This is a genomic window from Sphingobium sp., assembly GCA_023266575.1.
In the GTDB taxonomy this organism is placed as follows: domain Bacteria; phylum Pseudomonadota; class Alphaproteobacteria; order Sphingomonadales; family Sphingomonadaceae; genus Sphingobium.
Genome location: JAHFPV010000015.1, coordinates 55,309 through 103,604 on the forward strand (window position 1 = coordinate 55,309; position 48,296 = coordinate 103,604).

A 48,296-nucleotide genomic window follows, 5' to 3' on the forward strand; every position below is an offset into this window, starting at 1 on the left:
GCGCAGCGATCGACGTGTTCGATCCCGAACCGACCGATCCGGCGCGCTGGGCGGACGTCCCCAATGTCGTGCTGACTCCGCATACCGGCGGGGCGACGCATGAGGCGGTCGGGCAGATGGCGCAGATGCTGATCGCCAATCTGTCCGCCCATTTTGCCGGTCAGCCGCTCCCTTCCCCCGTTCGCCTCTGAACCCTGCGTCGAGTCGTGCGTTGAGCGCGGCACGGCGATGACGCCGGTGCAGGAGGGGGTGCGCAGTGGGTATGAGAGCAGGATCGCGATGGGCTGTCCGCATAGGGGCCGGGCTGCTTGTCCTGATCGGGCTGGCCGTCCTGCTGCTGGCCGCTTTCCCATGGGGCCTGTTCAAGGGCCGGATCGAGGATCGCCTGTCCGAGCGGATCGGCAAGCCGGTGACGATCGGCGCGATGGTGCGCGAGGATGCCCTGTCCTTTCACCCCGTCGTGCGCCTGACCGACATGCGCGTGCCGCAGCCCGACTGGGCGCCGGGGAGCGGCGATCTGGCGCGGGTTGGCGAGGCGCGGGTGGGCTTTTCCGCGCTGGCGCTGCTGACCGGCGGGCCGGTGCTGGAAACGCTGGAGCTGCGCCGCGCGCGACTGTCCTTCTATCGCGCCGCCGATGGGCGCGAAAGCTGGAGCGGGGAACGCAGCCGCGCCGATGACAGCAAGGGCAAGCGCCCTGCCCTGCGCAGCCTGACCGTCAGCGACAGTCGCATCGCCTATCGCGACGACAAGCGGGGCCGGTCGATCGATGCGGCGCTGATCGTGGACGGCAGGGGATTGCGCCTGTCCGGCTCCGGCGATGTGCGCGGCCATCCCGTGAGGGTGACCGCCAGTGGCGCGCCGATCCTGGGGCATCAGGCGGGTGCGCGCTGGCCGTTCAAGGCGGAGATTGCCGGTGACGCGGTCGGCATGACGTTCGACGGCACGATGGACGGGCCGCTCGACATTGGCCATTTGCGCGGCAAGGTGACCGGCCACGCCATCGACCTGCGCGTGCTGGACGCGATTATCGAGGCGGGCCTGCCCGGCACGCAGCCGGTGCGCCTGACAGCGCAGGTGGTGCGCGACCGGCCCGACTGGACCGTCGAGCGCCTGAAAGGGACGATCGGACGGTCCGATATTGCGGGCCACGCCACCATCCGCAAACGTGACGGGCGCACCCGCATCGACGGCGCGATTCATGCGGGCCGGTTCGATTTCGACGATCTGTCGTCCAATGAGGGCAAGCGCAAGGCAGCGGCCAAACGGGCACAGTCGGGCGACCGGCTGGTCCCCGACACCGCCATAGACCTGTCGCGCATGGCGCGCACCGACGGGCGGCTGGCATTGCGGGCGGACAAGCTGCTGTGGCCCGGCTCCAGCCCGTTCCGGTCGCTGAGCGGCACATTGACACTGGAGCGCAGTCGACTGGTGGTCGAGCCACTGCGGATGGACCTGACACGCGGCATATTGAGCGGGCGACTGTCGGTCGATCAGCGGCAGGGCGGACCCCGGCTCGATCTGGCGCTCAACCTGCGATCGGCGCGCCTGCTCGATTTCTTTCCCGAAACGCGGATCGACGGCGGGCTGGTCGGGCGGATCGCACTGAACGGATCGGGGCGCACGATCCGGCAGGCGGTCGGGCGGTCATCCGGCACGATCGCGCTGGTGGCGCGCGACGGGTCGATCCCGGCGCGCACGGCGGCGCTGATGGGGCAGGATGTCGGCAAGGGGCTGACCGTGGACAAGGACAAGATGGCGGTGCTGCGCTGCGTGGTGGCGCGGTTCGACGTGACCAGTGGCGTGGCGCGGGCCAATCCGGTGCTGATCGACACGTCCCGCGCGCAGACCCGCGTCACCGGCACGATCCGCCTGACCGACGAAGTGATGGCGCTGACGATGAGTGGCACGCCCAAACATGGCAGCCTGCTGCGCCTGAGCGGCACCGTGCCGATTGGCGGGACGATCAAGCAGCCGGACATTCGCGTGCCTGCCGAGGTGCGATCGACCAAGGGCATCCTCAAGATGATCGGCAAGGCGATTGCGGGGGACAAGGTGCCGCGCGCAGCCGATGCGGATTGCGAGGGGCTGGCGCGGTCGGCGATGCGTTAAACGCAATTCTCCGTTCGTTTCGAGCGAAGTCGAGAAACGTAGCGCGCCGGTTTCTCGACTTCGCTCGAAACGAACGGAGGTGGGGATATTACGTCCAGTCCACCCGCGTCCAGCCGCGCGCCGCCGCCAGTTTGGCCAGCTTCTTGTGCGGGTTGGAGGCGAAGGGGATGTCGGCAAATTCCAACATCGGCGCGTCCGACACATGGTCGGAGTAAGCGCGGATATGGGCCTGGCCACGGTCGATCGCTTCGGCCGCCATCCACGCCTTGATCATTCGCAGCTTGCCGGTGTCGTAGCAATTTTCGCCCGCAATCTTCGCGCGGACATAGCGCAGATCCTGGGACAGGTGATCGGTCGCGATGACCGCGTCGAAACCCAGTCGCCGGGCGATCGGCTCGACATAGAGGCGGTAGGAGGCGGTGGCGAGGACCAGGCGATAGCCATCGGCCCGGTCCTGCGCGATCTGCGCCACCGCGCCCTGTCGCAAATTGGTCGCCACCACCTTGTCAGCATAGGTTTCGACATGGGGCATCAAGCGCGCGCGTTCGACATTGAAGCCGATCATCAGCGCCTGATTCAATTCCTTCAGCCGCTGGCGGGTGATCAGCTTGACCACATAGGCCAGCATCAGCAGCCCGACGCAGGGCAGCAGCGCCAGCCGCCACGGCGCCATGGCGCGCGCCATGTGGATGAGAAAGCCGGTATAGGTGCCGCTGAACGTCACCGTCCGGTCCATGTCGTAAATTGCCAGCCGGTGCGTCATGCCGTGTCCGAAACTTTTGCCCTGTTGCTTCGTTCTGGCTTGCAGTTGGGCCGTTTCGGCTTGCCGTGCAACCGATATTGGACCAGTAATCCCATCGCATGAACAAAGCCGCCGATCTTGCTGAAGAAATGCGTGACGACGGCACAGTGATCCGGCTTTCCGGGTCGCTGGCGGTCGCCTGTCTGCATGACCTGCCCGGTCGGCTGGATGCGGTGCAGGGACCGGTCAGCGCCATCGACCTGTCGGGCGTCGAGCATATCGACACGATCGGCGCATGGACCGTGCATCGCACCGCCAAGCGGCTGAACAGCCCGATCACTGGCGGGCGCGACGATACGATGCGCCTGATCGAAGCGGTCGGCGCGCTGGACGAGCCGGTGGCGATCCGTCCCGATCATGTCCCTGCCGTCACCCGCGTCGTCAGCCAGATTGGCGAGGCGGTCAGCACTGCGGGATCGACCATGCTGGGCCTGCTGGGCTTTTTCGGCGGCACGCTGGTCGCCACCTGGAGCGTCATCCGCCACCCCAGCCGCTTCCGCGTCAATGCCGTGGTCCAGCGGTTCGAGGTGGTTGGCGTGTCCGCGCTGGGCATTATCGGCCTGATGAGTTTCCTGATCGGCATCGTCATTGCGCAGCAGGGATCGGTGCAGTTGCGCCAGTTCGGCATGGAAATGCTGACGATCAATCTGGTTGGTCGGCTGACCTTCCGCGAACTGGGCGTGTTGATGACCGCGATCATGGTCGCGGGCCGATCCGGCTCCGCCTTTGCCGCGCAGCTTGGCACGATGAAGCTGACCGAGGAAGTCGATGCGATGCGCACGATCGGCGTGTCGCCGATGGAGGCGCTGGTGCTGCCGCGCACGCTGGCGGTCGTCATCATGATGCCGCTGCTGGGCTTTTACGCCTCCATCATGGCGGTGATTGGCGGCGGCTTTCTCTGCGCCATTGCGCTCGACATTCCGCCGATCACCTTCGTTCAGCGGCTGCGCGAAGTCGTACCGATCACCGACCTGTGGGTGGGGTTGATCAAGGCACCGGTATTCGGCCTGATCATCGCCATTTCCGGCTGTTTTCAGGGGATGCAGGTCAAGGGCAATGCCGAGGAAGTGGGGCTGCGCACCACCGCTGCAGTCGTGCAGGCGATCTTCCTGGTCATCGTCCTCGACGCCATATTCGCCGTATTCTTCACCTGGCTGGGGTGGAACTGATGGCCGAGCAGGATGCCATGGCCGCCGAGGACGCCCGGATCGAACAGACGATGGCGCAAAGCGACATCGCGATTTCGGTGCGCGGCATCCGCAACAGTTTCGGCGATCAGGTCGTGCATGACGGGCTGGACCTGGACGTGCGCAAGGGCGAGATTTTGGGCGTGGTCGGCGGGTCCGGCACCGGCAAGTCGGTGCTGATGCGCGCGATCATCGGCCTCCAGACCCCCGACCAGGGCGAAATCCACGTCTTTGGCGAATCGATGGTCGGGCGGCTGGACGATGAGGCGCTGGCGATCCGCAAGCGCTGGGGCGTGCTGTTTCAGGGCGGTGCGCTGTTTTCGACGCTGACGGTCGCTGAAAATGTCGAAGTGCCGATCCGCGAATATTATCCCAATATCGGCGCGGAACTGCGCGACGAAATTGCCGCCTACAAGATCCGCATGACCGGCCTGCCGGCTGAAGCTGGTCCCAAATATCCGTCCGAACTGTCGGGCGGCATGAAGAAGCGCGCGGGTCTCGCCCGTGCGCTGGCGCTGGACCCGGACCTGCTGTTTCTGGACGAACCGACCGCCGGGCTGGACCCGATCGGCGCGGCGGCGTTTGACGAACAGACCCGCCAGTTGCAGCAGACGCTCGGCCTGACCGTGTTCCTGATCACCCATGATCTTGATACGCTTTATTCGATCTGCGACCGTGTCGCCGTGCTGGCCGACAAGAAGGTCATTGCGGTCGGCACGATCGACGAATTGCTGGCCACCGATCATCCGTGGATACAGGAATATTTCAACGGCCCGCGCGGCCGCGCCGCAACGGCGGCGGTCGCCCGTCATCATGACCGCGAACAGGATAGGGCGGCACAGACCCCGCCCGATGGAAGGCAATAGGATATGGAAACCCGATCCAACCATGTGCTGGTGGGCGCGGTCACGCTGATCTTGCTGGCGGCGATCATTGCGGCGGCCTTCTGGTTCTCGCGCATCTCCGATGGGCAGAACAAGGAATATGACATCTTCTTCAAACAGTCGGTCAACGGCCTGGCGAAGGGATCGAGCGTCAATTATTCCGGCGTCCCGTCTGGCCAGGTCGAGAAGATCGAGCTGTGGAAGCGCGATCCGGGCTTTGTGAAGGTGCGCATTTCGGTGAAGGACGGCACGCCCGTGCTGCAAGGCACCACTGCGACGATCGCGGGGGTGGGCTTTACCGGCGTCAGCGAAATCGTGCTGGACGGCGCGGTCAAGGGCGCGCCGCCGATCCTATGTCCGACCAATAATCCGCTCGCGGTCTGCCCCGACGGCGTGCCGGTGATCCCGACCAAGCCGGGCGCGCTGGGCGAATTGCTCAACAATGCGCCGCAACTGCTGGAACGGCTGTCGACCCTGACCGAGCGGCTGACCGAATTGCTGAACGACAAGAATCAGCAGTCGATCGCTGGCATCCTCGCCAACGTCGAGCGTATCTCCAGCTCGCTGGCCGATCGCAGCCCGGAAATTTCCGCCACGCTGGCCGAAGCGCGCATCGCGGTGCAGCGCACCGGGGTAGCGGCTGAACAGATTGGCAAGCTGGCTGCGACGACCGATTCGCTGCTGACCGATGAGGGCAAGCCGCTGATGGCCGACCTGCGCAAGAGCGTGCAGTCGGCAACGCGGAGCATCGACACGCTCGACAAGACGATTGCCGAAGCCCAGCCGGGCGTGCGTGCGTTCAGCAACCAGACCATGCCGGAGGTCAACCAGCTGGTCCGCGACCTGCGCGAAATGTCGCGCGCCTTCCGGGGTGTTGCCGAGAAACTGGACCAGCAAGGGGCCGGTTCGCTGGTCGGATCGCCCAAATTGCCGGATTACAAGCCATGATGAGAGGGACAAGGCGCATGTTCAACCGCCACACGCGCAGCGCCACGGTTGCGCTCACCGCCGCCTTCCTGCTGGCAGGCTGCGTATCGTTCGGGGCCAAGCCGCCGGAACAGTTGCTGGCGCTGAGCGCCACGCAGACGGTCGCGCCGGGGCGCTTGCTGACCGGTGCGCAGGGGCCAAGCCTGACCGTGGCCGATCCCGATGCGCCCAAGATGCTGGATACGGTGCGGGTGCCGGTGCAGCTTTCGCCCACCTCGGTCGCCTATGTGACCAAGGTGCAATGGGCCGACACGCCGCGCCACCTGTTCCAGACGCTGCTGGCCGAAACGATTTCCGCGACCAGCAACCGTATCGTCCTGGCCCCAGGCCAATATGCTGGCGACAATGGTCAGCGGCTGATGGGCGAACTGGTTGCCTTTGGCATCGATGCGCCGGGCAATAGCGCGGTCGTCACCTATGACGCCATATTGACCAAGGGCAGCGGCACGGTGATCGCGCGGCAACGCTTCACCGCCAGTGTGCCCGTGGGCGGCAAGATTGAGGCCGGGACGATCGGTGTGCCGCTCAATGCCGCGGCGAACAAGGTGGCGGCGGATGTCGCGGCCTGGCTGGCGACGCAGCCGGGTTAAGCGCGCTCCAGCGCCTCATCCACCTCGCCGCCGGCCGCTTCGAGCAGGCGGCGTTCGAGCGTTTGCAGCCGCGCCTTGCTCTCTATCTTTCCGCCCAGCAGGTCGGTGACGTAGAACGTATCGACCGCCCGTTCGCCATAGGTGGCGACATGGGCGCTGTGGACCGTGACCTTCGACTGGAACAGCGCATTGGCCAGGCTGAACAACAGGGCTGGCCGGTCGGCGGCGTTGATCTCTACCACGGTAAAGCGGTTCGACGCCTTATTGTCGATCAGCACATTGGGAACGATGCGGAAGGCTTCGGCGCGGGTCCGGGTGAGCGGGCGCGCCGACAATTTGGTGATCATGCGGTGGCGGTTGGACAGCGAATCCTCGATCGCGTTGCGGATTCGGGTCAGCTGATCGGGATCGTGGAAGGCACCGCCGAACGGGTCCTGCACCAGGAAATTGTCGATCGCCACGCCATCGCGCGTCGTATGGATGCGCGCGTCGATGATGTTGCCGCCCGCCAGATGGATCGCGCCTGCAATGCGGTAGAACAGCCCCGGATGGTCGGTGGCATAGACCGTCACGAGCGTCGCGCCGCGTTGCGGATAATAATGGGCCGCGATCGACAAGGGCGCGTCGGCGGAAGCCAATATATGGTGCGCGTTGTGGATCAATATATCCTCTGGCTCGGCGATCCAGTAGGATTCGGGCAGCCGCCTGCGCAGCCGTTCAAACTCTGCGTCCGGCAGCCCCAGCGCCAGCCGCGTCGCTTCCTGCTTGGCCGCGACCCGTTCGCTGCGGCCCTTCTGCTTGTGGCCCAGCCGCAGCAATTCTTCGGCTGAATCATAGAGATCGCCCAGCAACTGCCGCTTCCAGCTGTTCCACACACCTGGCCCGACCGCGCGAATGTCCACGACCGTCAGGCAGAGCAGCAGCCGCAGCCGTTCGGGGCTTTGCACGACATCGACGAAATCGAGGATCGTCTTGTAATCAGCCAGATCGCGCTTGAAGGCGGTGGCCGACATCAGCAGATGATAGCGGACCAGCCAGGCGACCGTTTCCGTCTCCGCCGGGGTGAGGCCCAGGCGCGGGCAGAGATGTTCGGCGACTTCCGCGCCCAAGATGCTGTGATCGCCGCCCCGCCCCTTGGCAATGTCATGCAGCAGCACCGCGACATAGAGAACGCGGCGCGACAGCAGCTTGCCCATCAGTTCAGACGCCAGCGGATGATCTTCGGGCAGTTCGCCCTTCTCGATCCGGGCGAGCAGGCCGACGGCGCGGATCGTATGTTCGTCCACCGTATAGTGGTGATACATGTCGAACTGCATCTGCGCCACGACCCGGCGGAAGTCGGGGACGAAACGGCCGAACACGGTGGATTCGTTCATCCAGCGCAGTACGGTTTCGGGATCGCGCGGGCTGGTCAGCACATCCATGAAGGCGGCGTTGGCGCGCGGATCCTTGCGCACTTTGGCGGTGATGAGGCCAGCGTCGCGGCTGGCGGCGCGGATCGCGCTGGGGTGGATGGCCAGGCCATGGCGGTCGGCCACGGCGAAAATCTCTATAAGCCGGACCGGATCGACCTGAAAGAAATCATCGCTGGGCAGCGAGAGCCGTCCGCGCTCCAGCACGAAGCCGTCCAGCTTCTTGGGCCGACGGAACATGGCCGGAATATAGCGCCGCCCCTTCGCCGCCATCTGGTCGTCCAGATGGGCCAGAAACATGGCAGTCAGGTCACCGACGATTTTGGCGTTGAGGAAATAATAGCGCATGAAGCGCTCCACCCCCGACCGGCCATGCCGCCCGGTAAAGCGCATCCGCGTCGCGGTTTCCAGCTGGAGGTCGAAGGTCAGCCGATCCTCCGCCCGGCCGGTGATGGTGTGCAGGTGACAACGCACCGCCCACAGGAAATCTTCCGCCTTCTGGAACTGCCGCAATTCCAGCTGGGTCAGCAGCCCGACATCGACCAGCTCGGCGACCGACCGCACCCGGTTCACATATTTGCCGATCCAGAACAGGGTATGCAGATCGCGCAGGCCGCCCTTGCCCTCTTTCACATTGGGTTCGACGACATAGCGGCTGTCGCCCATCCGTTTGTGCCGTTCCTCGCGCTCGGCCAGCTTGTCGGTGACGAAGGCGCGGGCCGTGCCCTGCATCACTTCGGCGTCGAAGCGGGTCGAGGTCTCCTCGTAGAGCGCCCGGTCGCCCCAGACATAGCGCGCCTCCAGCAGGGCGGTGCGGACGGTCAGGTCCGCTTTGGCCATCCGCATCGTCTCATCGATGGAGCGGCTGGAATGGCCGACTTTCAGGCCCAGATCCCAGAGCGAATAGAGCATAGATTCAATGACCTGCTCGGTCCAGCCAGTTGGTTTCCAGGGCGTAATGAAGCCGATATCGACGTCGCTATGCGGCGCCATTTCGCCCCGGCCATAGCCGCCAACCGCGATCAGGGCGATCCGTTCACCCGTGCTGCGGTTGCCCGACGGGTAGAGATGGTGGGTCGTTGCGTCATAAAGCAGGCGCAGAATCTGGTCGATCAGGAAGGCAAAGGCGGTCACTGCCTCCCGCCCGCGCGTCGGCTTCGCCTCCAGCCGCCGGGCGACCTCGGCCCGGCCTTCATCCAGCGCCGCCTTCAATTCCTTGACGATCAGGCCGCGCAGCAGCATCGGATCGCTACGGTGCAGTTGCGCCTGAGCGGTGATGTTGTCGGAAATCGCGCGCCGATCAATGATCGCACGGCGCGATCCCAGCGCGGGAAATTGCATGACCATGGAGGCTATCTAGTCATGGTCGCTGGTCGCGGCCAGTTGTTTCAGCCGATATAGTTGATCGAGCGCCTCACGCGGCGACAGCGCGTCGGCATCGATGCTGTCGAGCGCCGCGCGCAGCGGGTCGATCGCAGGTTCGGACTGGGTCGCGACGGCGGCGAACAGCGGCAGATCGTCCAGCCCCGCCGCAATGCCGCCCGTCTTGGCCTTGCCCGCCTCCAGCCGCGCCAGCACATCCTTGGCGCGCTTCAGGACAGCGGCGGGCAGGCCCGCCAGCCGCGCGACGGCCAAGCCATAGCTGCGATCCGCCGGACCATCGCTCAGCTCATGCAGCAGCACCAGATCGCCCTTCCATTCGCGGGCGCGGACATGGTGGAGCGAGAGCGAGGAGAGGCTTTCGGCCAGTCGGGTGAGTTCATGATAATGGGTGGCGAACAGGCAGCGGCAGCGATTGACCTCATGCACTGCCTCCACCACCGCCCATGCCAGCGCCAGCCCGTCATAGGTGGAGGTGCCGCGCCCGACTTCATCGAGGATGACGAAGCTGTCGGCGGTCGCCTGCGCCAAGATGGCGGCGGTCTCGACCATTTCGACCATGAAGGTGGAGCGGCCGCGCGCCAGATTGTCTGATGCGCCGACCCGGCTGAACAGCCGATCGACCAGACTGAGCGTCGCCGCCTGCGCGGGGACATAGGCGCCCGCCTGCGCCAATATGACGATCAGGGCATTTTGCCGCAGGAAGGTGGATTTGCCGCCCATGTTCGGGCCAGTGACCAGCCAGAGCCGATCATCCTGCACCAGACGGCAATCATTGGCGACAAAGGCCTGTCCTTCGCGTCGCAGCGCATCCTCCACCACTGGATGCCGCCCGCCGGTGATGTCGAGGCATGGTCCCGCCCCGTCCGCCGCGACGAAATGCGGCCGTTGCCAGCCGCCCTCCGCCGCTCGTTCGGCCAGTGCGGCGGCAACGTCGAGTCGGGCCAATGCCTGCGCAGCGCGGGCGATGTCGGCCTTGCGGTCCAGCACGGCGGCGATCAAATCTTCCAGATGGGCCGCTTCGGCCACCAGCGCATGGCCACCGGCCTGCGCGACCCGCCCGGCTTCCTCATGCAGATCGACCGAATTGAAGCGCACGACGCCGGCCAGCGTCTGGCGATGGGTGAAGCCGCTGTCGGGCTGCATCAGCGAGTCCGCCGCGCGGGCCGGCACCTCGACATGATAGCCCAGCACGCCATTATGGCGAATCTTGAGCGTCGAAATGCCGGTCTGCGCGCGATATTTCGCCTCCAGCGCGGCGATCGCGCGGCGGCCATCGCCCGCCATGCGGCGCAGCTCGTCCAGCGCGGGATCATAGCCGTCGGCAATATAGCCGCCGCTCGCCGTTTCGGTTGGTGGAGCAGGCACCAGCGCCCGCGCGAGGCTGTCGACCAGCGCGCCATGGCCATCGAGCGCAGGGAGCAGGCGGGCGAGCAGCAGCGGCTGGTCGGGCAAGCGCCCCAGCCGCTCACGCAGCAGCCGCGCTTCGCCAAGGCCATCGCGCAACTGGCCAAGGTCACGCGGACTGCCCCTGCCCACCGCGACGCGGCCCAATGCCCTGCCGATGTCGGGCAGCGCGCGCAACGCGCCGCGCAACTGGTCGCGCAGCCCCGCATCGTCGTGGAACAGCTGCACCAGCCCCAGCCGCGCCTCGATCAGCGCCATATCCATCAGCGGCGCGGACAGATCCTGCGCCAGCAGCCGCGCCCCTGCCCCCGTCACCGTGCGATCGACCGCGCCCAGCAGGCTGCCCGCGCGCGCGCCGCTCATCGTTGCGACAATCTCCAGACTCTCGCGCGTTGCCGCGTCGATCGCGACGTGACCGCCGCTGGTCTGGCGCACGGGCGGCGCGAGGAAGGGCAAAGTCCCCTTCCCTGCATGGTCGAGATAGGCGATCAGCCCGCCCATCGCCGCCAGCTCGGCGCGGCTGAACTGGCCAAAGCCATCGAGCGTCGCGACCCCGAACAGCCGTTTGAGCGCGGTTTCGGCGCGACTGCTGGAAAAGGCCGCGCGATCGAACATATGGGCGTCGGCTATGTCGAGCGTCGATCCTTCGGCCACCACCGTCTCGCTGGGGCGCAGGCGGGCGAGTTCGGCGGGCAGGTCGAGGGCGCGGCAGGTCATCGTTTCGAACCGGCCAGTCGATATGTCGGCGGCGGCGAGGCCGATCTCGCCCTCTCCGCCCACCTGTGCGAGAGCAACCAGCATATTGTCACGCCGGGAATCGAGCAGAGTCTCCTCGGTCAGCGTGCCTGCCGTCACATAGCGCACGATATCACGCGCCACGAGCGTCTTGCCCCCGCGCGCCTTGGCCTGCGCGGGCGTTTCGGTCTGTTCGGCGATCGCGACGCGGTGGCCTGCCTTGATCAGCCGCGCGAGATAGCCCTCCGCACTATGCACCGGCACGCCGCACATCGGGATCGGCGCGCCGCCATGTTCGCCCCGGCTGGTCAGCGCAATGTCGAGCGTCGCGGCCGCCGCCTTCGCATCGTCGAAGAACAGCTCGAAGAAATCACCCATACGATAGAAGAGCAGGCAGTCACTCGCTTGGCTCTTGAGCGCCAAATATTGCGCCATCATCGGCGTGGGGGCAGGCTGGGTCGTAGTGTCGTTCGGGGCGCTGGGCATGATGGTGCGATAGCGCCAAGCCGCAGCACAGGAAAGAAGCCTTCTCGCACTTGCCCACAAGGCGCGCTTGCCGCTAGGGCCGACGCAACGGACAGCAAAGGCGGGTAAGTGATGACCGACAAGTCGAATGTGGAATTTTCCGAGCGCGAGGCGCTGTTTTTCCATTCGACCGGCCGCCCCGGCAAGATCGAGATCATCGCGTCGAAACCGATGGCAACGCAGCGAGACCTGTCGCTGGCTTACTCGCCGGGCGTCGCCGTGCCGGTGCTGGCGATCGCGGCGGACCCTGCGACGGCCTATGATTATACCGCCAAGGGCAATCTGGTCGCGGTCATCACCAATGGCACGGCGATCCTGGGCCTGGGCAATCTGGGCGCGCTGGCGTCCAAGCCGGTGATGGAGGGCAAGGCGGTCCTGTTCAAGCGCTTCGCCGACGTGGACAGCATCGACATCGAACTCAAGACCGAGGATGTCGATCGCTTCATCGACGCGGTGGAGCTGATGGAGCCGACCTTTGGCGGCATCAACCTTGAAGATATCAAGGCGCCGGAATGCTTCATCATCGAACAGACGCTGAAAGAGCGGATGAACATTCCGGTGTTCCATGACGACCAGCATGGCACCGCGATCATCGCGGCGGCGGGGGTCATCAACGCGGCGATGCTGACCGGGCGTGAGCTCAAAGACCTGAAAGTCGTGGTCAATGGCGCGGGTGCGGCGTCGATCGCCTGCACTGAACTGATCAAAGCGCTGGGCGTGGCGGGTGACAATGTCATCATGTGCGACAGCAAGGGCGTGATCTATCAGGGCCGCACCGAGGGCATGAACCAGTGGAAGTCGGCCCATGCGGTCAGGACCGACGCACGCACGCTGAAAGAAGCGATGAAGGGCGCGGACGTATTCTTAGGGCTTTCGGTCAAGGGCGCGGTGACGCCGGACATGGTCAAGGATATGGGCGAAAAGCCGATCATCTTCGCCATGGCCAACCCGGACCCGGAAATCACCCCGCCCGATGCCAAGGCCGTGCGTCCCGAAGCGATCGTGGCGACGGGCCGGTCGGACTATCCCAATCAGGTCAATAATGTCATCGGTTTCCCCTTCATCTTCCGCGGCGCGCTGGACGTGCGGGCGACGACGATCAACGAAGCGATGAAGGTCGCCGCCGCCCATGCCATCGCCGAACTGGCGCGCGAGCAGGTGCCGGAGGAAGTGGCCAAGGCCTATGGCCGATCGCACAGCTTCGGCCCCGACTATATCATCCCCGCCCCGTTCGACCCGCGCCTGATGGAAGTGGTGCCGTCGGCCGTGGCGCAGGCGGCGATGGACAGCGGCGTCGCGCAAAAGCCGATCGCCGACATGGCGGCCTATCGCCAGTCGCTCAAAGCGCGGCTCAACCCGACCACATCAGTGCTGACCAGTGCCTATGAAATGGCCAAGGCCAACCCCAAGCGCGTGGTGTTCGCCGAAGCGGAAGAGGAAGTGGTGCTGCGCGCGGCTATCCAGTTCCGCGATCTGGGCTATGGCGTCCCGGTGCTGGTCGGGCGCGGCGATGTGGTCGACAAGCTCAAGGCGCTGGGCGTACGCGATCCCGACAGTTTCGAGCTGCACAACAGCGTCAACTCGCCACTCGTGCCCGACATGGTCGACCTGCTTTACGCCCGGCTCCAGCGGCGCGGCTATCTGCGCCGCGACTGCGAGCGGATGGTCAACCGGGACCGCAACATCTTTGGCACATTGCTCGTCAAGATGGGCGTAGCCGACGCGATGATCACGGGCATGACCCGCCCCTATGCGCAGACATTGCGCGAAGTGAAGCGGGTGATGGACCCGGCAGTAGGGCGCACGCCGTTCGGCATCCATGTCATGGTATCAAAGGACAAGACCGTGTTCCTGGCCGACACCACGGTCAACGAGCGCCCGACGGCCAGCGAACTCGCCGATATCGCGGAAGGCACCGTCGCGGTCGCCCGGCGCATGGGCCATGACCCGCGCGTCGCTTTCCTCTCCTACTCCAATTTTGGTAACCCGCCGGGCGCCTTCCTGGAAAATGTGCGTGGCGCAGTGAAGCTGCTCGACGAACGCGATGTCGATTTCGAATATGAAGGCGAAATGACCGCTGACGTGGCGCTGAATCCGGCGGTCATGAAAAACTATCCGTTCAGCCGCCTGTCCGGCCCGGCCAATGTGCTGGTAATGCCCGGCCTGCAATCGGCCAATATCTCGGCCAAGCTGTTGCGCGAACTGGGCGGCACGTCGATGATCGGCCCGGTGCTGGTCGGCATGGAAAAATCGGTGCAGATCGCCACGATGGCGTCCAATGCGTCGGAACTGCTGACGCTGGCGGTGCTGGCGGCGGGCGGGATCGCGCTCTGATCGACACACGGGCGCAAGATGGGAAAAGCGGACATGAATGACACCACCAGTTTCGACAGCGCGACCTTCCGTCGCGTGCTGGGCCATTATCCCACCGGCGTGTGCGTCGTCACCGCCGTGGAGGCAGACGGGGCGCCCGTCGGTATGGTGGTTGGTTCCTTCACCTCGGTCTCGCTCGATCCCCCGCTGGTTGCCTTCTTTCCCGCGAAAACGTCGAGCAGCTGGCCACGCCTATCTGCCGTCGGCAAATTCTGCGTCAACGTGCTGGCGAGCGACCAGCAGGCGCTGTGCCGCCAGCTGTCCGGGCGTGGCGAGGACAAGTTTGCCGGTGTCTCGCACCGCGTATCCGCCAATGGCTCGCCGATCCTGGACGATGTCGTCGCCTGGATCGACTGCACGCTGGATGCGGTGCATGAAGCGGGCGACCATTATATCGTGCTGGGCAAGGTTGTCGCGCTGGAGGTCGACCGGCCGGAAAGTCCCTTATTGTTCTTCCAGGGCAATTATGGCGAATTTTCGCTGATCGCGTAACGGTGAGGGCGAGGGCGCGACGTCTGGCAGGAAAAGTGCGGATTGACGGCCTAATGCCATCTTTCCAATATGTGACCCATGAGACATATGGGAGAAATATTACTCGTCCTTAACTCCTGACGCCTATTGCTGTCCAATTGCCTCCCCCTACCGGATCGCCCATGACTGCGCTGCTCATCACCGTCGATACGGAACTGTCCTCGTCGCTGCATCAGCGCGGCCTCAGCCTTGACGAGAATGTCCAGCGCTCGATCTGGGGGCAAGCGCAGGGGCAGGCGCATGGCATTGGCTGGCAGATGGACATGCTCGACCGCTATGGGCTGAAAGGCGTGTTCTTCCTCGATCCCTTGCCAGCGCTGGTCCATGGTGCCGATTTCCTGACGCCGATCATCACCGCCATCGTCGCGCGCGGCCATGAAGTGCAGATGCACATCCACACCGAATGGCTCGCTTGGGCGAAGCAATCGCCGGTCGAGGGGCGACAGGGCCGCAATATTGGCGACTTCGTGCTGGCCGACCAGATTGTCCTGCTGGGCCTGGCCAAGGGGTTGCTGGAACAGGCCGGGGCGCCCGCCATCACCGCCTTTCGCGCCGGCAATTTCGGCGCCAATGACGATACGCTGCGCGCCCTTACCGCGATCGGCGTGGCATGGGACAGCAGCGTCAACCCCGCCTATCTGGGCCGCGACTGTCATATCGATGCCAATCCGGGCGAGATAGGCGCAACCCGCCTGCACGGCATCACCGAATTGCCGGTATCGGGCATAACCGACCGGCCCGGCAGCTTTCGTCCGGCACAGATTTGCGCCATGTCCGCCGCCGAGATGCGCGCCGGGCTGCGCCATGCCGCGCGCGAGGGCCATGACGCCTTCGTCGTCGTCACCCACAGTTTCGAAATGCTGTCCCGCGACCGCCAGCGGGCCAATGAAACGGTCAAGGCCCGGTTCGTCGCGCTGTGCCGGGAGGCCGCCCGCCTGCCGCAGGTCCGCGGCGTAGGCTTCCACGACCTGCCCGGCGATCTGGCCGATCGCCCCGACCGCAGCCTCACCCGCGTCCCGCCCAGCCGGCTGCGCACCGGGCTGCGGGTCGCGCAGCAGGCCTGGGCAACATGGCGCTACGAACATCGGCTTGTGCCTGCGTGACATCTTTCCCCGGTGCCATTGTCCTGGGTCTGGAGAACGCCATTGGCCTGACGGTCGTGCGCGAACTGGGCGAGCATGGCGTGCCGGTCCATGGCGTGGCCCGCAACGCGCACAGCGTTGGCGCAGCTTCGCGCTATTGCACCCAATCCTTGTTGCGCCCTCCCGGCCCTGCGGCCCTCTGGCTGCCGGAGATGATCGCCCGAACCGGCGCGGGCGCCGTGCTGGCCGTGTCCGAATCGGATCTGCTGGAACTGGCGGACCTGCCCCCGACAATCGGTGACTGCCACATATTGGTCCCCCGACCAGACCGGCTGGCCAAAGTCATCGACAAATTCTGTACGCTCGACATTGCCGAAAAGGCAGGCCTGCGCGTCCCGCAGACCTGGCAACCGCAGCCGGGTGAGGATTTTGCCGCCCGCGTCGCGGCGATGCGCTATCCGCTGGTCGCCAAATGGGCCAATCCCCCGGCGGTGTTACAGATCTTGGAACAGGCCGGGCTGGAATGGCTCAAGACCGAATATATCCGCACCCCGCAGGCGTTGACCGCACTGCTGGACCGCTATGCGCCGATCGGGCGCTGGCCCTTGATCCAGCAATATTGCGAAGGCGTCGGGCTGGGGCAGATGCTCTATATGGACGAGGGGCGGGCGACGTTGCGCTTCCAGCATCGCCGCCTGCACGAATGGCCGCCCGAAGGGGGCGTGTCCACGCTGTGCCGGGCCGAACCGACGGAACGGCATGGCGAACAGATGGCGCTGTCGGAACAATTGTTGCGCGCGCTCGACTGGGATGGGCAGGCGATGGTCGAATATCGCTATGAGCCTGACAGCGGACGCTATTGGCTGATGGAGGTCAATGGCCGCTTTTGGGGCAGCCTGCCGCTTGCCCGCCATTGCGGCGCGCATTTCGCCTGGGAAGCCTATCGCCGCACCGTGCTGGGCCAGCGTGATTTGGCCCCGCCGCCGCGCGACGATCTGCGCGCGCGCTATATGGTGCCGGAAACCAAGCGGCTTATGCGCCTGTGGATTACGCCGGGACGAATCGGCGACCCCTTTTTCAAGCGGCGGCCGATCAGGGATCTGATCGACTATGTGCTGGGCTTTTTTGACCCCGCCGCCCGCTATTATGTGCTGACCCTGTCCGATCCACGCCCCTGGGTGCGGGATATGACGCAGATGCTCAGGAAAGCCGTGCGCCGGGAAAAGCGCTGATCAACCGCGCCACCGCCTGTTCGATCCGGGCCAGGCAGGTTGCCATATAGCGGTCGTCCAGCCCATAGGGATCGTGCAAATGCGGCAGCATTGGCCGGGTCCAGCGCCCAAGCAACAGCCGCGGCATATGGCTCAGGCGCGGATCGGCGGCCAGCCGGTGCAATTGCCGCACCTCCATTGCCAGCAGCAGGTCGCCCTCCTGCGGCACATAGTCGGCCATGTCGATCGCCCGGTGCTGCGACAGGTCATGCCCCAGAGCGTGGGCGGCGGCGATGGCGGGATCATGCGCGGCGCGGCCAGTGGTGGTCGACAGGCCGAAGGAAGCGGTATTTAGCCCTGCCCGGCGCGCCACGACATCGGCAAAGGCGCTGCGGCAGATATTACCCTGACACACAAAGACCAGCCGCCGCACCTGCGCGGGATCAGCAGCGCGGCTGGCAGACAAGCCCAGCGCGAGTTGCGGATAGGACAGGATCAGGCGGACCAACCCGCGCAAAGTACCGAAACGGGCGCGGATCATCGGCGTGGTCCGAAATAGGGTGGCGGAGACGGAGGATTCATAAAGTCTATTCTAAGAATTTGATGAAAAAGGTTAAATGCGCCCTATGCGGCACCGCCCCCTTTTCTGCGCGGCAAGCAGGTGTGGCTGTGATGGAATGCGACGCGAATGTCATGAATATTTGTCAGAAATGGATGCAGGCCACCCGATCAGGTCTAAAAAATTGCTCGAAGTGGCTCGAAGAAAGGCTGGTACATTGTGGGCGGCGGGTAATCTCTGCATAGCATTGGCGGTCGCCATGAAATGGCGTCGCGGGAAATTTGGATGGATCCTATAGCACAGCTGAACCATGATTCCGACATTCGCAGCAGACCCGTCATTTTGGCGGGTGGGTTAGGCACACGGCAATGGTCACTGTCCTGCAAATTCTACCCCAAACAGCTCTTGCCGCTGGTAGGGGACATCACCCTATTTCAGGCTGTAACCCCTCGCCTGTCGGGTGCAACGGAACATTATGCACCATGCCGATCGACCGGGCGGATATGATCGTGACCATTGCGTCGACGGACACACCATGACCGATCCGATCAAAGAACCGCTTTTGCCGCAAGATTTCATCGCCAGCGGCGCGAGCGCCGAACTGTTCGATCTTGGGGGTGGGCAGGTCATCAAGCTGTTCCGCGACAGCGTGTCGGAAGAGATGATCGCGCGCGAGGCAGAGGCCTCCGCCCATGCTGCGGCAAGCGGCGTGCTGACGGCGGCGGCGATCGGGCGGCGAACGTGGGATGGGCGACGCGGCATTGTCTATCCCCGGCTCGAAGGCAGGACGCTGATGGACTGGATCCGGCGAAATCCCATGCGCGCGGGATGGGTGCTTGGCCAAATGGGCGCTATCCATGGTGCCATGCACCAGGCAGGTGGCGGGAATTTACGGTCATTGAAGCAGGTGCTGACGACCGACATCGCCTATGGTCCGGCACCGATCATGGTGCAACGAGCGGTCATCGCCTATCTTGACACTCTGCCGGAGGGGGACATGTTGACCCATGGCGATTTTCATCTGGGTAATGTCATGCTGACACCGCAGGGGATGATGGTGATCGACTGGTCTAAGGCGGCGGCAGGCCATCCCGCGGCTGATGCTGTGCGATCCGAAATGCTGATGCGTTTCGGCATCGGTCCCACTGATTGGATGACGAACCTGTGGCGGGACTGGGCGGCGGGACGGTTGCGTAGAAGCTATACGGTATCATCTACTGTGACGGCCCGCGACCTGGATCAATGGCGTCCCGTCGTGGCGCTCGCCTGGCTGCGGGCACGGGACGCAGGTCGGACGCCTGCGTTTATGCACTATCTGGATCGGGCGCTGCAGCGAGTAGGGCTGCCGACGTTGCGGTGACGTGAATCATTCGGGCTTTTCCAGCACCGCCAGACTCTGCCAGAAAGCGGATGGTCCGTACCGTCCTTCCGGTTGATAAAATGCAGTTCGGCGAAACCGACATTGCGAGCGAGGGGGCGGATCCAGTCACGATGCAGGAAGGCATCCCACACCCGATCATGCTCCGCCTCCTCCAGTTCAAGCAACGAGCCGTCGGCAACAGCAAGAATCGTTGTCAATCCGATCCGAACAGGTCCCGTGTGAAAATTCTGTCGGCGACATCCTCGATATCCGCCGTCATGCGATTAGCGATGATGACGTCGCATTCCTCTTTGAAAGCAGCGAGATCGCGCACCACCCGCGATCCGAAAAATTGCGGCTCCTGCATAGCGGGTTCGTAGATCACCACTTCGATGCCCTTGGCCTTGATCCGCTTCATGATGCCCTGGATCGAGGATTGCCGGAAATTGTCCGACCCAGCCTTCATCACAAGGCGAAATACCCCGACCTTCTTCGGCCGCTTCGCGATGATCTGATCGGCCAGGAAATCCTTGCGGGTATGATTGGCATCGACGATCGCGCGGATCAGATTCTGCGGCACTTCGGAATAATTGGCCAGAAGTTGCTTGGTATCCTTGGGCAGGCAATAGCCACCATAGCCGAAGCTGGGGTTGTTATAATGCGAGCCGATGCGCGGATCGAGGCCGACACCCGTGATGATCTGGCGCGAGTCCATGCCATGCGCGATGGCATAACTGTCGAGTTCGTTGAAGAAGGCGACCCGCATGGCGAGATAGGTGTTGGCGAACAGCTTGATCGCTTCCGCTTCGCTAGGGTCGGTGAACAGGATCTCCACATCCTTCTTCACCGCGCCCTGCAACAGCAGGTCGGCAAAGATACGCGCGCGGTCCGACCGTTCGCCCACGATGATGCGCGAAGGGTAGAGGTTATCCTGCAGCGCTTTGCCCTCGCGCAAAAATTCCGGGCTGAAAATGACCTGATCGGCCGCCAGGCGCAGGCGGACATCCTCTACGAAACCCACAGGAATGGTCGATTTGATGACGATCGTTGCGGCGGGGTTGATCTGCTTGGCGATCTGGATGACCGCCTCTACCGATGAGGTATCGAACTTGTTGTTGCCGACATCATAATTGGTCGGCGTGGCGACGATCACATAGTCGGCACCAGTCAGCGCCTGTTGCGGATCGAGCGTGGCGACCAGGTTGAGTGGCCGGGTCGCGAGAAACTCCTCCAGCTCGGCATCGACGATCGGCGATTGGCGCGCGTTGAGCATCTCGACGCGTTCCGGCGTGATATCGACAGCAACGACTTCATTATGCTGTGCGAGCAGGACAGCATTGGACAGCCCGACATAGCCGAGTCCGAAAACTGCGATCTTCATTCTTCGTTCTTCCCCCGCATCACGCGAAAGTGGTAGCGAAATCTTCGCCATTGGGGTGCGAGCCCCGTTTCCACACAAACTTGAACATCAGTCATTCGAGTGCGCGCGCCCCTGCAACCGATGCGATCAACTTACAGCCTGTCGTTGGGCGAAGCACAAGCGCAATTTCTCCTCCCTTCGATTTTATCTGTGACCAAGCACGGTATCGCATATAATCTGCCTTTCGGTCTTATCTTCATGCTTCCATCGGTCAGCTTGCCTTCGATTACCTTGCCGTCGATCGTCGCGGAGGTAGAGCAGGGAGGGCATATGCGGTTTCTGGAATTTTTCGCGGCCAAACTCCGCAATACCCACACGCGGTGTCCCTATGCCCAAGCGGCGCGCGATTTCCTAACCTGGTGCTTTGGGCAATCTGGCGGACATCGCGCCCATCCATGTCGCCGCTTGGATCGAGACTCTGGGCCAGTCGCTCGCGCCACCGAGCGTGAAGCAGCGTCAAGCTGCGATCCGCCATCTGTTCGACTGGCTGGTGACGGGGCAGGTCATCGCGACAAATCGCGCAGCCAGTGCGCGCAGCCCGGCGCACAGCGCGCAGACCGGGCGCACATCGGTGCTGGAGGCGGGCGAGGCGCGGGCCTTGTTGGATGCGGCCGACATAACCACGCAGGCCGGATTACTCGACCGGCTTTGATAGGGCTGATGACCTACAGCTTCGCGCGGATGGGGGCGGCGCTGGCGATGAAGCAGGAAGATGCCTTCCTACAAGGGCGGTGGCTATGGCTGCACCGGCACGATCGTTGCAAATGACGGATCTGGCGTTGCTGCCGATTACAGGCTGGCCAATAACCGCACGATCACCGCAACCGGCACAGGCGCATCAACCGGCTACGGCATATTTACCAATAGCGGTACGATCCGATCGACCGGCGGGACCGGCGTTTCCCATTATGGATCGGGTGTTTCGACCAACAGCGGCACCATCAGCAGTGCGGCCGTAGGCAACGCGACATTGCTGAATGGCGCAACGGGCCGGATCACAGGCGTTATAACGAGCAACGGCGGACGTGCCATTATCGCCAATGCCAGGCTGATTGTGGGCGCGGTAGATCGAACACCGCCGCCGGGATATTATGATTCCAGCGACGACATCTTCGTCGACAATGGCGGCAGCGTGACCGGCGCGATCCTGCTGGGCGGGGGCGACGACCAGCTTGTCGTCGACTTGGACAACGGTTCTTCGCGACCGCTGGCAGGGGCCGCCGGTGGTGTGGATGCCGGCGCGGGGTGGGATACGATCCGTTACCGGGCAACGGCCGATGCCAGTGCTGCGCTGGCGCTGCCCCAAAGGGTTCGAGGCATTGGCCTATGAACTGTCCAATGATGCGAAACTGACGCTGAATGCCGCATAGCCGATCGTCACGACCATCGGGCTGGCGGGAAGCGGCACCGTCACGCTGAACGGCATGGTATCGATCAGCGATCGCAATCTCATCAACGCAACGATCCCGATGGCCGAGCAGTTGATCGGCGAAGGCAGTGGTCCAACGCGCGCGCTGACCATCGTCAACGGTGGCACGCTGGCCGTGGCCGGTACGATGCTGAACAACAATTATCGGTTGCTTGCTGCCATCTATGCCGGTACGGTCGACGTCATTAACAATGGCACCATTGCTGTCGTGAGCGACGCCGGGCGTTATTATATCGCCTTCGGCATCTTCGGCAGCAAAACCATCACCAACAATGGCACGATCAGCCTGACCGGCAACGGCACCGCCATCAGCGGCGGACGTGACATCGTCAATAGCGGCACCATTACCGATGTCGCCGGATCGGGCGCGACCAGCATTAACGGCTTAACCGAGCCGACCAACAGCGGCACCATCCGGGTGGATGGCGTTGCGGTCCAGTCTGGATACTATTCATCGACCAGCCTGATCAACAGTGGCGCGATCGAAAGCCGCAAGGCTACCGCCGTCATGTTGGGCTATGGTGGAAGACTGACCAACGAAGCCACGGGCACGAACCGCCATCGACCTATTCGGCGGAAATGAGAGCTTCTACCTCGCCGCAGGCACCACCCTGGCTGGCACCGTCAGCGGTGGTAGCGGGACCGACACCGCCACGCCGGAACTGGCGGGGAACCGGACGCTTGGTGCCGGCCTGCTCACCGATTTCGAGATATTGGGGACCGAAGGCAGCGGTACGCTGACCCTAACCGGCACGCATGGCTATGCCGGCGTCGCCGCCAACACGAAACTTACCGTCGCTGCGGGCGCATCGCTCACAGCGCCGGTGATCTTCGGCGCGAGCGACAACCGCTTCACCATTGCCGGAGCCTTCGCCGGATCGGTCGATGGGGGTACTAGCAACGACGTCCTACAGCTCTCGGGCGGCACCCGTGTGGCCCCCCGTCGCTTTTGCCAACGTCACGAATGTCAATGCGCTGGGGATGAGCAGCGGCTTTGCGACCGTGTCGGGTAATGCCGCGCTCGGCAACATCAACCTGTCGGGCGGCCGCCTGGTGAGTCTTTCCGGATCGACGATCCGCGCGAGCCAGATCGCCGTGCGATCGGGCGCGACCTTCGGATCGGCAGGCACTGTCGATGGCAATATCAGCGTCGCGGGCATCCTCAGCCCCGGCGCGTCGCCGGACATCATGACGGTCAGCGGAAATGTCGCAATCACACCGGGCGCTACACTGCGCATCGTCGCGGAAGGGCAGATCCGGCCCGGCACCTCCTACGACCTGATCGTCTCGCGCGACGGGATTACGGGCAGCTATACGACGATCGACAAGGCTGCATCGCTGTTCGGGTTCGTCGTCCAGCGGGCCGATCGCATCCAGTTGCTGGGTCAGTTCCTAGGCAATGCGGCCTTCAATCCGCAGGTCGCACGCAGTATCGCCTATGCGAGCACCGCCTTTCAGGCGCAGCCGGCGACCAGCGCTTTGCTCGACTGACGCCCTAACCCTATGCGTAGACAACGCAATTGGACGTGGATCAGGCACTGACCCTGGTCGATGCCGCACGCTGCCCCGGCTTTGCCGCCGCTGACCGCGATGTCCGCACTTTCACGTTCGGGCAGTGGCACAGCGTGAGCGGGGACGGCGCGCAGGCACGTCGAGCGCGCGGACACGCGGCTCCGGCGTGCTTGGCGGGATCGGCAATCGCGACTGGTCGGTCGGTGCCTTCGGCGGCTATCTCGACAGCCGCCAGCGGATCGAAGCGCTGGCCGCCTCAAATCGCGCCGACGGCTTCGTCGCGGGCGTGCATGGGCGCTCTGCAGTGAACGGGCTGCGGCTCAGCGCATCGGTGCTTTTCGATGGCGGCGATGCGCACACGACACGGTCCTTGCCCAATGGCGATATCGCTTTTACCCGCTACAATCTGCGCAGCTGGGTCGGCGATCTGTCGGTCGGCTATGCCATCCCGACAGGCGGGGACTGGGCGCTGTCGCCAAAGGCAGGCATCACCTATGTCCGTACCACGCCCGATCGTGCGGTCGAGACAGGCAGTGTGTTCGCGCTGACGGTCGAAAGGAAAAGCATGTTGCAGGCTTTGCGGATGCGGGCTTCCGCTTCGCACGTGCCGACAGTTTTGACACCGCGTTCCGGCCTTATGTGGGCTTTGGCCAGCGCGCGCAGATCGAAGGCCGCACGCCGACCGCAATGGGCGGCTATGCAGGTGCGCCGCTGTCCCTGTTCGCGGTAGGGCCGAAGGTGGTAGGCACCATATCAGCAGACGTTTCCTACCGCCTCGACAGTGGCCTCGAACTCTTCTCCGCCGTCGATGCGCAGACAGGAAGTGACGACCATCGCGAGAGCGTCATGACAGGGGTGCGCTTGCGGTTTTAAGATGATCTCGTCCATTCGGCAACGGACGGGCAAGCGCTGCGCCGAGCGGATGGTCGGACAGATCGATCCGCTTCATTCCGAGGTGCGCACCTCCCATCCTTGCCGGAACCACGCTGATGGATGAACAATGACTAGGGTGCGCGAATGGCCGCTTTTCGAGCCGAAGCCCACCGTGATTAACCCAGGCGAAAAAAGCGTACCGTTCGGTTTAGCCTGACAAAGCCCTTTAGTGCCTTGGCAAGTTCTAGTTTTAGGCCCATGAAGCGCAGGCTGGTCGCGCATAATCGCGCATAATAGCAGTCTTTTTTTGTAGTTCAGGCGAGACATGATTAGCGATCCCATGAATATCGTTCCCGTTATCCTATCCGGCGGATCGGGCACGCGACTTTGGCCTGTTTCTAAGCCTGAACGTCCTAAGCAACTGCTGCCCTTGACGGCGGACGAGACCATGTTGCAGCTCACCGCTGTGAGAACGCGAGGTTTCGACGCGGCTTCGATCAGCCGTCCGATCCTCGTATCCAACGCCGCGCACGCTGACATCATCGACGAACAGTTGCAACAGAGTAACATCGACGATTATAGCGTCATATTGGAACCGATCGGGCGCAATACCGCCCCTGCGATCGCATTGGCCGCGCTGGAAGCACAGCCCAGTGACGCACTACTGGTGATGCCGAGCGATCATGTCATCGACGATCTGCCTGCCTTCCATGATGCCATAACCCGTGCCTTGCCGTTGGTCGCTCAAGGTTGGTTGATCACGTTCGGCATCGAACCTGATGGCCCCGAGACTGGCTATGGCTATATCCAGATGGGGCAAGCCTGCGGCGACCTGGTTAATGAGGTCGTTCGCTTCGTCGAGAAGCCGGATGTCGCCAATGCCGAACGGATGCTGGCGGAAGGCAATCATGCCTGGAATGCGGGCATTTTCCTGTTCCGCGCGGACGCCTATCTGGCCGCCCTTGAGCGACATCAGCCTGACATGATGGCCGCAGTGCGCGCGTCAATGACACAAGCGAAGCGCGATGGCCCGCATATCTTTCCCGACGCCATGGCTTTTCACGCCTGTCCTTCGGATTCGGTCGACTATGCTATTATGGAGCGGGAAACGCAGGTAGCCTGCGTACCCGTCGCCATGGGTTGGTCGGACGTCGGAAGCTGGGACTCTCTTCACGCCGTAAGTACCCGTTGCACCGATGAAAATGCGGTTCGTGGCGACGCGCTGCTGCTGGGCGCCCGCAATTGCCTGGTTCATAGTGACGGCCCGCGCGTCACGCTGGTCGATGTCGACGACCTGATCGTCGTCGTGTCACAGGGCGAGGTCATGATCCTCAAGCGCGGTGAATCCCAGAAGGTGCGCAAGGTGACCGAAGCGCTCAAGGCTCTGGCCGCCGCGACATCCTCACACTGATTTTCCATCGCATGGCCGCCCTGACATGTGCGGCATGGAGAGATTCATGACGCAATCCGTTTCCATCGCCGACCTGATGGCGCAGTCGGGCGTCGCGTTCGGCACCAGTGGCGCACGCGGTCTGGTCAGCGCCATGACCGACCGGGTCTGCTTTGCCTATACCGCCGCCTTCCTCCAGCATCTGAGCGCCATCGGGCAGTTTGCGCCGGGCGTCCATGTGGCGATGGCAGGTGATCTGCGCCCGTCCAGCCCGCGCATCATGGCGGCCTGCGCGGCGGCGGTGCGCCATATGGGCGGGGATGTTGATCTGTGCGGTTTCGTGCCGTCGCCGGCCGTGGCGGCCTACGGGTTCGCGCGGGGCATCCCGTCGCTGATGGTGACGGGCAGCCATATTCCCGACGACCGCAACGGCATCAAGTTCAACCGCACCGATGGCGAGGTGCTGAAACCTGATGAGTTGGCCATTCGCGCGCAGAGCGTGACATTGCCCGACCTGTTTGATGGGGACGGGATGCTGAAGGATGCGCAGCCCGTAGCACGACAAGTGGACGTCGCGACCGCCTATGTTGCGCGCTATGTGGATTTCTTCGGTGGGCAGGCGCTGGCCGGACTGAAACTGGGTATATATGAACATTCCGCCGTCGGCCGCGACATATTGGTCGCGCTGGTCATGGCGCTGGGCGGGGATGCGGTGTCGCTGGGGCGGTCCGACCGTTTCATTCCCGTCGATACCGAGGCGGTTCGCCCCCAGGACCAGGCGCTGGCGCGGGAATGGTCGGCGGCGCTCAAGCTGGACGCGATCCTGTCCACCGACGGGGATTCCGATCGGCCCTTGCTGGCCGATGAGCATGGCCTGTGGATGCGCGGCGATGTGCTGGGCATGTTGAGTGCGCGGACGCTGGGGATTGGTGCCATTGCAACGCCGGTCAGTTGCAACAGTGCGGTTGAATTGTCGGGCCTGTTTGCGACCGTGCGACGGACCCGGATCGGGTCGCCCTTCGTGATCGAGGCGATGAACAGGCTGGTTGCAGAAGGACAGGAGAGCGTCTGCGGCTATGAGGCCAATGGCGGTTTTCTGATCGCCACGCCGGTCGAGGCGGAAGGGCACATTCTGCCTGCGCTGCCGACGCGCGACGCGGTGTTGCCGATCCTGTCGGTGCTGGTGGATGCGCGACGCCAAGGTGTGACGCTGTCCGCGCTTCAGGCGCAGTTGCCGCCGCGCTATACGTTCAGCGAGCGGCTGGAGAATTACCCGACGGCGCAGAGCCAGGCGCTGATCGCGCATCTGGAGCAAGGGAGCGAGGCCGCCATATTGGTGCGGCTGACCGCCATGTTCGGGGCGCTGGCTGGCGAAGCGGACGGGATCGATCGAACCGATGGACTGCGCATCCATTTTGCCGGCGGCGACATCATCCATCTGCGACCCAGTGGCAATGCGCCGGAACTGCGCTGCTACACCGAAAGCGACAATGCGCAGCGGGCAGCGGCCCTCAACGAGCAGGCTCTAAAACTGGTCCGCGATTACTCTATTGCGGCCTGACGCGCTTTCGGCTGAAAAGCCGACAGTGAGCTGGACAATGACTCGCTGTTTGCGCAACATCAAATCATTGTAAATCAACGATTTTCCGTCACAGTCCTGTCCCAGATGTAACGGTCATAATCCTATTTCTCTTTATAATCAGGGACTTGTGAATATTGGCCGATCGCCCATCATGCGCGAAGGTGGGGAGCGGCCAATATTCGTCGGTTCAGCGCGGAACGGCGAGCAGGGCCGATACCGGTCCTGTCGTGAGGGTGCAGATGCACTCGCCCTCCAGCAGCAGGCAGTCGCCCTTTTCCCAAGGGCGACCATTGACCATGCCTGCGCCGGTCAGCGGTGTGAACCATAGCAGCTTGCCGTCGGGCAGGGAGAGGCTTTGATCCGTCGTCCAATGCACCAGATCGAGTGAGAAGGGGGCTTCGCTGTCGGCGATCAGCCGGGCTTCGCTGCCCAGCGGTGCCTTGATCAGGGCGCGATCATAGGGCTGGAGGCGGCTGACGGCGGCTCCATCGTCCAGATGCAGTTCGCGAGGCCGGCCATAGTCATAGAGCCGATAGGTGACGTCCGCATTTTGCTGGATTTCAACGAGCGTGATGCCCGCGCCGATGGCATGGACGGTGCCGGCCGGAATGAAATAGCAGTCGCCCGGTTTCACCGGCTTCCAGTCGATCCACTGTTCCAGCGATCCGTCCTGCGCCGCCGCCCGGAACTGATCGAGGGACATGGGTGCCGTCAGGCCAATACCCAGGGTCGCGCCCGGTTCGCAATCAAGGATATACCAGATTTCCTCCTTGCCGCGCGGCAGCCCTTTGGCCACGGCCTGCACGTCGTCGGGATGCACCTGAATCGACAGCCGTTCGCTGGTGAAGATATATTTGACCAGTAGCGGAAGGTCGCGCCCATCGGCGCTTTCGAACCACACCTCCCCGATCTGCCGCCCTGCGCCAGCAGCGAAGAGCGACGGGAGATCGGTTCGGCCCCACGGTTTTTCGACATAGTGGGGGGAAAGCTTTTGTGTCAGCATGATATCCTTCGGGTTTTAGCGCTTTTAGCTCTCTTTAGCGTCAGTTTCCCGATGAACCAAACCCCATGTAGATTGCGATCACCGCCAGACTGGCGATGTTCAGGCCATGGCGCATTTTCAGGATATCATAAGATCGTTCGCCCCCGCCATTGATGCCAACATAGACGGCAGCGGTCACGCCGAGACCGGATATGACGATGTTGAAAGCAGAAAGCGTCCAGCCGTCTGGGGGCTATTCAATCTTCATATGTTCAGACCCAGCCTCTGCCCGTCATAATGTTCGCGCAGCGGCTGCCACCACCATTTGTTTTCCAGATACCAGCGCACGGTCTTTTCGATGCCGCTGTCGAAATTCTCCTGAGCGCGCCAACCCAGTTCATTCTCCAGCCTGGTCGCATCGATCGCGTAGCGGGCGTCATGGCCGGGACGGTCGGTGACATATTCGATCAGCTCCGCACGCGGCGAATCGGTCGGCACCAGCTCGTCCAGTACGGCGCAGATCCGCAGCACCACGTCGATATTCCGGCGCTCGTTGCGACCGCCGACATTATAGGTTTCGCCCGGCTCGCCCTTTTCGATGATGAGGTCCAGCGCGCGGGCATGATCGTCGACATAGAGCCAGTCGCGGATATTGTCGCCCTTGCCATAGATGGGCAGCTTGCGCCTTTCGAGCGCGTTGAGGATGGTCAGCGGGATCAGCTTTTCGGGAAAATGATACGGCCCGTAATTGTTCGAGCAGTTCGACACCACCACCGGCAGGCCGTAGGTGCGTTGCCAAGCTTTTGCGAGATGATCGGACGCTGCCTTGGACGCTGAATAGGGCGAGCTGGGGTCGTAGGGGGTGGTTTCCTTGAACAGGCCTTCATCGCCCAGTGAGCCATAGACTTCGTCCGTCGAGACGTGGAGGAAGCGGAAGGCGGCCTTCGCATCGCCCTCAAGCCCGTTCCAATGGGCACGCGCGGCCTCCAGCAGGGTGAAGCTGCCCACGATATTGGTCTGGATGAAATCAGCCACGCCGGTGATCGATCGGTCGACATGGCTTTCGGCAGCCAGATGCATGATGCGGTCGGGCCGGAAACCGGCGATCGCTGCGTCCATCGCCGCGCGATCGCAGATATTGGCGTGCAGAAACTGGTGGCTGTTCCTGCCTTCCACTGCCTTCAGCGAAGCTTGGCAGCCGGCATAGGTGAGCGCGTCGATGGTCAGGACATCATAGCCCTTTTCCAGCACCAAATAACGGACAAGGGCAGAGCCGATGAAGCCGGCACCGCCGGTGACGATTACGCGCATGGGCTATTTCCCTTCAGGTGAAATAGGCAGGGAGATCGGATAATAGCGGCTGCTTGCGATCTTTCAGCGAAAGCGTGTCCGGATCGGCGACATCGGGCCAATCGATCCCAATAGAAGGATCATCCCAGGCAAGCCCCTTGTCACATTCGGCATTATAATAGTCGGTCACTTTGTAGCAGATGACCGTATCAGGCTCGAGCGAGCAAAAACCGTGGGCAAAGCCTGGCGGTACCCAAAGTTGCTTGCCATTGTCTGGGGTCAAGATTTCGCTGACCCACTGGCCAAAGGTGGGCGATCTGGCGCGGATGTCCACCACGACGTCAAACAGCGCTCCCGCGGTACAGCGTACCAGTTTGCCTTGAGCATGGGGTTGGCTTTGGAAATGGAGGCCGCGGATCGTGCCAACCCGACCGCTGCGAGATTCATTGTCCTGCACGAAGCGATGTTCGCCGACATACTTTGCAAAGAGATCGACGCGGAAGATTTCCGAGAAATATCCTCTTTCATCGCCGATATGACGAGGGATAAGGAGGATTAGATCGGCAATATCGTAGGTCTGGACGTCCATAACATATCAAGCCCCGCATCCCTAAGATCACTTCTAATGTATGGACCAGGGATGTGAACTCTTAAATTACGCAAAACCCGCGATCAGGCATCTGCTACACAAAAATAATGCTGAGACTCCCAATCTGCCTGCAGGCTGAGAAGGAATGAAATAGACCCTCAGTCTATTGCTGCCAGCACCGACTGAGCGGAAAGCTTCCAGCTTGCGCTTGGTCGGGTGACGCGAACCTGCCCCCCTTGCACATGGCTAATCCATTGCCGGATGCAGGCGCTAATTTGAGGCGTCGATCCGTCCGCCGGAAAATAGCAGACGCCAAGCTGCTCGTGAATACGAAAGATGGGGAGATTCCGCGCCAATACAGGCCTGTCATGCCCCAACGCCTCGATTAGCGGCAATCCGAAACCTTCGGCATAAGAGGCAATGATTACCCCCTGGCACGCGTCGTAAATACGTTCCAGTTCCAGATCATCAACATCGTCGAACCAGAATAATTTGTCGCCATGTTCAGGATGGCTGCGGATGGCATCATGCAGTTCGTGGACCGCCCATCCCATCCGACCGACAAGAACCAAGCGATCATTTGCACCTTGACGCCAGAGTTCGCTGAAAGCCGCCAGAATGTCCGTGTGGCCCTTCCGCGGCTCCAGCGTTCCCACCATCAGAGAAAAGGGTGCTTCAACATCAAAACGCATCGACCCGTCATCGACCGCCAAGGCACGAACGAGACGGGCCTCCCGAATGTCATGCCCCATCGGCACCACGCTCGTGCTGTAGCCCCCGCGCACGCCATAGCGCTTGGCCAAAACCCTGCGCAAATCTTCCTCTGTCTGGTCGGATATGCATAAGAATCCTTCTGCAAGTCCGGCTATGGTATCAAGCCACGCCTTGTACCGCAGAACATTGTTGGGCGAGAACCATTCACGTCGTTCCACCGGTAGCAGGTCGCACACAAGGAACCATAGACGACCGCCTTCACGCTGAAACCGAGCAAGTTGGCCGCGATAACGACGAACGGTATCGAGCGAGAAATCCAGCCCGAGGAACATGTCGCCGGGTTTCGCTGACATTTCCACAGTTGAGCCGACCTTACTGACGTCGGGCCAAGCTATGATATGATAAGGACGACGTCTGTCAGCCGCGACGAAACAAATGTCCCATTGATCGTGATTTTCTTCGTTCAGCGAGCGTGCAAGCGCGCGCACGACGCGCTGGATGCCTGTACCGGCATCATTGCGGCTGATGACTGCCAGGTCGATGAACAATCGTTTGGACCCCGATGGGGGCCGTGTTGATCGATAAGGAAGCTTAGAACGCTGCAACCGCGCACGCAGCTTGCGTACCGGGCCGGATGTTGCCGCCTGTCCAATACGGCAGGGCAAAAGATCCCAGAAAGCCTTCGACATTCTACGCAAACGCACAGGTGAGTCTATTGCCTGAACGCCGTCGCCGTGGTTGCGATCGGCAGGAAGGTAGAGAAGATGACGCTCACGAACTTCTGGATGTCGGCGAGTGGAGCATTGGAAACGTAAAGTACGTCTTTGTCCCGGATCGGGAAGCTCTGTGCAATGAACAGGGTCGAAGGATCCCGCATGTTGATGCGATAGATGACAGGAATTTTGCCGTCCGGCGTGAGCCTCGCTGACGCCCGGATCGTTGGATTAACCGCTTCAGGACTTTCAAAACGGAAGATGAACACACCCTTTGCATTGGACCGTGAATCCTGAAGTCCTGAGAGGCGGCCAAGGGCTTCGGCCAAGGTCAAACCAGTAGCTTCGAAAGGCAGTTGCTCATTCTTGCCGACCGCACCCAGCGCCGTGAAGCTATAGGGTTGGTACAGTAAGGTCATGACATCGTCCGGCTGAAGCCGAACATTCTGCCGTGGATCTCGGATAACCATTTCCAATGGTAGCGAAGCCACTTTCATGCCGCGCGTTATCTGAATCGTCATCTTACCCACCGGTTCCCTGACGCCCCCGGCTTCCGCCAAGATGTCGAGGACACGCTCGCCGCGCGACGTGAGAGGTACACGAGTGCTTTTTGCTACTTCTCCAACAACAGTCACGTTCGCCGCTGCGTTGTTCGACAAACGTACGATCGCTTGCGGCTGATGCGCTATGCCATTCAGACGGGTAGTGATGGTGCGCGCGATCTCCTGAGGAGTACGACCTGCGGCCTGAACTCGACCAATGAACGGAATGACAATCTGTCCTTCGCTGTCCACCATTTGTTCGGGCAGGCTGTTGTTACGCGCCAGCGATAACGGAGCGCCCAGCCTGCTTTCGCTGCCCGAAGTCCCAAACAGCGTGGCAGGTGGCGCTTCCCATATGGAGACGTCGAGAACATCGCCTTGGCCAATCATCGATCCTACGGGGCGGCCTTCACCTAGATTTTCGGAAAACAAAAAAGGACGGCTGCTGGCCAAGATATCGCGGGCGATCGCGTCTGTAACATCAATGACCTTAATGTTCGCGTTGTCAACGACGCTGCTATCTTCAGCTTTTTTGATTCTGCCGGTGGACGGTCCGGTTGCCGGCATTACAGCGCATCCTGACAGCGTCGCGGCCAGACATGCTATTCCAGCCATCCTGACTGACATATTAGATTTTCCCATTGAAATTCAGCTACATCCAAATCATTATCGCCGCGCACCGTCAACAGGTGCGCAAGGCTACGAACCATGACCTAACCAGTAATCTTGATCAAGAATGATCAACATATTTGCGGCGTCATAGCACGAAATCCATGTGCGGATGCAGGTCATTCATCTGCCCTAGACGATAACGAAAGCGCGGGCTAGGCCTGATGCGACATCCCTGCCGCTTGACCCCGCTTGTATCCTGCCAGTTTGTGGTTATGGATGCCATGTCCCTGTCTCCTGCCGAGGGATATTGCGTGTACGGCAACGTCGGAAAAGCGTATAAAGATCAATGCAGATTCAACAAAAGCTCAAGAATGTCAGCACGTTATTTGTTTTAACGGTTGTTGTTCCGACCCTACTGGCCATATTATATTTTGGCTTCATCGCCTCAGATGTCTTTATTTCTGAATCGCGCTTCACCGTGCGTAGTCCAGACAAGGCGACGCCTACGGGGTTGGGAGCCTTGTTTAAGAGTTCGGGCTTCAGCAATGCGGGCGATGAAATTTATGCCGCCCAGGATTATGTTGACTCCCGCGATGCGCTGCGTGCGGTGAACCGGCAGCAAGCGTTCATCAACGCTTACAGTGGTTCATCGATATCGATGTTTGATCGCTTCGCTGGTTTTGGAATGGGCGATACGTTTGAGGATTTGTACAAATATTACAGAGGTAAGGTTGAAGTCAAATATGACAGTTCGTCTTCAATCGCAACGCTGACCGTTCGGGCGTATACAGCCAAAGATGCTGCCCGCTTCAATGAGCAACTGCTCGAAATGGCTGAGTCTACTGTCAACACGCTTAACGAGCGCGGGCGGCAGGATCTTATCCGTTTTGCGCGGCGGGAAGTCGACAATGCCAAGAAGCAGTCGCAAGACACGGCTTTGGCATTATCGGCCTATCGTAATGCAGCGGGCGTCGTAGATCCCGAGAAGCAGGCGACCGTCCAAATTCAGATGATTTCAAAGTTGCAGGACGAACTGATTACGACCAGGACGCAACTGCTGGAAACCCGGTCTGTCGCGCCGCAGAACCCGCAGATCGAGGTTCTCGAAACCCGCGCCCGAGGTCTGAGCCAAGAGATTGACAAGCAACTGGGCCTGGTTGCTGGCAGCAGCAGATCGCTTTCCACGCGGGCCGCGCGCTACCAGCGTCTGCTGCTAGAGAACCAGTTCGCCGACAAGCAGTTGTCCAGTGCGATGGCGTCGCTTGACGAAGCGCGCAACGAAGCGAACCGCAAACAGGCCTATGTGGAACGTATCGTTCAGCCGAACACTCCCGACGAGGCGCTTGAGCCGCGGCGTCTGCGCGGCATTTTTTCAACGTTGATCTTGGGCCTCGCCGCTTGGGGTATCATCAGCATGCTGGTCGCAGGCATGCTAGAGCACCGGGACTGATGATCGCGTGAATAGTCTTTCACAGCTCTCCACGCTACGTCGAAGCGCGATGATTCAGGGACGGGTGATCTACGCGCTGCTGATGAGGGAGGTTCTTACCCGCTATGGCCGACATAATATCGGCTTTCTCTGGCTGTTCGTTGAACCGATGCTGTTTACGACCGGCGTGACAATCCTATGGACGCTGTCAAAATCGGCCCATGGATCTTCGCTACCCATCGTAGCGTTTGCGTTGACGGGTTATTCCAGCGTTCTGCTGTGGCGTAATATGCCTGCGCGGTGCATCGGTGCCATTGAACCCAATCTCGCCCTGATGTACCATCGCAACGTCAAGGCAATAGACATCTTCCTCGCACGGCTCCTCTTGGAAGCGGGCGGCGCGACAATATCCTTTGTCACCTTGAGTGTGTTCTACATCTATGTAGGGTGGCTCGAACCGCCTGAGGATCTTCTTACGGTAGTAGGCGGATGGCTGCTGCTTGCATGGTTTGGTGCCGCGATGGCCATGTTTTTGGGCGCAGTGAGCGAGAAGAGCGAACTGATCGAACGTTTTTGGCATCCGGCATCCTACATCATGTTCCCGTTGTCGGGGGCGGCTTTCATCGTTGATGCTCTGCCAACGGCTGCGCAGAAATTCATGCTCTATGTTCCCATGGTGAGCGGGGTCGAATTGGTTCGCGAAGGTTATTTCGGCGACCAAGTTAATTCTCATTACGACATCCCTTATTTGGTGGGATGGTGTATCGGGCTGACCCTCCTTGCACTGGCACAGGTTGCCATGATTGGTCGGGGAATTACGCCAGAGTGATCAAAGCTGAAAATGTGTTCAAGGTCTATCCCACGCGATCGGGGGACCGTGTCGTGCTCAACGACATTTCTTTCACGCTCGAGCGGGGTGAAAAGCTGGGTGTCCTAGGCCGCAACGGCGCAGGCAAGTCGACGCTTGTGCGACTTGTCAGTGGTGCCGAACAGCCCACCTCTGGCACGATCTCCAGGGCCATGTCTGTGTCTTGGCCGCTTGCCTTTGGCGGCGCCTTTCAGGGTGCACTCACAGGTTTGGACAATGTCCGCTTCATAAGTCGAATATATAAGCAGGAGTATGAGAGGAATATCGATTTCGTAGCCGAGTTCACGCAACTCGGGCTCTATCTCAAGGAGCCAGTTAAAACCTATTCTCAAGGCATGCGCGCACGCCTTGCCTTCGCCATTTCCATGATCATCGAGTTTGATTGCTATCTGATCGATGAAATTAGCGCGGTCGGTGATGCGCGGTTTCATGAAAAATGCGAAATAGAACTGTTCCAAAAACGCCATGACCGGGCGATGCTGATCATCTCACATGATACGGAATATGTGCGGAACCACTGTTCCCACTTTGCCGTGCTGCATGATGGAGATATTTGTTTCTATTCCAGTTTCGATGAGGCCCACGCGCATCACATGGACAATCTGCATCGCCAGTAGACACAGGTAATCGACTGTGGCCTCCTATGTAGGCCTTGATCAACCTAAATAGCCTCCCATCAGGCGCCTGAGCAATCAGGCGCCTGATGGGTATGCTCACCTGCCAAGCATCCAAGCAAGCGTATCATGCAAGGTGTAGACGGGCCTCTGGCCTGACAGCATCTCAATCTTAGTGCGATCGCCCCAAAGCATCTTCACTTCATTCTTGCGAACGAAGGCCGGATTGACGGTGACGTCGAAGTCGTGTCCCGAAATCTCCTTGATTGACGCGATCACGTCGCCCAACGAGTGAGGCGTCCCTGAACAGATGTTAAAGACCTGCCTCAAAGCTTGGGGCTTGAATAGCAGCGCGGCATAGGCCAGCACCACATCGCGCACGTCGGAGAAGTCGCGTGCCACATCCAAATTGCCAAGTTCGATCTGCTCGGCTTTGCGCAGCACATGATCGATGATTTTGGGAATTACGAAATCGATCGACTGCCCTACCCCGGTATAGTTGAACGGTCGGGCTACGATGATCGGCAGACGATCCTCGTAAAGTTTGGCGACATACTCCATCGAGACCTTACTAACGGCATAGTCATTGACTGGATCGGGGGCGACATTCTCGTCAATGGCGCCGCTGACACGATTGCCGTAGATGTTGGCGCTGCTCGCCAAGAGGACCGCATCGGCACTCTTGGCCGCGCTCAGAGCCTCGAGCAGATTGCGCGTGCCAACGACATTCGTACGGTAGATGTCCTCGACGACACCGTGCGAAACAAAGGCGATTGCAGCCAGATGCGCAACCTTATCAGGCTGGAGCTGGGCGATAATTTCCTTGAGGCCCTGTGCATCAGTCAGATCACACGCATGGGTCGCAGTCAAGCCTTCGACCGGGTTGGTTATTGGACTGTGGGAAATGCCGAAGACTTCATGGCCCTGGCTTGCCAGCAGCGCTGTTAGATGGCGACCGGTAAAGCCATCCACACCGGTAATCAAGATTCTGCTCATAGACATCTCATCGTCGCTACGCTGGCACAGGGCTTGGCGGTGCGGGAGCGACGCCAAGCCCCATAATATTAACTAGTACCTAAATTACCTAGATAGGATCAGAACGATGCGTTCGCTTGATTCCTGACAAGGTCAGCATCTACCATCATTTTGCAGAGCTGTTCCAGGTTGGTCTCCGGCTTCCATCCAAGCTTCTGGGTTGCCTTTTCCGGATTACCAATGAGCAGATCAACTTCGGCCGGACGATAGAAGCGCGGATTTACGCGCATCACCGTTTTGCCTGTTGCAGTGTTGATCGCGATTTCATTCTCTTCCTGCCCAGAAAATTCGACATCGATATCGGCCGCCTTGAAGGCCATCTGTACGAAGTCGCGTACGGTTTCGGTACGGTTGGTCGCCAAGACATAGGTGTCGGGCTCGTCGGCCTGAAGCATCCGCCACATGCCTTCGACATACTCCTTGGCGAAGCCCCAGTCGCGCTTGGGGTCGAGATTTCCCAGTTCCAGGCAATCGAGCTTCCCGAGCTTTACCTTAGCAACGCTGTCGGTGATCTTGCGGGTCACGAACTCACGTCCACGCAGCGGGCTCTCGTGGTTAAACAGAATGCCGCTGCAACCGAAGATATCGTAGCTCTCACGATAGTTCACCGTGATCCAATGGGCGTATAGCTTAGCAACGCCATAAGGGCTGCGTGGATAGAAGGGAGTATCCTCCACCTGCGGCACGGCCTGTACCTTGCCGAACATTTCCGAGGTACTTGCCTGGTAGAAACGGATTTTGGGATCGACAATCCGGATTGCTTCTAGAAGATTGAGCGGCCCGATGCCGGTGATCTCCGCAGTGGTCGCGGGCTGGTCAAAGGAAACGCCAACAAAACTCTGCGCCGCAAGATTATACACTTCCGTCGCGCCAGTCGTCTGCAGCAAACGGATGCTGGAGGAGAGATCGGTTAGATCATACTCAACCAAGATGAGATTAGGATTATTCTCGATCCCGAGTTCTTCTATGCGCCAGAAGTTTACCGAGCTTGTGCGGCGATATGTTCCATACACCTTATAGCCTTTTTGTAACAGGAGCTCTGCAAGATAAGCCCCATCTTGTCCGGATATACCGGTCACTACCGCCGTCTTCATATGTTCCCTCTTCACAAATAATAACTTAGGTCACGCATCACATACTCGTCTGTATGCCACGCGCACCGCAAACGCACGGCCACTGCTCTCCTAATGCTCTTTTAGCCTACACCATGGCGTTGTGCGCTCGCGCCGTCAATCGATGTGGGCAATCGATCGTGCGAATGTTATGCTGCCATTATCAATTTTGACGGGCCTATCAGGCAAGCTTTCATGAAAGAATAATAAATTCCCTCATTGGGCGATTTAAGAATAGTAAATATTCATATAATTTTATAACTCATTGAGTTTAAGGATTGCCGTTGAGTAAATTATCAACATTTCTGGCGACGATCGCTTTATCTTTTACTAATATGCTCGTTGGCAGCCTAGCGTATGCCAGTCCAACATTGGACGACCTATGGGTCGGTAATGCCCATTTTGAACAGGTTGGGCAACTTAATTGGCCGAACACTCTCGATCACCATTCCGAATCGGCGGGTTGGTTCGCCGTTCGCAACGGCATCTGGTATGTCTTTAATCGCGCCTATCTCACCCGCAAGGTGGATTATTGCCCGCTCGACTATGCTAAGATCGTGGTGCACCAGAGCACTGATCAGGGAAAAAGCTGGTCCGAGCCTGTTGTTGCTGTCGAACCGGGAGATAGCCCGGGCGGCGATGACTGCAATGCACTCGACGGCAGCACCTATTTTGATCAAACTACAGGTACATGGCACATCCTTTCCCAGTGCCTGACGAAGAACGAGGCCAGCCTTTGGTCCTTATGCCATTATAGTCGGCGAGGCGATTCTCCGATGGGTAGGTTCCGTCCAGACAAGGGCAACCCGGTGGTTAGGGGCGGTGCGCTTTGGTCTCGAATTTGCGCGGGCAAAAACAAGTCTTGTCCCGTAACCACACAAGACGAAGGAACGCCGGAAATTCTTGGTAAGCATCGGGGATCTTATATCGTGACTTTTCACGGTTGGTCCCCAAAATCAGGCCATGGCTACCGCGGCGTGGCTGCGACCAAGGATTTTCGTAGCTGGAGAACGAATGGCAGCGAACTGCCTGGAGACGCCATGTTCAGCGCAAAGGACTGCCAAGCATGGTTGGAGGCCTGTATCGGCATAGGCGCGACCTCGACCTTTATTGGTAAAAAATATGCCTATGTTATCGGTGAAGTCATGGACAAGAACCTGGCATGCCAGAAGGATCAAAAATGGGTGTTCGAATTGTTCCGAGTATTGCGCGGAGCTTGGCCTCAATCGGGCGCGGGCAAGTGGCAAAAACTGCCTGGAGACGCTCTACTGACACCTACATGGCGTGATGGAAACACGCTCTGTCAAGTATCATATGCGCGCTGGATCGTTGATGGAGATAATATCTATCTCGTCTATGAGGATTGGGGACCAGAGCGGCGGTTTGGAAGTCGGCGCCTGCTCCAGCTCAAAGCCGGCAAAGGGTCCCGCATCCAAAAAACGGATTAATTCTGATCCTTGTTTGCAGCCAGGGTTCTGCTTTCCACCGCCGTGCGGCACCGTTGTCACAGCGCCAAGCTATTATCTAGCTGCCTTCGACGCGTTGGAATGGGGGGGGTGCGCAGGCGCAGGATTATCTGAGTCAGGCGGACAAGACTATTATCCAAATACTTCAATAAAAGCACGTTGGATGAATGTTATCTATAAAGCCATTTAAAATGATTATAGAAAAACTTTGGCGATGTGGATTGTAATCAATGCTTATTGGATCATGTAAATTATCATAAATAAATGTCGATATTATGAAGTTAGTGAAATTATTTAAGCTCTATTTAGGAGATAAGTATGAGGATAGATAGTGATATTAACGAAATACTTCATGCTGGTAGAGGTGCATATTTGCGAACAATGCCACCTGGTGCCAAGACTTTTTTGAGCGCAGGCTGTGCAGGGCTTTGGTATTTTGAATGGATAGAACGATGCTATGGCAAAATCCCGCTGCATATAGGATTAGAATATTATTCGCCTAAGCCTGAAAAACTTCCGGATAACGTCCGCTGGATAGAGAACACATGCAGCGACATGCATGGAGTAGATAGCGCTTCTTGTGACATCGTCTTCTCTGGTCAAAATCTTGAACATCTGTGGCCCAACGAAATCGAAGGCTTTATGCTTGAGGTTGCACGGGTAACACGCGCTGGAGGGCATCTGGTGATGGATAGCCCTAACAGGTCGGTCACCGAGCTTTTACGCAACTGGAGCCACCCTGAACATATTATAGAGTTTACCGCCAAGGAAGCGGCTGAACTTGTCAGGCTAGCTGGCTTTGACGTGAAAAGCATCCGGGGGATCTGGTTGAACAGGGATTCTGATGGGCATGTCATCCCGTTCAATGTAAACCAGCCCGACTGGAATGATGCAGAACGTCTTATCTTGGCATATGATAGGCCAGAAGATAGCTTTATCTGGTGGATCGAGGCTCAAAGGGTCGACAGAAGTCCGAACCTGAATGCTATGCGAAAGCTGATCGCACGAGTTTATTCAAAAGCTTGGCCCGAGCGCAAGCTCCGTATGTGCAGTAATGTTGGCTCCGCTTTCTTCGAAGGCGACGAAGAATGGATAGCCGGGCCGCCACTGACAAATGATGCTTTGCTCTTTGGTCCGTACATGCCTTTAAGGGCGGGGCGCTATAGATGCACCTTCGAGGTCTCATCGCGAGGCAACACTCAAGCTTACTTTGATGTCATCGCAGGTGATCAGCCTATTGTGATCAACTCAAAAGTTATAAATCTTGAAGCTGGAAAAAGCACGATCTCGATAGATTTTGAACTGGAGAAGCTCCATTTCGGGGTACAGTATCGATGCCTGGGTCGAGGTGGCGCAGGATTCTCAGTCCGACGCCGCGTTGAAGTAGAGGAATTCGATGTTCCTGCTTACCCGTAATTGAGGCTGTTCCCCAGATGCCCGTTTTGATGATTGAGCTTTGCTATGATGCTGTAAGACGGGTTGGGGTAAAAATCCCAACCCGTTTCACAGATATGGTCATCTTTCGTCTTAGCAGACTTCTGTCTTTAAGGCGTGAATATGTCACCCTCTAGGTAAGCCAGACAGCGGGCGGTTAGGCTAGCTGTCCGCAAGGCTCAGATCATGCATGTACCGTCGATTTCTTACCGCTCACGTTCTGAGTGGCATCATTATAGGGTTCCAGAATAATGGATACCACTGACATGTCTGTGGCCTTGTCGACCCAGACACGGATTTCCAGATCTTTGATGGGGCTGTCGAACGTGATCGTGTCATCGATACGCCAGTTGTTCCAGTCGCCCTTGATAGGACCGCGCCAATGAACCTTAGTACCGCCATGCGAGGAAATATCCATAAACTCGGTTCCAACCAATGTTCGGGCATCGCCTGAAGCCATAATACGATAAGATTGGCCTGCCATCGGCAAATAAGGACCGTAGAGGAGGAAGCCCGCCTGGTTGGTTGTGCGGATATGCTGTCGATCAGGAACGCCGATCGGAGAGATCATACGGCTGTCACTGCCCCAAAGGCGCAGCGCGCCGTCGGGCATCCAGTATTTATAAGGCGACTTTTGATCCAAGATGATATTCAGCAATCTATCTGCACTCTGCGCCCACGTTTGCCACGAGATCGCTGGATGATTGGAAGCCTCAGCCTTGGAACGGATCAGCTTCGTCACCGCCTCCGATATGGTTTCCGGATCGCGGCTGTTATCGAAATAGATAGCAGCATCACCCGCAACCTCGCGGAACACCGGAATATCACGCGCCAGCACCGGGAGGCCGTGCCGCGCGGCCTCGATCAGAGGCAATCCGAACCCCTCGCCTTCGCTGGCAGCGATAAGATATCTGCACGATGCGTACACTCTATCGAGGAACTCATCGCTGATGGATTCCAGCCAGAACAGTTTACTGTTCAACTCGGGATGGCTGCGGACATTATCGGCGAAATCGTCCATCATCCATCCAAGTTTGCCGACTAGGACTAGATTGACGGCAACATCCTGAGCCCAAAGCGCCTCGAAAGCTGCTAACACCTGCCGCGCAGCCTTGCGAGGCTCGATGGTGCCGACCATGAGGAAAGAAGGACTGTCGCGCAGCGTCGACAATATGGTGTTGGCATTGTCAGGCAGCCCCATTGTCGGAATGCTGTTTTCAGTGTCACCGCCCAGATGAAACCAGTTGATCGTTAGTGGGATCTCACGTTTCGCACCGAAATGCTCCAGCCAGTCATGGCAGGTATCCGCCACGGCCCGAGAGATAGCGGTAATCCCATCGAACTGCGTGACGGCATGAAGCCACGCATGATAGATTCGGCGGGCATCGGGCATAAAGAAATCGTCAGCCATGATAGGTAGAAGATCATAGACAACGAACTGGACATTCACCCCGTATCGACGCCAAGACTGAAGCAGAGCATGCTGCTGGATTATCATCGTCGGGCTCAGGTCTAGACCAACAAACATGTCCTCCGGAGCGGGTTCGACGAGTTCATCTTCACACCAGCCATCCCAGACGTTGAGATATCTGCTGGTAAAGCGGCGTGCATAGCGGAAGCCGGGTTTGTTGAACTCGGCATAGACCGGCTCGACCATCCAACCTGCTGGTGGGTTAGACAGCCAGTGCGAGAGGATTGAGCGCACGACACGCTGAAAGCCCGATCGCGAATCATGCTGGACCAGCTCGGATATATCGACAAGGAGACGCTTCAGTCTTGGACGGGGCGGTAGGCTGCGCGCGATCGCTTTGCCGACCGCCGCCCACTCCGCGGCATCTAGGTTAAGCTCGCTCTCGACCAAGGACTGCGTCAGCCCTGCTTCCTGCGTGACCCCTCTGGCATAATAATGCTCGATCGCGACTGCATAATCATCGCCACAACGGCGCGGCTGATGACGCTGCCTGATATGGGCTCGTGCAGCTTCACTTAAGGCCTGCCGGCGTGCATGGTCCTTCCAGAGGACGTCGAGAGCCTCGACCAGATTCTCATTGGCGAACGCATCTTCCATCAGCCAGACGCAATCTGTTGGTAGTTCGCCCATGGAGCCATTTGCATTAACTATCGTCGCCAAGCCTGCGTTCATGCAATCGAGTACGGCGGCCGACGTTTCACCGCGGGAAAGCGTCCGAAGCTGCACGCCGACATCCGCTGCGGCCAACCATTGGCGAAATATAAGCGTATCTGTCCAACCCGTTATCTTGATGCGGCCAGCACCTGCCTCGCTGATGAGGTGCTGCAAGTCCGCGCCATATCCGCCCCCGTCATTCTGTCCTACAAAGACGAGATGACAATGCGGATCCTTCGCCAAGGGGCTGGCGAGCCAAGCCGAGAGCAGACGATCATTCATCTTAGTCTTGGCCAACATGCCAAAGCTGCAGACCACGAAATCGTCAGGTTCGATGCCCAGAGCTTTGCGTGCGGCAGCCTTGTCCAGGCCGAAAAGCGGTTGCCGCAGAAGCGGGATAAGGCGCCAATCGTCTGCAGCATCGGCTCCATACCATTGCCGCGCCAATTTGCGCGAATAGTCGGCATGAACGATGACGCCCAGGGAGTCTTGGATGACCTGAAGGTTGCAAGGATAGGCCCAGATGGCGTCCGCCACATCCTCTGCCTGAAACCTCTTCACGACCGCAGGCCAGCCATGAGCGTGCAACAACTCACGTGCGAATCCGTTCGGATTAGTTCCCATCGCTTCGCGCCAGTGAGAGATGCCGGAAAGGTAGAAATCATGCAGCACCACGACACCGGGATAGGTGTGTAGCAGATCGAACATGTGCATGTGAAATTCGGAGTTCCCGAAATGATACAATATCCGGTCAAACTCATGCGCATGCTGGCGGAACCAAGCGACGTCACGAACGGGATAGTTCGCTGTGACGCTTACGTCGCTGATGCCGTTCTGCACCACCACCACATCGATCTGATAGTGCCGGGCCAACTCTGGCAGGAGTTCTGCGCTATAGTCCGCAATTCCACTGGCCTCTGGCGGCAGGGGCGAAAGGAAAGCGAGGCGCGGCCGCTTGAGCGGCGGGGCGACAGGGATGGTGCGCTTTTCCTGTTGACGGGCATGGCTTTCTTCTAGTGCAGCCCATGCGCGACGCGATGTCTTGTCCCAATCGAACTTCTCGGCCTGTTTGAGGCCATGGCGTTCAAGTTCTGCGCGCTGCTTATCGTCAGTCAGTAGGGTAGCAAGTTTGCCACTCAGCGCCGGAAGATCGAAAGGATCGAACAAGGCGCTGTCCAGCCCCACCACCTCGGGTAAGCTGGAGCGGTCGCTGGCGATCACTGCCCTGCCACACTTCATCGCTTCGAGTACCGGCAGACCGAAGCCCTCATGCCAGGACGGGAAAACGAACAATTTGCACGACCTGTAGAAGGCAATCAGATCGGCCTCGGGAATGAAGCCGGTCATGATCAACTCTCCGTCAGCCAACCCTAGGTTGGCAGCAAACTGAAGGAGGCGAAGGCGCTCAGGCTCCAGCACTGCACAGACGATCGCGAGCTGATGCTGACGTCTAACGGCTTGCGGTATGTTAGCATAAGCCTCGATTAGGCCTTCTATATTCTTTCGAAAGTCGATGCCGCCCGTATACATGACGAACGGCCGCTTGATCCCATAAGCCTCAGCCAGATGTGCCTTCATCTCGGCATCGACTTCCCCGGGGGTAAAATGCTCTTCTGCGGCAGTCGAGATGTTGACGGTGTTAAGTGGATCAATACCGAGATAACCAATTGATTCCTGGCGCGAAGATTCTGAAATCGCCAGCAGCAGATCTGCGTTACGCAGATAGCTCAGTTTGTTCTCGTACCAAGCGGCCAGCGTTCCATCTCGCAGGTAGATGTGCCTGTGAATGAGTGGAATGAGATCATACAATATTACTGCCGTAGGAACCGATGAACTCAGTTGCCCGACGCTGGTCACAACATTGTCACCCCAGCCCTCGAAAACCGAGCTGATGAGTACATAGTCGGGGTTCAAACTTGCAAGCGCGCTTTCTCTTATCTGCTCCGCCGCCTTTCGACGCTGAGCGTTTTGCGGATCCGCGCCGAAGTTGGGGATAGGCGCTTCCCACACAAGAATATTCTCCGGTGGGACAAGGCCGGCTAACGCCGCACGCAATGGCTCATTGGACTCAGCAAATTCGCCATTGAGCGCAACGAAGACTTCGTGCTCGCCCCGGTTGCGGGCAAGCCACTGCGTAAGAGACAAGCCATAACGACCAATGCCCCGAAACCGGCTTGAACCGCCTTGCGCGCCCTGCAGATCGATTACGATACGCATCATATGCGCCCCTTTTCCAATGGCGATGCGCCTTTTACATGTTGAAGCCGCAATATGATCCGCCGTGCTTCAGGGCTCATATCGCTTGTGTCGACCGTCGCCAGGGGCGAGATTGGCTCAGTCACATGGCTTACAAGATCACTTATCTGCTCCAGCGGCACATTCGTGCCTGCCTCTTCAAGCTGGCGGTAGATCGCAGCAGCCTGATCCAGCTGCCGGCGCTCGACTTGCGCGATCCTCATGCGCAACCGTTCCTCGGAGATATGACCGAGTTGCAGCAGCGCTTCCTGCTCTTGATGTTGCAGACGACTGGTAAGTCGAGATCGACGTATCCACCGACGGCTGCGCTTCTGCTGCTGCCGCTCGGATTCCAATAGACGATCGAGCTCAATCCACAATCCTCCAGCAGACTGCGCTTCACTGGAGGTTCCGATATCCTTTTTCACTTGCTCCCTGCTGGTTCCGCGACGGAGCATACTCAAATAATGGGTCAGACCAGTTTGATCGGGAGATCGATGAATGTATCTATGATAGAGCCAGCTTATGAACTCATCATCATTCTTTGAGCCTATCATCTGATTGTAGCGGTTAAGATATTCCGGAGATGAGTAAATCTCGAAAAGCATCTTCCCACGCCCCAATCCTGCACGCAACGTACTACTGTGTAGCCGTAATTCTGATGGCTCGGGATTTCTTCCTAGAAACAGATTATAGGATGTTGCGATAAACTGATCCAGTGGAAGGCTGATCAGATCAATCACATTACTGATATCTTGAGAGGACATGTCGAGGTTACATCCTTGATGTTTTGATCCATCATGATCCTGAGATTTTTCCGATATCGGACAAACCGCAAGTTGAGTGGCGCCCTCCAGACCATCTGAATCGCATACTGAAGCAGGCGTCGTATTGCCGTTTTTTATCGACGCTGCAATATGCGATGCACGAGCATCCCCTTCGATATTAATTATCTCCTGGTAAAAATTTCTCTCCCTAAAAAAAAACCTGTATATGGCTGAAAATTTCCAACTTCCGCTACCAATCACACTATAAAGAATATCTTTCTGACTTACAGTGATGAGTGATAGCTGTTTAATTAATCTTTTTTTATCGTTTATCTCGCATTCTATATTTCGAAATTCTCTATTTAATTTTTCTGATTTTTCTTTTTCTTCTTCGAGCTGATTCTGTATTTTGCCAAGGCGATCTTCATAGGATTTTGCCAGCGTGGCGACTGCCAACCCATGTTCCGCTTGCTGGTTGGCCATAGCTTCGGCGAGCGCCCGCTCACGCTCGTGCCCTTCAGCACGAATATCGGATGAAATCTTATTTGTACGTGAATGGAGAGCCTGCTCTCGCACCCAAAAATCTTTGTGGGTCGCCTCGATACGCTCCTGTAATTCTGCGCAGCGTTGTTCCCATTCTTCTTGGCGAACTGCGGCTTTCTCAAAGAGGGCCCGTTCACGTTCCAGCGCGACTTTGAGTTGATCGCGCGTTTCGGCGCGGATATGCGATATGATCTCGGTTGTGCGCGATTGGAGGTCGCGCTCCTGTGCTAAGAACTCGCCATGGATCACTTCGATCTGCTGCTGGAGCCTTGCACATTGCTGCTCCAGTTCCTGCTGCCGGGCGATCGCCGCCTCGGACAACGCATGCTCGCGCTTGAGCACGACGGCAAGATGCTCGCGCGCCTCGGTGCGAACATTGGAAAGGGCTTCATCCTTCCGCCTTAAGTGCTCTCGTTCTGATGTGACGGCATCCTGCCGGATTAGTTCGATCTGCTGCTGCAGCCTTACGCATTGCTGCTTCAGTTCCTGCTGCTGGGACGCTGCAGCTTCGGATAGGGCCACTTCACGCTCCAGCGCGGCATCGAGTTGCTTGGACATTTCAGACCGGACGCCTGCAACAATCTCGTCCGTACGAGATTGCAAGGCTTGTTCATGCGCAGAAATGTAAGATTCTAATTTCGCAACCCGTTGATCGTGCGCGCGCACTATTTCAATCACATGACCTGAATCTTGCGTTAGCTGGAATCCATCAAATACATTAGGCGGAAAATCGAAGTGCTTACTTAGTTCTTTATGATTATTATGTAAATAAAATCTATTAAGTCCATCTGAATAAACGTGATTATAGCCTTTATCTAATATTATATCCTCCCACTCTGAAAAATTGCTTATCTGCGTTCCAGGAATGGTGGACTCTATGACGACCACCCAAGGTCGCCTGCTCGCATCCGTCCAGCCACGCAGTACGGCTCTTTCCATTCCCTCGACATCGATCTTCAGCCAGTGGATTTCACGGTTCGGGCATAGGTTAAGAATATTATCAAATATGACAGCGGATACAATAATGGGAGAATATTCGAAATTATTCGATTTGTGGGATTCAGCAATTTCCTTATTAGAGGTAGATAGACCTGTTCCTTCTATGTTATAGAAATCGCACAAATCATTACTATCCGAGACGATGGCTTCGACCACCATGTCGCTTTGCCTATCTTTTCTCAGAAGATCCGCGTATATTGGGACAGGCTCGACATGAATACCTGTCCAGCCCGATTCAGAAAATATCTTGCTGACCGAATCTTTAATAGGGTGTTGCGCGCCTATATCTATGAAGAATCCGTTTTCTACATTTTTTAGTGCGCGCCATAGCATGACGTCTTCGAAGTTCTGGGCAAAGCTTCTCATATAAATATATTCTCTAACTATATTTATGGTAAAGAAACGCTAAATCGTAGGTTGGCAACATATTTATAATAAATAAAATATCATCAGGTAACAAGAGTATCGTATGCTTCTTCGCGCCTAACTGCAACTCAGCCATGAGGCGGATGTGCGAACCTGTCTCGAATCTCATACGTAACGAACGGCGTACCTGATAGGCGTCTCTAGGGTTAGCATAGAGAGGCGCGGTATAACCTCCGTTCTGTACGTTTTTTGGTCAGGTCCAAGTTCAGAAGACGTTGTTTTCAGCGATGTGGTCGAGGGCCTGATCGAGAGGCAAGACGCATCCGTCCATATCATCGATATCTTCCCATTTTCGCCGGTGTGGCCAGTAGCTGTAGCGCGACGATTACGGTGTCCGGTCGTGTTGCCTCATTAAGCGATGTTCCCGAGCGGCATAGCCATTGCCTCACGTAAATGCTCCCTACAGGAGATCACCCTCACGGACTATTCCTTGCGCGACTGGGGGCCGCGCAGCGGAGCC

General features: G+C 59.4%; 39 protein-coding genes (1 of these 39 running past the window's edge). 24 read left to right on the forward strand and 15 right to left on the reverse strand.

Annotated features, from left to right (window positions below; all coding sequences use genetic code 11):
- Positions 1-191, forward strand: the 3' portion of a protein-coding gene (locus tag Q0D44_RS14605; protein ID WP_294137469.1) for a 2-hydroxyacid dehydrogenase. 739 nt of this gene lie to the left of the window's left edge; 191 of the gene's 930 nt are visible here — the last part of the coding sequence; its start codon lies off the left edge, out of view; the stop codon is at positions 189-191.
- A gap of 71 nt (positions 192-262) precedes the next feature.
- Positions 263-2,110 (forward strand): AsmA family protein, encoded by a 1,848-nt coding sequence (locus Q0D44_RS14610; RefSeq protein ID WP_294137552.1) that lies wholly within the window; start codon positions 263-265, stop codon positions 2,108-2,110.
- Between the two features lie 88 nt (positions 2,111-2,198).
- Here Q0D44_RS14610 and Q0D44_RS14615 read toward each other — a convergent pair whose 3' ends face one another.
- Positions 2,199-2,873 (reverse strand): HAD-IB family hydrolase, encoded by a 675-nt coding sequence (locus Q0D44_RS14615; RefSeq protein ID WP_294137473.1) that lies wholly within the window; start codon positions 2,871-2,873, stop codon positions 2,199-2,201.
- Between the two features lie 98 nt (positions 2,874-2,971).
- Between Q0D44_RS14615 and Q0D44_RS14620 the strand changes: the two genes are divergently transcribed.
- From Q0D44_RS14620 to Q0D44_RS14635, 4 genes are read left to right on the forward strand one after another with little or no spacing between them, the layout of a single operon-like run.
- Positions 2,972-4,081: an ABC transporter permease gene (locus Q0D44_RS14620; protein WP_119743544.1), complete on the forward strand. Its 1,110-nt coding sequence runs from the start codon at positions 2,972-2,974 to the stop codon at positions 4,079-4,081.
- Positions 4,081-4,965 carry an ABC transporter ATP-binding protein gene (locus tag Q0D44_RS14625; RefSeq protein ID WP_294137475.1) on the forward strand — a complete coding sequence of 295 codons (885 nt, stop codon included), beginning with the start codon at positions 4,081-4,083 and terminating at the stop codon, positions 4,963-4,965. Before Q0D44_RS14620 ends, Q0D44_RS14625 begins: the two co-directional genes overlap by 1 nt.
- 3 nt (positions 4,966-4,968) lie before the next feature.
- Positions 4,969-5,931 (forward strand): MlaD family protein, encoded by a 963-nt coding sequence (locus Q0D44_RS14630; protein ID WP_294137476.1) that lies wholly within the window; start codon positions 4,969-4,971, stop codon positions 5,929-5,931.
- Positions 5,932-5,948: 17 nt separating this feature from the next.
- A complete protein-coding gene (locus Q0D44_RS14635; RefSeq protein ID WP_294137478.1) occupies positions 5,949-6,560 on the forward strand; it encodes an ABC-type transport auxiliary lipoprotein family protein in 612 nt (203 codons plus the stop codon).
- Here Q0D44_RS14635 and Q0D44_RS14640 read toward each other — a convergent pair.
- Both Q0D44_RS14640 and mutS read right to left on the reverse strand, forming a co-directional pair.
- The gene (locus Q0D44_RS14640; protein WP_294137479.1) at positions 6,557-9,319 is read right to left on the reverse strand and encodes a [protein-PII] uridylyltransferase; all 2,763 of its coding nucleotides are present in this window, start codon (positions 9,317-9,319) and stop codon (positions 6,557-6,559) included. The genes Q0D44_RS14635 and Q0D44_RS14640 overlap by 4 nt on opposite strands.
- A gap of 9 nt (positions 9,320-9,328) precedes the next feature.
- Positions 9,329-11,980: a DNA mismatch repair protein MutS gene (gene mutS / locus Q0D44_RS14645; RefSeq protein ID WP_294137484.1), complete on the reverse strand. Its 2,652-nt coding sequence runs from the start codon at positions 11,978-11,980 to the stop codon at positions 9,329-9,331.
- A gap of 111 nt (positions 11,981-12,091) precedes the next feature.
- Here mutS and Q0D44_RS14650 point away from each other — a divergent pair, with 111 nt between their 5' ends.
- The 4 genes from Q0D44_RS14650 to Q0D44_RS14665 all read left to right on the forward strand — a co-directional run bounded on the left by Q0D44_RS14650 (position 12,092) and on the right by Q0D44_RS14665 (position 17,237).
- A complete protein-coding gene (locus tag Q0D44_RS14650) occupies positions 12,092-14,353 on the forward strand; it encodes an NADP-dependent malic enzyme (protein ID WP_294137487.1) in 2,262 nt (753 codons plus the stop codon).
- A gap of 33 nt (positions 14,354-14,386) precedes the next feature.
- Positions 14,387-14,884 carry a flavin reductase family protein gene (locus Q0D44_RS14655; protein WP_294137490.1) on the forward strand — a complete coding sequence of 166 codons (498 nt, stop codon included), beginning with the start codon at positions 14,387-14,389 and terminating at the stop codon, positions 14,882-14,884.
- 161 nt (positions 14,885-15,045) lie between these two features.
- On the forward strand, positions 15,046-16,026 hold the full coding sequence (locus Q0D44_RS14660) for a hypothetical protein (protein WP_294137492.1): 981 nt from the start codon (positions 15,046-15,048) through the stop codon (positions 16,024-16,026).
- Positions 16,023-17,237, forward strand: a complete 1,215-nt coding sequence (locus Q0D44_RS14665; RefSeq protein WP_294137494.1) for a carboxylate--amine ligase — start codon at positions 16,023-16,025, stop codon at positions 17,235-17,237. The genes Q0D44_RS14660 and Q0D44_RS14665 overlap by 4 nt, the downstream gene beginning before the upstream one ends.
- Here Q0D44_RS14665 and Q0D44_RS14670 read toward each other — a convergent pair.
- Complete coding sequence (locus tag Q0D44_RS14670) at positions 17,206-17,757, reverse strand: phosphotyrosine protein phosphatase (RefSeq protein WP_294137496.1); 552 nt, start codon at positions 17,755-17,757, stop codon at positions 17,206-17,208. The genes Q0D44_RS14665 and Q0D44_RS14670 overlap by 32 nt on opposite strands.
- Before the next feature lie 303 nt (positions 17,758-18,060).
- On the opposite strand from Q0D44_RS14670, the gene Q0D44_RS14675 reads away from it, so the two are divergent.
- Both Q0D44_RS14675 and Q0D44_RS14680 read left to right on the forward strand, forming a co-directional pair.
- Positions 18,061-18,282, forward strand: a complete 222-nt coding sequence (locus tag Q0D44_RS14675) for a sugar phosphate nucleotidyltransferase (RefSeq protein WP_294137498.1) — start codon at positions 18,061-18,063, stop codon at positions 18,280-18,282.
- 28 nt (positions 18,283-18,310) lie between these two features.
- Positions 18,311-19,135: a phosphotransferase gene (locus tag Q0D44_RS14680; protein WP_294137499.1), complete on the forward strand. Its 825-nt coding sequence runs from the start codon at positions 18,311-18,313 to the stop codon at positions 19,133-19,135.
- Between the two features lie 214 nt (positions 19,136-19,349).
- Here Q0D44_RS14680 and Q0D44_RS14685 read toward each other — a convergent pair whose 3' ends face one another.
- Positions 19,350-20,516: a nucleotide sugar dehydrogenase gene (locus Q0D44_RS14685; protein WP_294137502.1), complete on the reverse strand. Its 1,167-nt coding sequence runs from the start codon at positions 20,514-20,516 to the stop codon at positions 19,350-19,352.
- Positions 20,517-20,919: 403 nt separating this feature from the next.
- Between Q0D44_RS14685 and Q0D44_RS14690 the strand changes: the two genes are divergently transcribed.
- The 7 genes from Q0D44_RS14690 to Q0D44_RS14720 all read left to right on the forward strand — a co-directional run bounded on the left by Q0D44_RS14690 (position 20,920) and on the right by Q0D44_RS14720 (position 27,320).
- On the forward strand, positions 20,920-21,207 hold the full coding sequence (locus Q0D44_RS14690; RefSeq protein ID WP_294137503.1) for a hypothetical protein: 288 nt from the start codon (positions 20,920-20,922) through the stop codon (positions 21,205-21,207).
- Between the two features lie 60 nt (positions 21,208-21,267).
- Positions 21,268-21,885 (forward strand): hypothetical protein, encoded by a 618-nt coding sequence (locus Q0D44_RS14695; RefSeq protein ID WP_294137504.1) that lies wholly within the window; start codon positions 21,268-21,270, stop codon positions 21,883-21,885.
- A gap of 94 nt (positions 21,886-21,979) precedes the next feature.
- Positions 21,980-22,567: a hypothetical protein gene (locus Q0D44_RS14700; RefSeq protein WP_294137505.1), complete on the forward strand. Its 588-nt coding sequence runs from the start codon at positions 21,980-21,982 to the stop codon at positions 22,565-22,567.
- A 347-nt stretch (positions 22,568-22,914) separates the two neighbouring features.
- The gene (locus tag Q0D44_RS14705; protein WP_294137507.1) at positions 22,915-23,475 is read left to right on the forward strand and encodes a hypothetical protein; all 561 of its coding nucleotides are present in this window, start codon (positions 22,915-22,917) and stop codon (positions 23,473-23,475) included.
- Positions 23,476-23,599: 124 nt separating this feature from the next.
- Positions 23,600-24,226: an autotransporter outer membrane beta-barrel domain-containing protein gene (locus Q0D44_RS14710; RefSeq protein ID WP_294137509.1), complete on the forward strand. Its 627-nt coding sequence runs from the start codon at positions 23,600-23,602 to the stop codon at positions 24,224-24,226.
- A 468-nt stretch (positions 24,227-24,694) separates the two neighbouring features.
- Positions 24,695-25,780 carry a mannose-1-phosphate guanylyltransferase/mannose-6-phosphate isomerase gene (locus tag Q0D44_RS14715; RefSeq protein ID WP_294137511.1) on the forward strand — a complete coding sequence of 362 codons (1,086 nt, stop codon included), beginning with the start codon at positions 24,695-24,697 and terminating at the stop codon, positions 25,778-25,780.
- Positions 25,781-25,826: 46 nt separating this feature from the next.
- Complete coding sequence (locus tag Q0D44_RS14720) at positions 25,827-27,320, forward strand: phosphomannomutase (protein WP_294137513.1); 1,494 nt, start codon at positions 25,827-25,829, stop codon at positions 27,318-27,320.
- 208 nt (positions 27,321-27,528) lie between these two features.
- Here the strand turns inward: Q0D44_RS14720 and Q0D44_RS14725 are convergent, their stop codons facing one another.
- The 6 genes from Q0D44_RS14725 to Q0D44_RS14750 all read right to left on the reverse strand — a co-directional run bounded on the left by Q0D44_RS14725 (position 27,529) and on the right by Q0D44_RS14750 (position 32,738).
- Entirely contained in the window at positions 27,529-28,344 is an 816-nt protein-coding gene (locus tag Q0D44_RS14725) for a class I mannose-6-phosphate isomerase (RefSeq protein ID WP_294137515.1), read from the reverse strand.
- A 40-nt stretch (positions 28,345-28,384) separates the two neighbouring features.
- Positions 28,385-28,522: a hypothetical protein gene (locus Q0D44_RS14730; protein WP_294137516.1), complete on the reverse strand. Its 138-nt coding sequence runs from the start codon at positions 28,520-28,522 to the stop codon at positions 28,385-28,387.
- Positions 28,523-28,587: 65 nt separating this feature from the next.
- Entirely contained in the window at positions 28,588-29,634 is a 1,047-nt protein-coding gene (gene rfbB, locus Q0D44_RS14735; RefSeq protein WP_294137517.1) for a dTDP-glucose 4,6-dehydratase, read from the reverse strand.
- A gap of 13 nt (positions 29,635-29,647) precedes the next feature.
- Positions 29,648-30,202, reverse strand: coding sequence for a dTDP-4-dehydrorhamnose 3,5-epimerase (gene rfbC, locus Q0D44_RS14740; protein WP_294137519.1), 555 nt, complete (start codon positions 30,200-30,202; stop codon positions 29,648-29,650).
- Positions 30,203-30,360: 158 nt separating this feature from the next.
- Positions 30,361-31,464, reverse strand: coding sequence for a glycosyltransferase (locus tag Q0D44_RS14745; protein ID WP_294137520.1), 1,104 nt, complete (start codon positions 31,462-31,464; stop codon positions 30,361-30,363).
- A gap of 164 nt (positions 31,465-31,628) precedes the next feature.
- Positions 31,629-32,738 (reverse strand): polysaccharide biosynthesis/export family protein, encoded by a 1,110-nt coding sequence (locus tag Q0D44_RS14750; protein ID WP_294137524.1) that lies wholly within the window; start codon positions 32,736-32,738, stop codon positions 31,629-31,631.
- Between the two features lie 391 nt (positions 32,739-33,129).
- Here Q0D44_RS14750 and Q0D44_RS14755 point away from each other — a divergent pair, with 391 nt between their 5' ends.
- From Q0D44_RS14755 to Q0D44_RS14765, 3 genes are read left to right on the forward strand one after another with little or no spacing between them, the layout of a single operon-like run.
- Positions 33,130-34,233, forward strand: a complete 1,104-nt coding sequence (locus Q0D44_RS14755; RefSeq protein ID WP_294137526.1) for a hypothetical protein — start codon at positions 33,130-33,132, stop codon at positions 34,231-34,233.
- 7 nt (positions 34,234-34,240) lie between these two features.
- On the forward strand, positions 34,241-35,041 hold the full coding sequence (locus Q0D44_RS14760) for an ABC transporter permease (protein ID WP_294137528.1): 801 nt from the start codon (positions 34,241-34,243) through the stop codon (positions 35,039-35,041).
- Positions 35,038-35,697 (forward strand): ABC transporter ATP-binding protein, encoded by a 660-nt coding sequence (locus Q0D44_RS14765; RefSeq protein ID WP_294137530.1) that lies wholly within the window; start codon positions 35,038-35,040, stop codon positions 35,695-35,697. Before Q0D44_RS14760 ends, Q0D44_RS14765 begins: the two co-directional genes overlap by 4 nt.
- A 96-nt stretch (positions 35,698-35,793) precedes the next feature.
- On the opposite strand, the gene Q0D44_RS14770 is transcribed toward Q0D44_RS14765, so the two are convergent.
- Both Q0D44_RS14770 and gmd read right to left on the reverse strand, forming a co-directional pair.
- Positions 35,794-36,690: a GDP-mannose 4,6-dehydratase gene (locus Q0D44_RS14770; RefSeq protein ID WP_294137532.1), complete on the reverse strand. Its 897-nt coding sequence runs from the start codon at positions 36,688-36,690 to the stop codon at positions 35,794-35,796.
- Between the two features lie 98 nt (positions 36,691-36,788).
- The gene (gmd, locus tag Q0D44_RS14775) at positions 36,789-37,823 is read right to left on the reverse strand and encodes a GDP-mannose 4,6-dehydratase (RefSeq protein ID WP_294137534.1); all 1,035 of its coding nucleotides are present in this window, start codon (positions 37,821-37,823) and stop codon (positions 36,789-36,791) included.
- 302 nt (positions 37,824-38,125) lie between these two features.
- Between gmd and Q0D44_RS14780 the strand changes: the two genes are divergently transcribed.
- Positions 38,126-39,289 carry a hypothetical protein gene (locus Q0D44_RS14780; protein WP_294137536.1) on the forward strand — a complete coding sequence of 388 codons (1,164 nt, stop codon included), beginning with the start codon at positions 38,126-38,128 and terminating at the stop codon, positions 39,287-39,289.
- A gap of 336 nt (positions 39,290-39,625) precedes the next feature.
- The gene (locus Q0D44_RS14785; RefSeq protein ID WP_294137537.1) at positions 39,626-40,723 is read left to right on the forward strand and encodes a class I SAM-dependent methyltransferase; all 1,098 of its coding nucleotides are present in this window, start codon (positions 39,626-39,628) and stop codon (positions 40,721-40,723) included.
- A gap of 202 nt (positions 40,724-40,925) precedes the next feature.
- On the opposite strand, the gene Q0D44_RS14790 is transcribed toward Q0D44_RS14785, so the two are convergent.
- Positions 40,926-45,086, reverse strand: coding sequence for a glycosyltransferase (locus tag Q0D44_RS14790; protein WP_294137538.1), 4,161 nt, complete (start codon positions 45,084-45,086; stop codon positions 40,926-40,928).
- Positions 45,083-47,776: an FkbM family methyltransferase gene (locus Q0D44_RS14795; protein ID WP_294137540.1), complete on the reverse strand. Its 2,694-nt coding sequence runs from the start codon at positions 47,774-47,776 to the stop codon at positions 45,083-45,085. The genes Q0D44_RS14790 and Q0D44_RS14795 overlap by 4 nt, the downstream gene beginning before the upstream one ends.
- Positions 47,777-48,296 lie beyond the last annotated feature (520 nt).

Coding starts and splice junctions, on each gene's coding strand:
- Q0D44_RS14610 (WP_294137552.1), top strand. CDS start 263: ATGAGAGCAGGATCGCGATGGGCTGTCCGCATAGGGGCCGGGCTGCTT.
- Q0D44_RS14615 (WP_294137473.1), bottom strand. CDS start 2,873: ATGACGCACCGGCTGGCAATTTACGACATGGACCGGACGGTGACGTTC.
- Q0D44_RS14620 (WP_119743544.1), top strand. CDS start 2,972: ATGAACAAAGCCGCCGATCTTGCTGAAGAAATGCGTGACGACGGCACA.
- Q0D44_RS14625 (WP_294137475.1), top strand. CDS start 4,081: ATGGCCGAGCAGGATGCCATGGCCGCCGAGGACGCCCGGATCGAACAG.
- Q0D44_RS14630 (WP_294137476.1), top strand. CDS start 4,969: ATGGAAACCCGATCCAACCATGTGCTGGTGGGCGCGGTCACGCTGATC.
- Q0D44_RS14635 (WP_294137478.1), top strand. CDS start 5,949: ATGTTCAACCGCCACACGCGCAGCGCCACGGTTGCGCTCACCGCCGCC.
- Q0D44_RS14640 (WP_294137479.1), bottom strand. CDS start 9,319: ATGGTCATGCAATTTCCCGCGCTGGGATCGCGCCGTGCGATCATTGAT.
- mutS (WP_294137484.1), bottom strand. CDS start 11,980: ATGCCCAGCGCCCCGAACGACACTACGACCCAGCCTGCCCCCACGCCG.
- Q0D44_RS14650 (WP_294137487.1), top strand. CDS start 12,092: ATGACCGACAAGTCGAATGTGGAATTTTCCGAGCGCGAGGCGCTGTTT.
- Q0D44_RS14655 (WP_294137490.1), top strand. CDS start 14,387: ATGAATGACACCACCAGTTTCGACAGCGCGACCTTCCGTCGCGTGCTG.
- Q0D44_RS14660 (WP_294137492.1), top strand. CDS start 15,046: ATGACTGCGCTGCTCATCACCGTCGATACGGAACTGTCCTCGTCGCTG.
- Q0D44_RS14670 (WP_294137496.1), bottom strand. CDS start 17,757: ATGATCCGCGCCCGTTTCGGTACTTTGCGCGGGTTGGTCCGCCTGATC.
- Q0D44_RS14675 (WP_294137498.1), top strand. CDS start 18,061: ATGGATCCTATAGCACAGCTGAACCATGATTCCGACATTCGCAGCAGA.
- Q0D44_RS14680 (WP_294137499.1), top strand. CDS start 18,311: ATGACCGATCCGATCAAAGAACCGCTTTTGCCGCAAGATTTCATCGCC.
- Q0D44_RS14685 (WP_294137502.1), bottom strand. CDS start 20,516: ATGAAGATCGCAGTTTTCGGACTCGGCTATGTCGGGCTGTCCAATGCT.
- Q0D44_RS14695 (WP_294137504.1), top strand. CDS start 21,268: ATGCCTTCCTACAAGGGCGGTGGCTATGGCTGCACCGGCACGATCGTT.
- Q0D44_RS14700 (WP_294137505.1), top strand. CDS start 21,980: ATGGTATCGATCAGCGATCGCAATCTCATCAACGCAACGATCCCGATG.
- Q0D44_RS14715 (WP_294137511.1), top strand. CDS start 24,695: ATGATTAGCGATCCCATGAATATCGTTCCCGTTATCCTATCCGGCGGA.
- Q0D44_RS14720 (WP_294137513.1), top strand. CDS start 25,827: ATGACGCAATCCGTTTCCATCGCCGACCTGATGGCGCAGTCGGGCGTC.
- Q0D44_RS14725 (WP_294137515.1), bottom strand. CDS start 28,344: ATGCTGACACAAAAGCTTTCCCCCCACTATGTCGAAAAACCGTGGGGC.
- rfbB (WP_294137517.1), bottom strand. CDS start 29,634: ATGCGCGTAATCGTCACCGGCGGTGCCGGCTTCATCGGCTCTGCCCTT.
- rfbC (WP_294137519.1), bottom strand. CDS start 30,202: ATGGACGTCCAGACCTACGATATTGCCGATCTAATCCTCCTTATCCCT.
- Q0D44_RS14750 (WP_294137524.1), bottom strand. CDS start 32,738: ATGCCGGCAACCGGACCGTCCACCGGCAGAATCAAAAAAGCTGAAGAT.
- Q0D44_RS14755 (WP_294137526.1), top strand. CDS start 33,130: ATGCAGATTCAACAAAAGCTCAAGAATGTCAGCACGTTATTTGTTTTA.
- Q0D44_RS14770 (WP_294137532.1), bottom strand. CDS start 36,690: ATGAGCAGAATCTTGATTACCGGTGTGGATGGCTTTACCGGTCGCCAT.
- gmd (WP_294137534.1), bottom strand. CDS start 37,823: ATGAAGACGGCGGTAGTGACCGGTATATCCGGACAAGATGGGGCTTAT.
- Q0D44_RS14785 (WP_294137537.1), top strand. CDS start 39,626: ATGAGGATAGATAGTGATATTAACGAAATACTTCATGCTGGTAGAGGT.
- Q0D44_RS14790 (WP_294137538.1), bottom strand. CDS start 45,086: ATGATGCGTATCGTAATCGATCTGCAGGGCGCGCAAGGCGGTTCAAGC.
- Q0D44_RS14795 (WP_294137540.1), bottom strand. CDS start 47,776: ATGAGAAGCTTTGCCCAGAACTTCGAAGACGTCATGCTATGGCGCGCA.